This window comes from Prosthecobacter sp., assembly GCF_034366625.1.
Lineage (GTDB): Bacteria > Verrucomicrobiota > Verrucomicrobiia > Verrucomicrobiales > Verrucomicrobiaceae > Prosthecobacter.
Window position 1 is genome coordinate 1 of record NZ_JAXMIH010000013.1, and the last position, 48,432, is coordinate 48,432.

Annotated in this window: 42 protein-coding genes, 3 tRNA genes and 1 pseudogene; 17 read left to right on the forward strand and 29 right to left on the reverse strand. The window is 60.3% G+C overall.

Annotation, left to right across the window (positions count from 1 at the left end):
- Positions 1–103: 103 nt before the first annotated feature.
- Genes U1A53_RS27090 through U1A53_RS15740 form a run of 9 tightly spaced genes read right to left on the reverse strand, consistent with a single transcriptional unit; the run spans position 104 to position 9,468 of the window.
- Positions 104–547, reverse strand: a complete 444-nt coding sequence (locus U1A53_RS27090; protein WP_345786491.1) for a four helix bundle protein — start codon at positions 545–547, stop codon at positions 104–106.
- Positions 548–571: 24 nt separating this feature from the next.
- Positions 572–1,399, reverse strand: coding sequence for an ABC transporter permease (locus U1A53_RS15705; protein WP_322282377.1), 828 nt, complete (start codon positions 1,397–1,399; stop codon positions 572–574).
- A 31-nt stretch (positions 1,400–1,430) separates the two neighbouring features.
- On the reverse strand, positions 1,431–2,954 hold the full coding sequence (locus U1A53_RS15710; RefSeq protein WP_322282379.1) for an oligosaccharide flippase family protein: 1,524 nt from the start codon (positions 2,952–2,954) through the stop codon (positions 1,431–1,433).
- Entirely contained in the window at positions 2,951–3,844 is an 894-nt protein-coding gene (locus U1A53_RS15715) for an FkbM family methyltransferase (RefSeq protein ID WP_322282381.1), read from the reverse strand. The genes U1A53_RS15710 and U1A53_RS15715 overlap by 4 nt, the downstream gene beginning before the upstream one ends.
- Complete coding sequence (locus U1A53_RS15720) at positions 3,841–5,043, reverse strand: glycosyltransferase family 4 protein (protein WP_322282382.1); 1,203 nt, start codon at positions 5,041–5,043, stop codon at positions 3,841–3,843. Before U1A53_RS15720 ends, U1A53_RS15715 begins: the two co-directional genes overlap by 4 nt.
- A 39-nt stretch (positions 5,044–5,082) precedes the next feature.
- Entirely contained in the window at positions 5,083–6,111 is a 1,029-nt protein-coding gene (rfbB, locus tag U1A53_RS15725) for a dTDP-glucose 4,6-dehydratase (protein WP_322282384.1), read from the reverse strand.
- Positions 6,108–6,836 carry a class I SAM-dependent methyltransferase gene (locus U1A53_RS15730; RefSeq protein WP_322282386.1) on the reverse strand — a complete coding sequence of 243 codons (729 nt, stop codon included), beginning with the start codon at positions 6,834–6,836 and terminating at the stop codon, positions 6,108–6,110. Before U1A53_RS15730 ends, rfbB begins: the two co-directional genes overlap by 4 nt.
- 5 nt (positions 6,837–6,841) lie before the next feature.
- Positions 6,842–7,729: a glucose-1-phosphate thymidylyltransferase RfbA gene (gene rfbA / locus U1A53_RS15735; protein WP_322282388.1), complete on the reverse strand. Its 888-nt coding sequence runs from the start codon at positions 7,727–7,729 to the stop codon at positions 6,842–6,844.
- Positions 7,726–9,468 carry a carbamoyltransferase C-terminal domain-containing protein gene (locus U1A53_RS15740; RefSeq protein WP_322282389.1) on the reverse strand — a complete coding sequence of 581 codons (1,743 nt, stop codon included), beginning with the start codon at positions 9,466–9,468 and terminating at the stop codon, positions 7,726–7,728. The genes rfbA and U1A53_RS15740 overlap by 4 nt, the downstream gene beginning before the upstream one ends.
- A gap of 272 nt (positions 9,469–9,740) precedes the next feature.
- On the opposite strand from U1A53_RS15740, the gene U1A53_RS15745 reads away from it, so the two are divergent.
- On the forward strand, positions 9,741–11,423 hold the full coding sequence (locus tag U1A53_RS15745) for an SUMF1/EgtB/PvdO family nonheme iron enzyme (protein WP_322282391.1): 1,683 nt from the start codon (positions 9,741–9,743) through the stop codon (positions 11,421–11,423).
- A gap of 15 nt (positions 11,424–11,438) precedes the next feature.
- Positions 11,439–13,208 (forward strand): hypothetical protein, encoded by a 1,770-nt coding sequence (locus tag U1A53_RS15750; RefSeq protein ID WP_322282393.1) that lies wholly within the window; start codon positions 11,439–11,441, stop codon positions 13,206–13,208.
- A gap of 10 nt (positions 13,209–13,218) precedes the next feature.
- Here U1A53_RS15750 and U1A53_RS15755 read toward each other — a convergent pair whose 3' ends face one another.
- From U1A53_RS15755 to U1A53_RS15765, 3 genes are all read right to left on the reverse strand, one after another.
- The gene (locus tag U1A53_RS15755; RefSeq protein ID WP_322282395.1) at positions 13,219–13,599 is read right to left on the reverse strand and encodes a Rid family detoxifying hydrolase; all 381 of its coding nucleotides are present in this window, start codon (positions 13,597–13,599) and stop codon (positions 13,219–13,221) included.
- 114 nt (positions 13,600–13,713) lie between these two features.
- Positions 13,714–16,554 (reverse strand): von Willebrand factor type A domain-containing protein, encoded by a 2,841-nt coding sequence (locus tag U1A53_RS15760; RefSeq protein WP_322282397.1) that lies wholly within the window; start codon positions 16,552–16,554, stop codon positions 13,714–13,716.
- A 23-nt stretch (positions 16,555–16,577) separates the two neighbouring features.
- Positions 16,578–17,117 carry a sigma-70 family RNA polymerase sigma factor gene (locus U1A53_RS15765; protein WP_322282399.1) on the reverse strand — a complete coding sequence of 180 codons (540 nt, stop codon included), beginning with the start codon at positions 17,115–17,117 and terminating at the stop codon, positions 16,578–16,580.
- Positions 17,118–17,260: 143 nt separating this feature from the next.
- Between U1A53_RS15765 and U1A53_RS15770 the strand changes: the two genes are divergently transcribed.
- The gene (locus tag U1A53_RS15770) at positions 17,261–17,854 is read left to right on the forward strand and encodes a sulfocyanin-like copper-binding protein (protein WP_322282400.1); all 594 of its coding nucleotides are present in this window, start codon (positions 17,261–17,263) and stop codon (positions 17,852–17,854) included.
- A gap of 6 nt (positions 17,855–17,860) precedes the next feature.
- On the opposite strand, the gene U1A53_RS15775 is transcribed toward U1A53_RS15770, so the two are convergent.
- Positions 17,861–18,898: an Mrp/NBP35 family ATP-binding protein gene (locus U1A53_RS15775; RefSeq protein WP_322282402.1), complete on the reverse strand. Its 1,038-nt coding sequence runs from the start codon at positions 18,896–18,898 to the stop codon at positions 17,861–17,863.
- 120 nt (positions 18,899–19,018) lie between these two features.
- Positions 19,019–20,032: a glutamine synthetase beta-grasp domain-containing protein gene (locus U1A53_RS15780; protein WP_322282404.1), complete on the reverse strand. Its 1,014-nt coding sequence runs from the start codon at positions 20,030–20,032 to the stop codon at positions 19,019–19,021.
- Between the two features lie 225 nt (positions 20,033–20,257).
- On the opposite strand from U1A53_RS15780, the gene U1A53_RS15785 reads away from it, so the two are divergent.
- Both U1A53_RS15785 and U1A53_RS15790 read left to right on the forward strand, forming a co-directional pair.
- Positions 20,258–20,659 (forward strand): serine/threonine protein phosphatase, encoded by a 402-nt coding sequence (locus tag U1A53_RS15785; protein WP_322282406.1) that lies wholly within the window; start codon positions 20,258–20,260, stop codon positions 20,657–20,659.
- Positions 20,656–21,492 carry a protein phosphatase 2C domain-containing protein gene (locus U1A53_RS15790; protein ID WP_322282407.1) on the forward strand — a complete coding sequence of 279 codons (837 nt, stop codon included), beginning with the start codon at positions 20,656–20,658 and terminating at the stop codon, positions 21,490–21,492. Before U1A53_RS15785 ends, U1A53_RS15790 begins: the two co-directional genes overlap by 4 nt.
- 3 nt (positions 21,493–21,495) lie before the next feature.
- Here the strand turns inward: U1A53_RS15790 and U1A53_RS15795 are convergent, their stop codons facing one another.
- From U1A53_RS15795 to U1A53_RS15805, 3 genes are all read right to left on the reverse strand, one after another.
- A complete protein-coding gene (locus U1A53_RS15795; RefSeq protein ID WP_322282408.1) occupies positions 21,496–23,301 on the reverse strand; it encodes a serine/threonine-protein kinase in 1,806 nt (601 codons plus the stop codon).
- 75 nt (positions 23,302–23,376) lie between these two features.
- Positions 23,377–24,393: an OmpA family protein gene (locus U1A53_RS15800; protein ID WP_322282410.1), complete on the reverse strand. Its 1,017-nt coding sequence runs from the start codon at positions 24,391–24,393 to the stop codon at positions 23,377–23,379.
- A 57-nt stretch (positions 24,394–24,450) separates the two neighbouring features.
- Positions 24,451–24,813: a DUF3592 domain-containing protein gene (locus U1A53_RS15805; RefSeq protein WP_322282411.1), complete on the reverse strand. Its 363-nt coding sequence runs from the start codon at positions 24,811–24,813 to the stop codon at positions 24,451–24,453.
- Positions 24,814–24,902: 89 nt separating this feature from the next.
- Between U1A53_RS15805 and U1A53_RS15810 the strand changes: the two genes are divergently transcribed.
- The 4 genes from U1A53_RS15810 to U1A53_RS15825 all read left to right on the forward strand — a co-directional run bounded on the left by U1A53_RS15810 (position 24,903) and on the right by U1A53_RS15825 (position 30,210).
- Positions 24,903–25,637: a hypothetical protein gene (locus tag U1A53_RS15810; RefSeq protein ID WP_322282413.1), complete on the forward strand. Its 735-nt coding sequence runs from the start codon at positions 24,903–24,905 to the stop codon at positions 25,635–25,637.
- A 111-nt stretch (positions 25,638–25,748) separates the two neighbouring features.
- Positions 25,749–26,978: a hypothetical protein gene (locus tag U1A53_RS15815; RefSeq protein WP_322282415.1), complete on the forward strand. Its 1,230-nt coding sequence runs from the start codon at positions 25,749–25,751 to the stop codon at positions 26,976–26,978.
- Positions 26,979–27,125: 147 nt separating this feature from the next.
- A complete protein-coding gene (locus U1A53_RS15820; protein WP_322282417.1) occupies positions 27,126–27,545 on the forward strand; it encodes a CBS domain-containing protein in 420 nt (139 codons plus the stop codon).
- A 49-nt stretch (positions 27,546–27,594) separates the two neighbouring features.
- Complete coding sequence (locus U1A53_RS15825) at positions 27,595–30,210, forward strand: tetratricopeptide repeat protein (RefSeq protein WP_322282419.1); 2,616 nt, start codon at positions 27,595–27,597, stop codon at positions 30,208–30,210.
- On the opposite strand, the gene U1A53_RS15830 is transcribed toward U1A53_RS15825, so the two are convergent.
- Both U1A53_RS15830 and U1A53_RS15835 read right to left on the reverse strand, forming a co-directional pair.
- On the reverse strand, positions 30,207–31,604 hold the full coding sequence (locus U1A53_RS15830; protein WP_322282420.1) for a DUF1501 domain-containing protein: 1,398 nt from the start codon (positions 31,602–31,604) through the stop codon (positions 30,207–30,209). The genes U1A53_RS15825 and U1A53_RS15830 overlap by 4 nt on opposite strands.
- Positions 31,605–31,611: 7 nt before the next feature.
- Positions 31,612–33,708 carry a DUF1549 and DUF1553 domain-containing protein gene (locus U1A53_RS15835; RefSeq protein ID WP_322282421.1) on the reverse strand — a complete coding sequence of 699 codons (2,097 nt, stop codon included), beginning with the start codon at positions 33,706–33,708 and terminating at the stop codon, positions 31,612–31,614.
- Between the two features lie 323 nt (positions 33,709–34,031).
- Here U1A53_RS15835 and U1A53_RS15840 point away from each other — a divergent pair, with 323 nt between their 5' ends.
- From U1A53_RS15840 to U1A53_RS15865, 6 genes are all read left to right on the forward strand, one after another.
- A complete protein-coding gene (locus tag U1A53_RS15840) occupies positions 34,032–34,781 on the forward strand; it encodes a YebC/PmpR family DNA-binding transcriptional regulator (protein WP_322282423.1) in 750 nt (249 codons plus the stop codon).
- A 22-nt stretch (positions 34,782–34,803) separates the two neighbouring features.
- Entirely contained in the window at positions 34,804–36,525 is a 1,722-nt protein-coding gene (gene rho / locus U1A53_RS15845; RefSeq protein ID WP_322282425.1) for a transcription termination factor Rho, read from the forward strand.
- 48 nt (positions 36,526–36,573) lie between these two features.
- A complete protein-coding gene (locus tag U1A53_RS15850) occupies positions 36,574–37,152 on the forward strand; it encodes a DUF4112 domain-containing protein (RefSeq protein ID WP_322282427.1) in 579 nt (192 codons plus the stop codon).
- Positions 37,153–37,171: 19 nt separating this feature from the next.
- Positions 37,172–37,642, forward strand: a complete 471-nt coding sequence (locus U1A53_RS15855) for a peroxiredoxin (RefSeq protein WP_322282429.1) — start codon at positions 37,172–37,174, stop codon at positions 37,640–37,642.
- Positions 37,643–37,832: 190 nt separating this feature from the next.
- Positions 37,833–37,908: transfer RNA gene (locus tag U1A53_RS15860), tRNA-Ala, on the forward strand.
- A 19-nt stretch (positions 37,909–37,927) separates the two neighbouring features.
- Entirely contained in the window at positions 37,928–38,347 is a 420-nt protein-coding gene (locus tag U1A53_RS15865) for a hypothetical protein (RefSeq protein WP_322282431.1), read from the forward strand.
- Positions 38,348–38,367: 20 nt separating this feature from the next.
- Here the strand turns inward: U1A53_RS15865 and U1A53_RS15870 are convergent, their stop codons facing one another.
- From U1A53_RS15870 to U1A53_RS15915, 10 genes are all read right to left on the reverse strand, one after another.
- Complete coding sequence (locus U1A53_RS15870; RefSeq protein ID WP_322282432.1) at positions 38,368–38,793, reverse strand: biopolymer transporter ExbD; 426 nt, start codon at positions 38,791–38,793, stop codon at positions 38,368–38,370.
- 21 nt (positions 38,794–38,814) lie between these two features.
- On the reverse strand, positions 38,815–39,540 hold the full coding sequence (locus U1A53_RS15875; protein WP_322282434.1) for a MotA/TolQ/ExbB proton channel family protein: 726 nt from the start codon (positions 39,538–39,540) through the stop codon (positions 38,815–38,817).
- On the reverse strand, positions 39,524–40,774 hold the full coding sequence (locus U1A53_RS15880) for a hypothetical protein (protein ID WP_322282436.1): 1,251 nt from the start codon (positions 40,772–40,774) through the stop codon (positions 39,524–39,526). The genes U1A53_RS15875 and U1A53_RS15880 overlap by 17 nt, the downstream gene beginning before the upstream one ends.
- Before the next feature lie 63 nt (positions 40,775–40,837).
- A complete protein-coding gene (locus tag U1A53_RS15885) occupies positions 40,838–42,901 on the reverse strand; it encodes a sodium-translocating pyrophosphatase (protein ID WP_322282437.1) in 2,064 nt (687 codons plus the stop codon).
- 569 nt (positions 42,902–43,470) lie between these two features.
- Positions 43,471–43,547, reverse strand: a tRNA-Arg gene (locus U1A53_RS15890).
- A gap of 103 nt (positions 43,548–43,650) precedes the next feature.
- Positions 43,651–45,072, reverse strand: a complete 1,422-nt coding sequence (gatA, locus tag U1A53_RS15895; protein ID WP_322282438.1) for an Asp-tRNA(Asn)/Glu-tRNA(Gln) amidotransferase subunit GatA — start codon at positions 45,070–45,072, stop codon at positions 43,651–43,653.
- A 25-nt stretch (positions 45,073–45,097) separates the two neighbouring features.
- Positions 45,098–45,388, reverse strand: coding sequence for an Asp-tRNA(Asn)/Glu-tRNA(Gln) amidotransferase subunit GatC (gene gatC, locus U1A53_RS15900; protein WP_322282440.1), 291 nt, complete (start codon positions 45,386–45,388; stop codon positions 45,098–45,100).
- A gap of 94 nt (positions 45,389–45,482) precedes the next feature.
- Complete coding sequence (locus tag U1A53_RS15905; protein ID WP_322282442.1) at positions 45,483–45,902, reverse strand: exosortase system-associated protein, TIGR04073 family; 420 nt, start codon at positions 45,900–45,902, stop codon at positions 45,483–45,485.
- A gap of 79 nt (positions 45,903–45,981) precedes the next feature.
- Positions 45,982–47,445 (reverse strand): sulfatase, encoded by a 1,464-nt coding sequence (locus U1A53_RS15910; RefSeq protein WP_322282443.1) that lies wholly within the window; start codon positions 47,443–47,445, stop codon positions 45,982–45,984.
- Between the two features lie 63 nt (positions 47,446–47,508).
- Positions 47,509–47,715, reverse strand: a complete 207-nt coding sequence (locus U1A53_RS15915) for a hypothetical protein (protein ID WP_322282445.1) — start codon at positions 47,713–47,715, stop codon at positions 47,509–47,511.
- A gap of 183 nt (positions 47,716–47,898) precedes the next feature.
- On the opposite strand from U1A53_RS15915, the gene U1A53_RS15920 reads away from it, so the two are divergent.
- Both U1A53_RS15920 and U1A53_RS15925 read left to right on the forward strand, forming a co-directional pair.
- Positions 47,899–47,973: transfer RNA gene (locus tag U1A53_RS15920), tRNA-Thr, on the forward strand.
- Positions 47,974–47,989: 16 nt separating this feature from the next.
- Positions 47,990–48,432: pseudogene (locus U1A53_RS15925) on the forward strand (hypothetical protein); the annotation flags it as partial.

Genomic DNA, 48,432 nt, shown 5'->3' on the forward strand with positions numbered 1-48,432 from the left:
GCTTTCTGCTTTCTGCTTTCTGCTTTCTGCTTTCTGCTTTCTGCTTTCTGCTTTCTGCTTTCTGCTTTCTGCTTTCTGCTTTCTGCTTTCTGCTTTCTGCTTTCTACTTTTCTTTCGTCCTGTTGATCATGGTGGTCATGATGGCGATGAGTTCGCCGGCCTCCTGTTCGATGGGCTGAGTTTGCACCGCAGGGATGCCGCAGTCTTCGCGCAGCAGTTCCAGCCAGAACTGGGTTTCATCCGCCTCTTGGAGAGCACCCCCGAGCTTTGAGACAAACTCATCATTGGATCTTGCTCTGGAAGCCTCCCGCACGTGCGCCGCCACTGAAGTGCCGGAACGGAGCATCTGCCTTGCCATGACGGCCACTTCCTCACGTTTCCGGGGCAGAGCGACAAACAAACGAATGATCTTCGATGCAAAAACCTTCGTGCGATCACGGAACTCCTGTGGCAGCCGACCGGCGTTCATTGTCTGGGAAAAATGGGAAATGGGAAATGGAAAAGTAGAAAGCAGAAATGGGAGTGCTGGAAGAAGTGAATTTCCCATTTTTACTTTTTCATTTCTGCTTTGCTAAATCACGTCCGCAAACGTTTTTTCCGTGCGGCGGAAGTAGCGCACGCCGAGCCAGAGCAGGAGCAGGCTGATGACGACGGAGATGGCAAAGGAGGCCGTGTGAAAAGCGGTGGTGTCGCCGAGGCACCAGCGGAAGCCGTCGATGACACCCACCATGGGATTCAGCGAGTAAAGCATGCGAGCGGTGTCGCCGAATTTTTCCGCGATGACGGATGAACTGAAGCCGACGGGCGAGATGTACAGACCGAACTGCACGACGAAGGGGATGATGTAGCGGAAGTCGCGGTACTTCACGTTCAGCGCGGTGATGAGCAGTCCCGGCCCGAGCGCGGCCACCAGGGCCAGGAGGATGAAGGCGGGCAGAAAGATGATCTTCCAGGAAGGCAGGAACTGATGCCAGAGCATCAGCACGGCCAGCAGGCCGAGCGTGATGGCAAAGTCCACCAGCGCGACGATGACGGAGCTGGCCGGCAGGATGATGCGCGGGAAGTAGATCTTGGTGATGAGGTTGGAGTTGCTGACGAGGCTGGAACCGGCCTCGGACAAGGCGGTGGCGAAGAATTGCCAGGGAAGCATGCCAGCGAGCACCAGAATGGAATAAGGCATGGCGGTGGAGGTCAGACCGGCCACACGACTGAAGATGGCCACGAAGACCAGCATCGTTAAAAACGGCCGCAACACGGCCCAGGCCACGCCGACGGCGGTCTGCTTGTAGCGCACGAGGATGTCGCGCCAGGCGAGGAAGCCGAACAGCTCGCGGAAACGCCACAGGTCGCGCCAGTAATTGGCCTCGGCGCGTCCGGGCTCGATGATGATCTCGTGCATGATGACGTGGGAAACTTTGACCTGATAGAAGCTACGCGGGGAGATTTGTGCGCGCCGTCAACCGGCTCTGCTGCAACAGCCAGACCACAAATCCTGTGGCGGCGGCCAGCCCCAGCAACAGCGCCTGGGTGTGAGAGAGAAAACGCCAGGAACACTCGCAGACAAGCACGAGCGCGAGCACCAGCAGCGTCATGCGGCCCCAGCGAACCTCGTTCAGCAAACGAGGAAAGGATTTTCTGAGCAGGAGCACGGACGGAACATTGGAGAGAATCAGGGAGATGGCGGCGGCAAGCGCGAGACCGGCGGCACCGAAACGCGGGATCAACCACCAGGAGAGACTGAAGGTGATCACGTTGTGCAAGGAGCCGACGAGCAGGGCGAACCAGAGACGCCCCATGCTGATGAAGATGTTTCCCATGGGCCAGAGCAACGCGTAGGTGAGTGAGGCGAGCATGACCCAGAGCACGACCGGCTCGCCACCGCGATACTCCGCACCAAAAGGCAGCAGCGTGAGCCACGGGGCGGCGATCTGCACGAGGGCCACCGGAACGATGGTGAGCGTGGCGATGGTGTAGGAGACCAGCAGCGTGCGGCCATAGGATGCCATGTCACGCCGGGCGAAGGTTTCACTCAGCACGGGCAGCATGGGGGCGAGGAGCATGGCAGCAAGGTTTTCCGGCACGAGCTTCATGCGCTGGACGGCGTTGTAGATGCCGAGATCGCCAAAGCTGCTGCTGTGATGCACGAGCATGGCTCCCACGGCCCAGACGACGGCAGCGCTGAACACGGTGTTCAGCATGCCGGGGAGATTGAAGTCCCAGAAGACGCGGGCTTCGCTGAGGCAGCCGCGATAGCGGATGGTGATCTGATGCGCCTGCGTCTGCCGCCGCACATGGATGAAATTTAACAGGCAATTCAGCACGGCACTGGCGATGAGCGCCCACAGGGCACCGATCACGCCACCCCAAAGCGCTCCGAGGAGCAGCAGGGGAAAGGAGATGAGGCCGACGATGACATTGATGCTGGCGATGGCCTTGAAGGATTCGAACCCTGCAAGCGTGCCCTGCTGGGCACCGGCAATGCCGGAGAAGAACAGCAGCAGCGATGAAAGCGCCAGCCATGGGGCCAGATGCGGGGCACCGAGCGTCTCCCGCGCCAGCCAGGGAGCGAGCAGCACGAGCACGACTGCGAGAACAGCCGAGGTGATCCAGGTGGCGGTGCTGGCGAGGCCGATGAAGCGTCCGGCTCGTTGCGGGTCGGTCCTGCGATACTCGGCGACGTATTTGGCAGCGGCCATGCCCATGCCCAGCCCTGCGGCGGCTCCAAACATGCCGACGGTGTTCTGCACCATGTTCAATTCACCGAAGCTCTCCTTTCCCAGCATGCGCCCGACGATGATCCACGAGATGGTGGAACAGCCCTTGGAAAAACCGGTGCCGACCAGGGACCAGAAAGCTCCTCGTGCGAGCCTGCCGCCCAAGGGTGAGGCGAGAACACGCTCCAAGGGATGCCGGATGAAGCCGGGACAGCGTGCGGCCAGGGCGGAGGCGTTCATGCGGCTTTAAGACACTGCCAACCAGGGGCTTCCAGACGCGGGAGCACCTGTGGATCGAGCGTGGCGAGATAATTCGGCGATTCCTGACGATGCGGCACCTCTTCCTCATCACTCGCCAGCAATCCGGGGCCTGCGAGCGTCCAGGCAAGCCGGCGAATCTGATACCCCGCCTCTTCAAGCAGGGCGCGGACGGGGCTGCGTGGACCGGTGGCGTGATCCTCAAAGACGATGCTGGTGATGCGGCACCCGGCGAGTGCCGCGGACGCACCGTGCAGCACGGCAAGCTCATGGCCTTCGACATCCAGTTTCATGACATCCACTTTGGCAGCACCAAGCACATCATCGAGCCGGGAGATTTCGATGGGCACAGCGCGATTGGAATCGGTGGCGGCTCCGACATAGGGCGTGCCTTCGTTGACCTGCACATCGACGTTTTTTTCCACATCCTCAAACACCAGGCTGGCAGTGCCCGTGTGATCGCTCAATCCCAGACGATGCACGGTGACCGGGGCGAGAGTCTTCACGGCTGATTCGGCGAGACGCAGGTTGTGAACCAACTGGCGATGACTGGACTCGAAAGGCTCGAAGGCCGTCACACTGCCAGCGCTGCCAGCACGCAGCGCCATCAGTCCGGTGAGACAGCCGATGTTCGCCCCGACATCGAGACACACAGCACCGGGCATCACGAGACGATGCAATGCCTCGGTGACGGCGAGATCGTAAAGTCCGGTGTGCCAGATGGCCCGCCCGATGGCCATGCGAGGCCGGATGGCGAGCGGCAGCCCCCACGGCAGCCGCACCACGGCCTCCGCAGGCAGGTAAAACTGCCGGAGGATGCGCAGAAGCAGTTGTTGAGGACGAAAGACAAACCATGGCTTGAGCAAGTTCATGCGTGGCTCATTTCCTGCGGCCTGCCGTCCGCCAGACGACAGTAAATGCACGCGTGCTCATCCACCATGCGCCGGAGCGTGAACTCCGAGGCCCGGCGGGCAGAGGATTCCGCCAAACGAGCAGACAGATCACGATCATTGAGCACTGCGGCAAGATGCCTGGCGAGGTCGTCCGCATCCCCTGTCTGGAAGGAAACGCCCGCGTCACCCATGACTTCCTGAAACGCGCCGATGTCCGAGGCGATGACTGGAATGCCTCGCGCCATGTTTTCCAACACGACCATGCCAAACACCTCGCCTCCCAGCGACGGAACGACCAGCACGCAAGCCTGGCGTAAAACCTCAGGCAGGTCTGCCTCCGCCAATTTGCCGAGAAACCGCACCACTGCGCCAGATTCGTCCGAACGCATTCTTTCCTCGAGCAACGCACGCTCAGGGCCATCGCCCACGATGCATGTTTGAAAGCGCATGCCGCGCTCATGCAGACTTTGAACGGCCTGCAACAGGATGTGAACGCCCTTGGGCTTGACCAGCCGGCCGATGAACAGAACGCACGCGGCCTCGTGCGCGGCGGGCTCCGGCAGAGCCTGCGGCGTGATCACACCGTGATGAACTATCTCGGTGCGTGGCAGCCGCAGCAAGCCGCCCAGCCAGCCCGTCGGCACTAGATTGACGGCCACCTGCCGGCACAACCAACGACGTACGAACGTGAACAGCCAGAGCCTGAACGTGGTCCACCCGGCGCGCCGGGGGCTGCAACGCAGGCAGGCAGCGTGGTTTCCAGCCATGAAATGACCGGGGCATGGCATGTCCTGCGGCTGTTGCAGCAACTGGCCATTCGGGCAGATGGCCTGAAAGCCGTGGTGCTCGACGACCACCGGCTTGCGCGCCAGCAGCCCCAGCACCACCGGGCCGATCGCCGTGCCCGCCGCATGCACCACATCCACCTTCTGAATCAAACGCCATAACCGCAACCACGACGGACAACGCACCACCTGATAAGGCAGGGAATCATCATCGTGCTCCCCACGCCGGGTCTGTGTGACGACGATGACCTCATAGCCGGTCTCATGCGTCGTCAATCCCGCCGCCAGAGCAAGCACCACGGTCTCAACGCCACCGACGCTGGGCACAAAGTAATGAGCATAAATCAGCAGACGCACCCGCCGATTTCTCCCGTCAGATTGACTGGCATCCATGTGAAACAAGATATTGAGAAGCCGCGGAACGGGATGCCACTAGTGCCGTGAAAGCACCGACTGACACCACGCCTGGTTTTGCAGATACCACGCCACCGTTTCACGGATGCCGGTTTCAAAGGTGTGCGCGGGCACCCAGCCGAGGTCGCGCTCGATTTTCCCGGCGTCGATGGCGTAGCGGCGGTCATGGCCGGGGCGGTCGGTGACGAAGGTGATCAAATCACGCGAGCTGCCGCCGAGGGCGGGCTGCATCTCGTCGATGAGATCGCAGATGAGCCGAACGAGGTGGAGATTGGCCTTCTCGTTATGGCCGCCGATGTTGTAGGTCTCGCCGGGCTTGCCAGCAGTGAGAACGGTCCAAAGAGCCTCGCAATGATCGCCGACATAGAGCCAGTCGCGCACGTTCATGCCATCGCCATACACAGGGATGGACTGACGGGCGAGGATGCTCTGAATGACGACGGGGATGAGCTTCTCAGGAAACTGAAAGGGGCCGTAGTTGTTCGAGCAGTTGGTGATGAGCGTGGGCAGGCCGTAGGTGTGGTGGTAGGCTCGCACAAGCATGTCGCTGGCGGCCTTGCTGGCGGAGTAGGGCGAGTTCGGAGCGTAGGACGTTTCTTCCGTGAAGAAGCCGGTGGGGCCGAGGGAGCCAAAGACCTCGTCGGTGGAGACGTGAAGAAAGAGGTTCTTCGTTCCTGGTTCCTGGTTCCTGGTTTGCCAGTGGGAGCGGCAGGCTTCGAGGAGGTGAAAGGTGCCGTTGATGTTGGTGGTGATGAAGTCGCCGGGGCCGGAGATGCTGCGATCGACATGGGATTCAGCGGCGAGGTGCATGACGTGGGTGATGTCATGCTGGCGGACGACGCGGAGGACTTCGTCTTTGTTGCGCAGATCGACCTTCTCGAAGATGTAACGCAGATGGACGCCGTGAATGCCGTCGAGGTTTTCGAGATGACCGGCGTAGGTGAGGCTGTCGAGATTGACGAGCTTGGTGATCTCCGGCTTGTCGATGACATGGCGGATGAGATTGGAGCCGATGAAGCCCGCGCCGCCGGTGATGAGCAGGTTCATGCTTTGACAGCGGTGTACTCGCTGAAGATTCCCATGAGGGGAATGCGGCGGGCTTCGGTGAATCCGGCGGCCTGGAACGCGGCGACGACGGACTCAGGGCGCACGCAGGTGTCCATGGTCTCCCAGAAATAGACCATCATCTCCTCCGCCTTGTGGCTGCGGGTCAGCAGACGGGCCAAGAAGGGATAGACGGTGCCGAAGTAGAGCTTGAAGAGCGCGGAGCCGATCTTTCCCGCAGGGCGCGTGGCCTCCAGAATGAGCACGCGGCCGCCGGGCTTCAAGACGCGATGAAATTCACGAAAAGTGGCCTCCAGATCAGCGAAGTGCCGCAAGGCGTAGCCGACGGTGAGGAAATCGAAGGTGTTGTCCTCCAGCGGCATGCTCTCCGCGCCGCTTTGAATGAAGCGGGCGTTGAGTTTTTTCCGTGCGACAGCCAGCATGCCGTCGCTGGGTTCGACGCAGGTGATGGTGTCATCACCACCGAGCACCTCCTTGGCCGCGACGGCCATCAGGCCGGTGCCGCAGGCGACATCAAGCAATCGCATGCCGGGCTTGAGGCCGTGGCGGCTCTGCGCCGTTTTGCGGTACAGATTGCCAGTGCCGAAAAAGCCCCAGCCAACGACGGGGTCGTAATGTTCCGCGCCGTGATCGAAGAGCTGTTTGACGTAGCCGGGCCGCTCCTCGGGAAAGGCGTAACGATTGGCAAGAACAGGATGCGGAGCCATGGGGATCAGGCGCTTTTGATGCCGACGCGGCGTACCTCGGCGGCGACTTCGGCGAGGTAGTTCCGGTATTCGCATTTCGGCAGGTCGGCGACGAGCGCCTCAAATCTCTCCAGTGGGAGAAAGCCACGATAGAGGGCGGCCTCCTCCGGGCAGCCGAGTTTCATGCCCTGGCGCTTTTCGATGGTCTGCACATAGGCGGAGGCTTCGTGCAGGCTGCTGCTGGTGCCGGCATCGAGCCAGGCGGTGCCGCGGCTGAGGCGCTGCACGCGCAGGGTGCCGCGACGGAGGTACTCTTTGTTCACGTCAGTGATTTCAAGCTCGCCACGCGGAGATGACTTCATCGCATGGGCGATGGAGACGACATCGTTGTCGTAGAGATAGACGCCAGGCACGGCGTAGTTGCTGCGGGGATGGGCGGGCTTTTCTTCGAGCGAGATCGCCCTGCCCTCGGCATCAAACTCGACCACGCCGTAGCGTTCAGGATCCGTGACATGGTAGGCGAAGATGGTGGCCCCTGATTTGAACTCGGCAAAGGCGCGCGGGAAGGCGTCGCCGCCGAAGAAAATGTTGTCACCGAGGATCAACGTGACGGGATCTTTGCCGATGAACGATTCAGCGATCAAAAACGCCTGTGCGATGCCTTCGGGCTTTGCCTGCTCACGATATTCGATGGAAATCCCCCACTGAGACCCATCACCGAGCAACTGACGGAAACGCGGCAGATCATGCGGCGTGGAGATGAGACAAAACTCACGGATGCCGGAGGCGATGAGCACCGTGAGCGGGTAATAGACCATCGGCTTGTCATAAACCGGCTGGAGTTGTTTGGAGGCAACCTGGGTCAGCGGATAAAGACGCGAACCGGTGCCGCCTGCGAGGATGATGCCTTTCATGATCTTGTGACCATCCAGTCGTTGAGAACGAGTACATCCATCTTTGTGCGCAGGAAGCAGTCGAGGGCTTCCTGAGGCTTGCAGACGACGGGTTCGTTTTCGTTGAAGCTGGTGTTCAGCACCATCGGCACACCGGTGATCTGGCGGTAACTTTCGATCAGGCGATGGTAGCGAGGATTGGTCGCTTTGTGGACTGTCTGAAGACGACCGGAACCATCGACATGCGTGGTGGCGGGGATTTGCGCGCGTTTGTCCTGCCGCACCTGGAAAACTTCCATCATGAAGGGCACGTCGTCGTCCTGCTCGAACCATTCGCTCACATGCTCGCGCATGATGCTGGGGGCGAAAGGTCGGAAGGACTCGCGGCGCTTGATCTTGAGGTTGAGGATGTCCTTCATGTCGGCGCGGCGCGGATCGCCGAGGATGGAGCGGTTGCCGAGGGCGCGGGGGCCCCATTCCATGCGGCCTTGGAACCAGCCGATGACTTTGCCTTCGGTGATGGCGGTGGCGGTGGTCTGGCAGAGCTCGCCTTCGTCATCAAAGCGGCGCACGGTGCAGTTCTCGCTCTGGATGTCGGTGGCGCGGGCATCCAGCAAAGTTTTGATCTCGATGTCGTTGGTGCATGGACCGACATAAGCGTGGTCCATGACAAATTTTTCGCGATGGAACTGCCTGGAGACGACGAAAGCGGAACCAATGGCCCCGCCGGCATCACCGGCGGAGGCGGGCAGATACATGCGCTTGAAGGGCGAGTTGAGGTACACCTTGCCGTTGGCGACGGAATTCATCGCGCAGCCGCCGGAGAGGGTGAGATCATCGCACTGGTACTTCGCGTGCAGGGATTGCAGCATCGCAAAGAAGGCCTCTTCATACATGGCCTGCGCACTGCGGGCGAGGTCGCGGTGCTTCTGCTCCAAGGCGGCCCCCTTTTCACGCTGCGGGCCAAAGAGAGCCTCCATCGGCTCCTTCTTGTAGAGCGTGCCGACTTCGGGAGAGCAGTTGTCCCAGGTGTAATGAACGTCTTCGTCGTGATGGCGAAAGTATTTCAAATTCAGCCGAAAGGTGCCGTCGGGCCGTACCTTCACGAGTTCGCGCATCTCGTCGAGATACTTCGGCTCACCGTAGGGAGCGAGACCCATGACCTTGTACTCATCGCCAAAGTAGGGGAAGCCGATGAACTGCGTGATGACGCTGTAGAAGATGCCGAGCGAATGCGGGAAATAGACGCGACCATCGATTTGAATGTCATTCCCCTTCCCCATGCCCCACGCGGAACTGGCGAAATCGCCAAAGCCATCGACGGAGAGGCAAACCGCCTCATCAAACGCAGAGACGAGAAAGGCGGAGGCCAGATGTGCCAGGTGATGCTCCACACGATGAACCTGGGCACGCAGATTTTCACCTGGGAAAGCCGCCTGCACGGCGTCTTCGAAAGTTCCAGCGCGTTTGATGTTGGCGAGGCGCTTGAAGATGAGGCTGAGGCTGGGACGGCGGCGCAGGACGTAAAGAGCACGACGCAGGTTGTTGACCTTCGGATTGCGGTTGATGGCGATGTGATCGACATCGCCAAGCGTGAGGCCTGCGTCAGCGAGGCACCACTTCATGGCCTCGGTCGGCAGGCCGGACCAGTGCTTGATGCGCCGGAAACGCTCTTCTTCCGCCGCAGCAATGAGTTTGCCGTCTTGGACGAGAGCAGCAGAGGAATCGCCGTGGTAGGCATTGAGTCCAAGGACAATCATGCTTCAAAAGCAACGCGAGCACGCTGCCGCCATTGGTCGCTCACAAGGCGGCCATGCTTTCCCGCCGGGGTTGGTGCGGCATTTTTCAAAAAAGGAGCGTGACTGTACCATGCTCATTACCAGCGCAAAGAATAAAGTTCCTCTGCGTGTTAACAGTTTGACACCCACCTTTGCTCGCATGTGCGATTTGCTCCTCGCACGATCAGATCCCAGCCAGCCATTGGCTGATTTTTCGGATGAACTCCCCCCGCTTTCCATTTACCAAGTGCGCCATGACCTCCTTCAAGCCATGCCTGCCTGCTGTTTTCGCCTGTCTGGCCGCTTGCCTCACAGCCAGCGCACAGATTGCATCCCCGACAGACGGAAGCGGCACCGCCAAACCACACGCCAGCAGCCTGGGCACACGCTTTGTGAGCGTACCCGGCACCACGGTGCTGGTGGCCGTGTGGGAAACGCGTCTCTCGGAATGGAACGAGTTCCTGCGGCAGAAAAAACACCCATGGTCCTATCAGACGCATTTTCAGCAGACTCCTGAGCATCCTGTGGTGGGGGTCAACCTTCAGGACGCCGTGGCCTTCTGCAACTGGCTCACCGAAACCGAGCGCGAGAAGAGACTGATCGACGGTTCCCAGAGCTATCGCCTGCCGACACCTGATGAATGGGACGCCGCAGTAGGCCTGGCTCGTGGCCGAAAAAAAGCAGGTCTCACCGCTGAAGATCGCATGCTGGATGATCGAATCTACCCCTGGGGCCAGGAGTGGCCGCCGTCCTCCAAGACCGCCAACTTTGCCGATGGCGAGATCCCCGGCTACAGCGATGGACATCCGTACACCGCCCCGGTGGGCAGTTTTGCTCCTTCGGCAGAAGGTGTTTACGACCTCGCTGGCAATGTCTGGGAATGGACCCAGCCCATGGAGATTCGCGCCCAGCCGACCGGGATTCTTCGCGGCGGCTCCTGGGCCTACTTCCGCGCCGAATGTCTCACCTCTGGCTACCAGTACACCGTGCCGGTGGATCTGCGTGCGCCCACCACCGGCTTCCGCTGCGTGTTTGAGGACAAACGCCGCACCGCCAGCCTGCTCGCCGCGTCCGATGCGGAGAAGAAACAGGCCATTGAAGAACGCATGAAAGCGATGACCGAAAGCCGCAAGGTGGACACCGCCGCCGTGGAGGAGTTGCGTAAAAAAATGCTGGGCAAGGGCGGTGATGACGCGCTGCCCGACCCCGCCAGCCTGAAACCAGCGACGGCTGACGGCAGCACCTTCCTCAATGCCCTGGGCATGCGCTTTGTTCCGCTTCAAGAAAAAGGCGGCCCGCTCATCTGCGCCACCGAGACCTGCGTGCGCGACTTCGAAGCCTGGCTGCGCGACACCGGACGCGTCTGGAGCAAAAAACCCTCCTTCCTCCTCGGTGGCAACCACCCCGCCGCCGGTGTTTCCTGGGAGGAGGCCGCCGCTTTTTGCGCCTGGCTGACAGAACGCGACCGCGCCAGCAAGCTCATTCCCGCCACCGCCACCTACCGCCTGCCGCGCGACTCCGAATGGAGCCTTGCCGCTGGTTTGAAAAATGAACCGGGTGCCGATCCTGCCGCACGTCATCTCGGAGACAAAACCCATTTCCCATGGACTCCCAAACCGGATGACTGGAAGCCGCCGACGCTCGCAGCCAATCTGGATGCCACCAAGATTCCAGGCACCGCCGACAGTTACTCTTACACCGCTCCCGTGAACAGCTCGACGTCCAATGCCATCGGCCTGTACGAAATGGGCGGCAACGTCTCCGAATGGTGTGAGGACTCCTGGCCTGGAGCACCCGAAGAACGTGTCATCCGCGGTGGAAGCTGGCTGGCTTATGACAAAGACACGCTGCTCACCTCCGCCCGCAACCACGCCCTCAAGAACGCCTCCCGCGCCGATCTGGGTTTCCGCTGTGTCCTTGATCTCCCGGTGCCATGATCCGATCAGCATGCCATGAGCACGCCCCCCATCCACAGCATGCCCCCTCAGCCCGGCAGCGGCGCTGAGAGCGCCCGGCGTGAGCAGCGCAAGCTGCTGTTTTTCACCTCGGTCATGCTCGCCTTCGGAGCCGCCTGCTGGTTTGCCTATCCGCATGCCACCAAGCTCACCAAGCAATGGTTGGGACGGCGCCATCTGTCAGAACTGAGGCAGCATCTCAAAGATCAAAACTGGCAGCAGGCGGCGGCGGCCATGCGCGACGCCAGACGCTGGGCCCCGGGTGACCCGGATGTCATCCGCGCCTGCCTGGAATTCATCACCGGCATCGGCGGCGATCCACGCGGCACCATTGGTCTCATCCGGCAATTGCAGGAGGCGGGGGCTGCCACAGCCGACGATCTGGCGCTCATGGGAAAAATGCATGCCCGGCTCGGCGAAACCTCCAAGGCGAGGGAAATTTACGATCACCTTCCATCAGAAGCACGCCAGAAACGGCATGGCCTGGAACTTCACTCCGACCTCCTCAAAGCTGACGGGCTTTACGAACTGGCCATCGAAGCCCGGCGTGAAGCCTTGCAGAGCAGCCCGAATGATTCAGGAAGCATGCTGCAACTGGCCGTCATGGATCTTTCCAGCAACGATCCCTCACGACGCAGCGCCGTGCGTGAGCGTCTCTGGCAGATGGCACGAACTGGAAACCCCGACCCCCTCGCTGCCATCGAACTGCTGGCCACCACCAAGGAACTCACCGTTCCGCAGGCCGATGAACTGTCCCAGATCGTCGAGACCACACCGGCCACCGCCACCAGGCGTGAAACCACCCGGCTCATCATGCTTTCCGCCCGGATGCGCCTCAGCCCGTATCTGCGCGCCGACATCATCGACCAGGAAATCACGCGCTGGAAAGACCGGCCGCCGTCGCAAACCACACCGCTTGTGGCATGGCTGGCAGAAGAGCGTGAATACGCACGCATTCTGCGCATGGTTCCTGCCCAGACTGCCGCGCGCTACACCGACCTCCTGCCCCACTACGTCAACGCCCTGCGTGGCGAGGGTAAATGGCAGGACCTCAACAAACTCCTCACCTCTGGCGGCATTGATTCCGCCTTCCCCGCGCAGAAAATCCGTCTCTGGCAGGTGGAGGTGCAAATCCACCTGCATCCCGATCCCGCACGTGCACGTCAGACGCTGGCGCGCATCTTTGAGGAAGCCGGGCGCGGCGATGATCTGTCCACGACCCTCCAGGCGGGAACTCTCGCGGAAAAACTCAACCAGTGGGATCTGGCGCAGAACTGCTATCAAGCCATTGCCAACAAGCATTCACACACCCAGGAGGCCATGCTCGCCAAGGTCTATCAAATGGCCGAATATCAGCATGACGGCCCAGGCATGCTCAAGACCTGCTCCAGACTCCTGGCATTGAAGCCTGAAAGCACACCGCTTCTGAGTCAAAAACTTTACCTCCAGTTGTTGCTCGGTGTGGATCTCGAAATCGTTCAGCAAGAGCTGTCACGCTGGTCCAAACCCGATGAGGCTTCACGCACGGACCGCCTGAACCTGCTGCGCGCCTTCGCCGCCTACCGCCAGGGGCAGCCCGACCTGATGCGCGAGGCGCTGCCTCATGTCTCCAAGCCAGAAACACTCCCCGCAGGAGAACGCGCGGTGTACGCCGCCCTCTTGAAACTGACCGGCGGCGATGCAGGCAAGATTTTCCGTCTCGTCGAACGCATCTCACCCGCGCTGCTGCTTCCCGAGGAAAAAACCTTCCTCCGGCGCGCCTTGTAGATTGAGGTGATCAACCGAGCGCCGCGATCACCTCGATCTCGATCAGCGCTCCCAGCGGCAGCCCGGCCACCGCCACCGTCGAACGCGCCGGTTTGTGGCCTTCAAACGCCGCTTCGTAGAGCGGATTCACTTTGGGGAAATCCGCCATGCTTTGCAGGAACACCGTCGCCTTCACGACATCCTTCATCTTCAATCCCTGCGACTCCAGCAACGCACGAATGTTCGCCAGCACCTGCTTCGCCTGCCCTTCCACATCCTGCGCCACAATCTTTCCCGCCGCCGGATCAATCGGGATCTGACCGGAGCAAAACAGAAAGAAGCCCTGCTTCACCGCCTGCGAGTAAGGTCCGACCGCCGCCGGGACATTGGGAGTGTTGTTGATGAGTTCCATGCGGGTTTCATAACGTGACTCGAAGACGATTCAACCTCGGATGCATGGCTGTATTGTAGTCCCGGCTTTAGCCGGCTCAGAACCGCCTTAAGGCGGAACTACAAAACTCATGCGTCACGGCCGCGTTTCCTTCAAGCCACGCGCCTTGTCGATGAGCTGCAAAAACTCGCCACGATAGCCGAGCTTGTCCGTGCCCTTGCCATCAAGAGCAAGCCTGCGCACCGTTTCCCAGCTCAGCGTGCCTTGGTAGGCCGAATCACGCAGCAACAGGCCGAATCCGGCCACAGCGGCACTGAATTTGAACTCCTCGCTACTCGCCGTGAGCGTTTTGCCTTCATCCTTGGCCGGCACTTCGAGCAGGCGGCTCGTGTTTCCGTCCGGCTCCTTGTAGCGCAGCTTCACCGTCATCATCTCGCCGCTTTTCGCCACATCGGCGAGCTGGGCTGGTGCAACGGCGGGCGTTTGATACTTCAAACTGTCCACCGCAGGCCGCGGTCCGGCTCCGGGCGGCAAATTCGCGGGCACGACTTCATACAAGGCCACCACGCTGTGACCTGCGCCGATTTCACCCGCGTCTTTGGTGTCATCATTGAAATCTTCCTTGGCCAGCAGGCGGTTTTCATAACCGATGAGGCGATAGCTGCGCACGGCGGCCGGATTGAACTCGACCTGAATTTTGACATCCTTCGCGATGGTGACGAGCGTGCCACTCATCTGCTCGACGAGCACCTTCCGTGCCTCGCTGAGGCTGTCGATGTAGGCGTAGTTGCCGTTGCCCTTGTCGGCCAGCGTTTCCATCGTGCGATCCTTCAAGTTACCGCTGCCAAAGCCCAGCACACTCAGGAAGACGCCGCTTTTGGCCTTCTTCGTGATGAGTTTCTCCAATTCCTCCGGGGAACTGACGCCGACGTTGAAATCTCCGTCCGTGCAAAGGATCACGCGGTTCACGCCCTCCTTGATAAAACCGGCCACCGCCTGCTCATAGGCCAGTTGGATGCCCGCACTGCCATGTGTGCTGCCACCGGCCTGCAATTTGTCGATGGCAGCCAGTATTTCGCTCTTCTTCTCGCCATTCGTCGGCGGCAGAACGAGGCCGCTGCTGCCCGCATAGACCACCATCGTCACGCGATCCCCTTCCCCGAGCTGTTCGGTGAGCATGCGTAGTGATTGCTGCACCAGCGGCAGCTTGTCTGGCTCGTTCATCGAGCCGGAGACATCCACCAGGAACACCAGATTGCTCGCCTTGCGCTCGTTGCCGAGTTCGCGGCCTTTGATCGCGATGCGTGCCAGTCGATGCGCCGGCTGCCATGGGCACGGTGCCAGCTCCAACCGCACGCCGAATGGCTCCTTCGCATCAGGTGCCGGTCCCTCTTCCGCCGTCGGGAAATAATTGATCAGCTCTTCAATCCGCACCGCGTCAGCAGGCGGAATCGTGTTCTGGTTCAAGAACCGCCGCACGTTCGCATACGAAGCCGTATCAACATCAATCGACAACGTCGAAAGCGGCTCCCGCGCCACGTCCTTCAGCTCGTTCTCGACGATGCGCGTGTAGGATTCGTTGGAAGTTGGGTCGTGTTGTTTTTGCCGGGCGATGCTTTCAGCCTCTTCAGTCTTCACATCTTTGCCGAGATAATAGGCATCCGATCTCGGCACCTTGTTTTCCCAAGGCTCATCCACCTGTGCCAGCATTTTGGCACGTTGGTTGTCATAAGCCGCTTTGAAATACTCCATGCGTTTTTTCTCGACAGCCTCCATGCCACTCCGGGCAGCGGTGTTGTAAGGATCTGTGCGCAGCACATCTTGATACTGCGAAATCGCCTGATCGTAGTTGCCGATTTCAACCGAACTGCCAGCCAGGAGAAGCCCCTTGCCCACATCACCAGCAACCGGCTGCGGGTTCATCACGACGGGCGGAGACGCAGGCGTGCTGGCAGCACCGGCGCTCACAGTCAGCATGGAAGGAATGTTCCCCGGCGGCATGGTTCTGCTGTCAGCGACGATACCCCCCGAAGTGATGGTGGTTCCTCCGTTAACGGTAAGTCTGCCAGCATTGACGGTCGTTGCCCCGGTATAGGTGTTGTTGCCGCTGAGTGTGAGCGTGCCAGCGCCTGATTTCTCCAATTTCAGCGTGCCATTGCCAACCCTGGTCATGCCACCAACATCGGCAGTGGTGTCTAAAATGGCATCGATTTGCCCAGGCACGGTCACACTGTTCGATCCCGTAGCAGCGAAACTGGTTATGCCGCCAGTACCTGCGATCAAACCGGGCTGCGCAGTGGCAGGCATGGCCGCTGCTCCGCCAAAAGTCAGGCCATAAGCCTGCTGATCCTGGATCTTCTTTAATTCCTCAACATCCTTCGTCGTCATCGTGGACTGGCCTGCGTTCAACGTCAGCATGCGCGGCATCTCCGGGCTGGGCACAGGAGCCGGGGCGGTCGCGAGTTCTTTGCCAGCAACGAGACCGCTGAGCGGATCGACCGCCTTCACTGGCTTTTCCGCGAGGATGCGGACTTCTGACTCGGATTTAGCCTCGGTCACTTCGCTGCGGCGCATGTTCACGGTTATCTGGCGCAAAACATCCACTGCCGCGACAGCCTCCGTCTTGGTCGAACGCGACTGCACGACACTCCACGTCCAAAAGCCACCCAAGGCAACACAAGCCGCCAACGCAAGTCGTACGACGACACCCGTATGCCAGCGTGTGCGTTGCGCAGGATTGTGTTTGCCAGGTCGCTCCACTGAAGAAGTCGGCTGCGTCTTCAATCGTTCCCTTTGCTCATCCGTGAGCGCGAGTGATTCATCGCGCAATTCGGCGAGCAGGAAGTGGCAGAATTCTTTGGTCTCCTCGGCGGTCTGTTTTGCCGTGGGATTGTCGCGCAGTTCCGCCTCAAACTGCTGGCGTTCTTCGGCGCTGGCTTCTTCGAGCGCCCAGGCGGTGATTTGTTCCGGTTTCATGGTCAAAAAGGTGGTTTTGGGGTTCATGCCATCGCGTGTTTCAGTTTCGCGGTCTGCGGCTGGTCATGCGCCTGCCATTTGGCCTTCAAGGCGGCGACGCCGTGGTGAATGAGGTAGCCGACGTTACCGATGCTCGTCTGCATGGCGGCGCTGATCTGCTGGTAGTCGAGTCCGGCGATGAACTTCAGCCGCACGGCCTCGCGCTGCCGTGTGGGCAACGTTTCGATGAGTTCGCGCAGGGTGGTGGCGGTTTCACGCTTTTCCATCGCGTCATTGGGCGCGGGATCGGCGGAGGCTTCGAGATCGAGGGTTTCCGTTTCCATGACGATGAGGCGTTGATGTTTTCGATGATGGTCAAGGGCACGATTGCGGCAGACGGTGAAGAGCCAGGGGGCGAGCCTCTCGTGGTCGAGCGTGGCGAGGTTCTGGCTGAGCTTCACAAACACGTCCTGCACGATGTCTCGCGCGTCTTCCAGGTCGCCCGTGTAACCATGCGCGTAGCGGATGAGAGGCCGCTCGTAGCGCCGCAGGGTTTCCAGGAAGAGATCGTGCGATTCGCTCATGAGGTGGTGTTCGCCGGGCATCACGGGAACGTGGCGGATATCTTGGGGGATATTTTGGCGAAAGGCGAGATTCATCGTTCCATGCGCGACAGTTTGATTGTCCATTGCGCGTAGAGCCAAGCCCGCTTCCATCCGTCACCACCATGATCCGCCGACTTTTTTCCACTTTCCTGCTCACCACTTCGATTTCCTTCGCTCAGCAGCCCGCCGCACCGCCCGCCGGTCATGACGCCCATGCCGTGGAAATTCCCGGCCTGAAAAAGGAACTCTTCGCTGGCATCACCGAGGCGGACTTCCTCAAGCTCGGTGACAAGCCGAAGACAGTGAAGATCACACTCGTGGCCACCTACAGCGCCTCGAATTACGGCATGAACTTCAACGGCTATTCGCACGGCAAGGCCATCTTCACGGTTCCCAAGGACTGGACCATCGAGGTGGCCTTCATCAATCCCAGCCCGATCCCGCATAGCGCTGTGGTCGTGGAGAAAGACACGACGAGGAAGCTTCAAATGGGCGAGCCCTACTTCGATGGTGCCGGCGTGCCAAAGCCGGAAGTGGGTCTCTCTCTCACGAAAGCCGAATTCTCCTTCGTGGCCGATGAAACCGGCGAATTCGCCCTGGCCTGCGGTTTTCCTGCCCATGCGATCAACGGCCACTGGCTGGCGCTGAACATCAGTGACACCGCCAAGGCACCGACGCTTCAACTCGGCGACAAACCGGCCGTCGAGGCGAAGTAAAACTGACTACTTCAACTGCGCCGCGATCTCGCGGAACACCTTCGACGACGCGGACTTCGTCGGGTCTTCGAGCGCGATGGGATGGCCTTCATCGCCACTCTCGCGCACGTCCATTTCGATCGGAATCTGGCCCAGCAAGGGCACGCCAAGGCGTTTCGCCTCGTGTTCGCCGCCGCCTTTGCCGAAAATGTGATACACCTTGCCGTCGCTCGGGCAGAGGAAGTAGCTCATGTTCTCAATGATGCCGAGAATCGGCACATTGACCTTCTGGAACATCGCCACGGCCTTGCGCGCATCAATCAACGCAACTTCCTGCGGCGTGGTGACGATCACCACACCGTCGAGCGCGACGGTCTGCACGATGGTGAGCTGGATGTCTCCCGTTCCCGGCGGCAGATCGAGCACGAGCACATCGAGATCATTCCAGGCGCTCTGCCGCAGAAACTGCTGGGTGTAACGCGTGGCGATGGGGCCGCGCACGATCACGGGAGAAGCGTCTTCAAGCAGAAACCCCATCGACATGAGCTGGAGGCCGTATTTTTCAATGGGCACGATCTGCTGTTCGTCGTTTTGATACGGACGCTCATCCGTGCCGAACATGTGCGCGATGCTGGGGCCGTACAAATCGCAGTCGCACAGGCCGACACGCAATCCGCTTTGGCTCATAGCAACAGCCAGATTCGATGCGACCGTGCTCTTACCCACGCCGCCCTTGCCCGAAGCGACGGCAATCACCTTCTTCACACCAGGAATGCTCGACTTGCCGAGCTTGTCCGAAGCGGTGGTGCCTGCACCGGGCGGATCTTTGATGTCGAAGTTCAGTTTCACCTCGCCGACGCCGGGAACCTTTTTCAAGACGTCCATCGCCTGCTCATGGACTAGGCGCGGGATGTTCGGATCACGCGTGGCGACGGAGATCTCGATGGTGACATTGGCACCTTCGATCTGGATGCCCTTCACGAGACCAAACGACACAATATCGCGACTGAAGCCAGGGTAGCGGACGTTGCCAAGGGCGGTACGGATGTCTTGTTCGGTGGGCATGGGGATATGGATACGAATCCACCTAGCAGGACGGCACCGGTATTGCAAACGATGCCGCGAGAACAAAAAACGCCGCCTGTTTCCAGACGGCGTTTCGTAAGTGATGACAGCTGTGACGACTTATTTCGGCACTTCGCTGATCGTTTTGAGAATGCGGGAGGTGATCTGGTAAGGATTGCCCTGGCTGTTCGGACGACGGTCTTCCAGGTAGCCCTTCCAGCCGTTTTTCTTGAAGCTGTGCGGCACGCGGACAGAAGCGCCACGATCGGCGATACCCCAGGAGAACTTGTCGATGCTCTGGGTCTCATGCAGGCCGGTGAGGCGCATGTGATTGTCCGGACCATAGACGGCGATGTGCTCCATGCAGTTCTTCTCAAACTGCGCCATGAGGGCGAGGAAGTAAGGCTCGCCGCCGACTTCACGCATGTGCTTGGTGGAGAAGTTGGCGTGCATGCCAGAACCGTTCCAGTCGGTGGCGCCGAGCGGCTTGCAGTGGTATTCAACGTCCACGCAATACTTCTCGCAGAGGCGGTTCAGGATGTAGCGGGCGACCCACATCTGGTCGGCGCAGCTCTTGGAGCCTTTGCCGAAGATCTGGAATTCCCACTGGCCCTTCGCCACTTCGGCGTTGATGCCTTCATGGTTGATGCCCGCATCAAGACAGAGGTCGAGGTGCTCCTCGACGATCTGACGGGCGATGTCGCCAACGTTCTTGTAGCCGACGCCGGTGTAGTAGGGGCCCTGCGGGGCAGGATAACCGTTCTCGGGGAAACCGAGGGGGCGGCCGTCCTGGTAAAGGAAGTATTCCTGCTCAAAGCCAAACCAAGCGTCCGGATCGTCAAGGATCGTGGCGCGGTCGTTGGAGGCGTGGGGAGTGCCATCGGCATTGTAAACTTCGCACATGACCAGCACGCCGTTCTTGCGGGTGCTGTCAGGAAACACGGCCACAGGCTTCAACACGCAGTCAGAGCTGCCGCCGGGAGCCTGTTGGGTGGAAGAGCCGTCAAAGCCCCAGTCGGGCAATTCTTCCAGCTTCGGAAAGCTGGCATAATCTTTGAGCTGCGTCTTGCTGCGGAGGTTGCGGACCGGTTCGTAGCCGTCCAACCAGAGGTATTCGAGTTTGTATTTGGCCATGGTTGCGTGTGTGTGGTTCTTGCCTTCCAAGAGGGCGATAAACCTCCCCGGGCGTCGGCGAGGCGCAAAAGAGCACGCGGCATGCCAGATGCTAGATGAATTTTTCAAAGGATCATTTCAGATGTCTTGAGCATCCACAAACGACTGCCGCAACCCCATCCTGACGCGTTGCGAACGGGCTATGCTCCTTGCGCACGCCAACACCACGCAGGAGAGTCTGCAAAGATGCAAGAAGCCAAAAACACTGTGCGCGCCCTCGTCCGCATCGGCTACGACGGCCGCGTACATAAATACTTCCGTGGCAGCAATGCCGCGGAGCGTTTCGCCAATGAAGTGCGCGTGCTGCGCACGCTGGAAGAACGCGGCTGTAATTATGTACCCCGCGTTTTAGAAGCCCACGAGGACCAGCTCTATCTCGTCACCACCAACTGCGGCTCCCTCGTCGAGCGCATCAATGAGGCGAAACTCAAAGACCTATTTGGCGCCCTCGAACGCGATTTCGGCGTCCGCCATGACGATCCCTTCACCCGCAACGTCACCTACCGCCACAGCGACGGCCGCTTCTGCCTCATCGACTTCGAACTCGCCACCATCCTCGACCCACCGCCCCAAAAGCCCGCTCCATGAGCGACTCCAGCCCCCACCAACCACCCAACCACCTCCGCTGGTCCGGCATGACCCACCCCGGCCGCGTGCGTCAGAACAACGAGGACACCTTCCTCTGTCTGAATTTCGACGCCCGCGAACTGCGCTACCTCGGCAAATTCGGCGAGTCCAGCCTCGATGCCGGCGACTTCGTCTTCGCCGTGAGCGATGGCATGGGCGGCGCGAAGTCCGGTGAATTTGCCAGCAAGATCGCCGCTGAAAAAATCACCCAACTGCTGCCCAAGAGCTTCAAACAATCCGCGCAGCAGATCGCCGCCGGGCATGGTGATGTGCTGCAGGAGCTGTTTCACCGCATTCACGAAGAACTGCTCCAACTCGGCCGCTACTACGATGAATGCCGCGGCATGGGCGCGACGCTGAGCCTTGGCTGGTTCACCCCCGGCTGGTTGCACTTCGCCCACATCGGCGACAGCCGCATCTACTGGCTGCCCAAAGGTGGCAAAATGAAACAACTCACCGACGACCACTCCCACGTCGGCTGGCTGCAACGCCATGGCCAGCTCAACGAGCGCCAGGCGCGCGAGCATCCGCGCAAAAGCATCCTCATGCAGGTGCTCGGCGCAGGCAGGCAGTCTCTCGAGCCTCAAATCGGCTCTGTCGGCTGCGAAAGCGGTGACCGCTTCTTGTTCTGCACCGATGGCGTCATCGACGGCATCTGGGATCACCGGCTGGCCGACATGCTCGCCGAAGATCAATCGCCAGAGGGTAAAACACGCGCACAGTGGTTCGTCGAGTATGCCGTGGCTGAATCCGGCCGAGACAACGCCAGCGCGGTGGTGGTGGAGTTGCTCTGAACGTCACCACGCCGCCATGCGCGTCTGCGGACCCACCACGAGTTTTTTCGTGCCCGCAGGCAGGCGGAATCGCTGCGGGCTGTCCGGCACCTTTTCACCCCAGAGCGTGCAGCGGCCATTTTCTTCGACGATGGCGGTGAAACCCTCACCCGTGAGAAACTGGGCTGCCTTCGCGATTCCTTGCTGCGGAGCCGCCACGAACGCGGCTCCATCGTGGCGCTGTAAATCGCCGTTGGTCAGCAAACACCAGACCATGCCATCAGCGGCCACTGAGAGCTGCGAAATCGTGCCTGCTGGCTTCGGCAGCACTGAGCGAGTGTTGTTGTCGAGCTGAAGCAGGATCAGTTCATCGGCTGAAGTCATCGCTGCGGCGAATCCTGGCTTCGCGGAGGAAAAAACGGCCTTCAAACCGTCTGTGATGACTTTCGAGGAGCCGAGGTCATGCAGCCGTCCTTCGCGATCCAGCGCGAGAATGTCGTTCCCGCTGCTCGCAATGGCCTGCGCGGGAAAATCAGCCCGCCGCACGGCATTCGGCTTCGACTCATGCCAGAGTGAGACGCTGCCATTAGGATACAGCACCGCACCGCCGCTAGCCGTGAGCACCGCATCCTGCCACGGTTGTTTCATGAGCTCCGTCGGTGGCTGCAAGGCCGGTGAGACGTTGTCCAGCGACCAAACCTGCACACTGGAGGTCGTGATGACAGGCGGCGACACCGGCTTGGGAGCCGGAGCAGGAGGTGCAGGCAGACTTGGAGTCGGTGTGTTAACGACCACTGGCTTCGGAGTTTCGGCCACCGACAGTTTAGGCACTTCAATGACAGGCTTAGGCGCTGGAATCTGAATCACCGGCACCGGCTGTATCCACAACCACACGCCAATGCCACCAAGCAAGAGAATGAACACGAACAGCCAGGCCTTTGAAGAGGTCGAGGATTTCGAAATGTCCTTCTGCAACTCGGCGGCGGCCTGATAGCGATCCTCGGGACGTTCCTGCATCGCACGACGCACCACATCATCCAGCCGCGTGTCGCTGCCCGCTTTGCGTGAAGGCGGCTGGAAAACGCCGCGTGGCAGATCACCCGTGAGCATTTCATACAGCAGCACACCGAGGCTGTAGATGTCGGCGCGATGGTCCACATGCGCCGCATCGCGCACCTGCTCCGGCGCGGCGTAGTCGGGCGTGCCCATGAACTGGCCGGTGTGCGAAACATCCAGCGCTCCGACGGCCTGCGCTTGCTCCAGACGTGCCAGCCCGAAGTCCGCCACCTTCGCGCGGCCTGCGGAGTCGATCAGGATGTTGGAAGGTTTGATGTCGCGATGAATCACCCCTTGCGCATGCGCAAAGGCCAGCGCCTCGCACACCTGGCGCACGATTTCGATGGCCTTGGCCGCGTCCAGTTTCCCGTCCGCGATGAGCTGGCTCAGCGGACTGCCATCCACATGCTCCATGACAAAAAAGAAATGCCCCGCAGGCGAAATCCCCGCCTCCAGCAGCGAGACGATGCCCGGATGCCGCAGCTTCGCCAGCGTGCGTGCCTCGCGGCGAAAACGCTCCACCTGATGCTCATCACGACTCGCCTCAATGGGCAGCAGCTTCACCGCCACCAACCGATCCAGCTCCTGCTGCCGCATCTCATACACCGCGCCCATCCCGCCGCGTCCCAGCAACCGCCGCGCCTGCCACTGCGGAAACAACTTCGCCACTTCTTCGAGTGACGGTGGCTCCCAGGCTGCCGCGGAAGCCTCATCCGCGCTCAGCGCAAAGAGCGCCTGCGGATCGAGACCGGAGATCAGGGATGAAGCGGGCATGACTGGAAGAAAGTAGTGCAGGGCTTTAGCCCGCTCAATTAACGCTCACGGACTAAAGCCCATGAGTACTTTGGTTCACCGCGCCACCAACTCCACACGCCGATTCAACGCCCTGCCTTCTTCCGTGCTGTTCGTCGTCACTGGAGCCATGAAGCTGGCTCCTAGTGGCAGCATGCGCTCGGCGGCAATGCCATGTTTGGCGGCAAGTTCAGCGACAACAGCCTTCGCGCGACGTTTGGAAAGGTCTTCGTTGAATTCAAAGGTGCCGACGTTGTCGGTGTGGCCGACGACGAGCACTTTCAAATTCGGCTCGGCTTTGAGGAGCGATGCCATCTCGGCGAGCGTCGGCGCGGACTCGGGTTTGATGTCGGCCTTGTTGAAATCAAAGAGGATGCCGTAGATGGCCACCTTGCCGCTGCTGGAGAGGGATTTCTGCATCTCAGCGGCGGAGAGATGCACCATCTTCTCCTCCATCGGACGCGTGTTCACCACATCGACCTGAATCACGACGGACTCCTGCGGGATGGTGACGTGCTGCTTCCACGGGTTCGCCTCCGAGCTGGGCAGCATCGGATGATCCCACGAACGCGCGGCGATGAAGATCGCGGCAAACAGCCCGCCCTTTTCCATGCAGAAGTAACGGCGCTCCTTCAAGCCCGTGGTCATTAGCTGGTGATCGAGCTCCGGCACGCCATAATACTGGCGCGGCGGTCCGTTGCGGATCTCGCGATCACCACCGGACCAGATGGCGGCGAATCCGGCCTCCTTGAAGGCCATCTCGTAATTGCGAGCGATTTCGAGCGTGCTGCGCTTACCCGCGCCAAGATTGAGCAGCAAATAAGTGCTGCGATGCGTGCGGCCCTCGACCTTGCGCACCTCCTTGGGATCATTCGAGTTCGGAGCACTCAATCCACCGATTTGCAGGCCGAGTTCGCCAAACTTCTGCTCGGATTGCAGAACGATGGTGCTGCCTTCGTAGCGCGGCATGCCGGGATAATCCTTCATGCCGGGAGCGTCCTTGGTGGGAACGAGTTTCTGCTGCGCTGAGGCGGCGGTGGCGAGAGCGAGGAGGATGAGAGCGATGTGTTTCATGGTGAGGTGGATGTTCACGAGGCTTTCTGGCAGTGGATCGCGGAACGTTACAAAAAATCATTTCCCCAGCGCCTTGCGGGCCTGATCGACCAGGTATTTCGGAGCGCTAATGACCGGACGTTTGGCGGAATAGACGACCTGGATCGGCCCGCCTTCCTCGTGGTTTTGATACGCCTCAATGGAAACCACCGAGGTATGACTATGCGTGGCACCCGCGCTGTCGGTGTAGCGATAGACGATCTTCCACTGCTTCGAGGTGGACTTGCCGGCCTTCACGACGCGCTTTTCGACGATCTGGCCGGTCGTTTCGACGCCATGCTCGCACAACTCGCGCATTTGCAGCCCGCGCCGGACAAAGATGAAAATCATCGCGCCCACAATGAGCACAGGCACGAGCAGACCAATGAGAACTTCAATCATAAGACCTGGTGGTTGAATTCGGTGGAAAACTAAGGGCTTGTCCGCCATTCGTCATTCGTCATTTTTCCCACGCCCGTTATTTTGCCGCCATGACTTCCCGTTCCGACGCCCCCTTCCCCGCCACGCGCTGGAGTCTCGTGGCCGGAGCACGTGCCGCGTCTGATCCACGGGCCAAGCGTGCCGCGCTGGAAGAACTGTGCGCACTCTATTGGCGGCCGATCTATGGCTTCCTGCGCCATCGCGGCCTGGCAGCGGCGGAAGCGCAGGATGCCACGCAGGGCTTTTTCCTCTCGCTGCTCGAAGAAGACCTCTTTGCCAAGGCTCAGGCTGAAACCGGGCGCATGAGGAGCTTTCTCCTCGGTGCTCTGCAACGCTGGCAGCGCGGCGAATGGCGCAAGGCGCAGGCCGAGAAGCGCGGTGGCGGCCAGGAACTGCTCTCGCTCGAAGTCATGGCCGAAGACGACGGCTTCGAGGCCGCAGGCAGCGATAACGACACACCCGAGCGTCATTTTGAGAAAAGCTGCGCCCTCTCCCTGCTCGAAGCCGCCATGCAACGCCTCGCGAAGGAACAAAGCGCCGCCGGAAAAGAGCAGACCTTCGCCACGCTGCGTCCGCTGCTGGCTCCGCTCAACGGCGAGGCCGCGATCACCCAGGAGGAAGCCGCGCAACATCTGCGCCTCACGCCCGAGGCTCTGCGCGTCACGTTGCACCGCTTGAGAAAGCGTTTCGCCGAAGTCCTCCGTGAGACCGTGGCTGACACGCTGACCAATCCGACGGAGGAGGCCATCCAGGGCGAATTGGACGCCCTGCGAGCCGCCTTTTAGACCGGGGCGAAAATATTTTCGCGGAACCTGTAACGTCCCTTCGCGCCCTGCCAGACAGGGGATGACGCGGCCCTTATCGAGGTCGCAAAACACTCAAACCAAGTCATCCCCATGAAAACGAAATTCACCCTCCTCCTCGCCCTGGCCGTCAGTGCCTCGGCATACGCCGAGAAGCCGAACTTCAACGGCTTCAAGCCCTCCACGCGCTCCGTGCCGTCCGCCTCCAACGGTTCGTCCCGCTCCGTGAACGCGGGCCAGATCATCGGCATCGCCCGCAGCGTGCTGCCGCACCTCCTGAACGCCACTCAGCCCCCGCCGCCGCTGCGTTCTGCCGCCCCGCGTGTGGCAATGCCAAAAAGTAGCGCCAAACCGTCTGTGTCGGTGAAAAAGCCTGCCACGCGCCTGTCACCGCCTGCTTCAGGCCTCGACTCGAAAACTGCCGCCGGACTGCTCGCGAGTCGCGAGATCGCCGAAGGTCTGAAATCACTCGGATCGCTGCGCGGTTCATTCGGTGGCGTGGAGGGCTTCCGTGACGTGTTTCACCAGCCCGGCAATCCTGGCCCCAAGGTGTCCAGCAGAGTGACGGACCCCTTTGCAGATGCGGACAACTATGAACGCACGCCCACGGCTCCCGCCCATATCACCGGCTCCAACGGCCTCACGGACATTCGTGGTGGCGGCAGCAACGCACGCAAAGGCACGGATGCCGATGTGGACAATCTGACCTCCACCACCCAGCGCGTGGTGGAGTCCGGCTCCCGCATCCTCTTTGGCAGCGGCAGCGCTTCTACCGCCGACAGTGCCCCTGAAACGCGTCCAGACCAGGAAACGGGCGAAATGGTCGTCTCGCAAACCGGCACAGACAGCAACGGCAACCGCGCCCGCCTTGATGTGGTGCAGGACACCGACGCCGATGGCAATGTCATCGGCACCACAGAAATCGCGGTCGTCGCCACCGACACCTCCACCCGCGTGACCAGCACTCTCCGCGACAGCACCGGAGCCATCGTGAGCACCCGCACCACTCTCTACAATACCGGTCGCCGCAGCGTGGACCGTACTCCCGGCGACATCTCCATGGGCGGCCCGGTGAACGGCACCGGCCCCTCCGTCGGCGAAGTCAGCGGCCTCGTCCCGCTCGACCTGCTCCGCCAGCATGCGAATGGCGAGACCAACGGCCACGGTGCGACGAATTACACGATCACCCGCAGTTCAGGTGCAGCCCAAGTTCGCCCCGTCGGTGAAGGAGCACAAACCGGCATCACCACCCGCGCGAAACCTCGCACGCTCACCGGACAAGGCCTCGAAGGTGGCAGCGGCGGCGGCGACCTCCCTGACTGATCACGAATTTCAGGCTCCTCATTTCAAGTTCTCCCCGCGATGCAGCCGCGTCGCGGGGAGTTCGTTTTCCCCGCAACATGCAGCCACGCATGCCCAAGCCAGGCGGAGCACGCTGTGCGGCGCTCGGCACAGTGCCAGCACCAACCTATGAAGCGCAACGATCCGATCTCCCACCTGATGTCCCGCAACGTGATCACCGTCCACCATGGCGATCCGCTCTCGAAAGTCCGCTCCCTCGTCCATCAGCATGGCGTGCATCACATTCCTGTCGTAAATGGCGACCAGCTCATCGGCATCATCACATGGAGTGACATTCTCCGCATCAGCTTTGGTGACGCCTTCAACACCGACGAACGCACTGTGGACGCCACGCTTGACCACACCCTCACGCTGGAGCAGGTGATGAAGAAGAGTCCCGTCACCCTCGCTGAAACCGGAACCGTCCGCGAGGCCGCCGAGATCCTTGCCAAGAGCGAGTTCCATTCCCTGCCCATCATCAATGGTGGCAAGCTCGTTGGCATGGTCACCTCCACCGATTTGATCCGCTATCTGGTCGAGCAGTTTTGACCGGCATTGTTCTTTGCCGTGCGTCGATTGATGCGATAGTCTGCGCCGCATGCCTTGGCCACGCAGACTTTTTTTCATCACAACCCTCCTCGCTCTTCCCGCAGCGCTCCTCGCGGCAGGGCTGGATGAGGCGCCTGAATATGTTTCCGCCCGTCAGGCGCTGGCCGACGGTCTCCCTGCGGTCGCCGGTGTGAAGGCGGAGCGTCTGCTCAAGCGCAAAGGCTGGACGCGGGTCGAGACACGGCAGATCGCCACCTTTGCCGCCGAGGCTTGGACACGTGCTGAAGAGAGCGCACGTGTGCTGGCATTGGCGGAGGCCTATGATCTCAATGACGAATCTTTCTGGCGTGGCCAGGCCCTGGCTCTGGCCGGCGATCTGCCTGCGGCACGCAAAATTTTGACGGAAGAGGATACATCACCACAACAGCCGCGCACCCGGCTGTTGCTGGCGCAGATCCTCGCCGCCCTCGGTGACAATGCCGCCGCGCATGTAGAAATCGCCCCGCTGCTGACTTCAACCGATGAATCGCTGCGCAACCATGCGCAACTGCTGCAAACCGAGATCGGTATCAACGAAGGCAGGACGGAAGCCGCCCTTTCCGCAACCGCCGGAGATGCCGCCACGCATTACCTGCGCGCGCGCGCCTTGCTGCAAAGCGGGCAGATCATTCCCGCCCAGGACGCCCTGCAATCCGTTCTTGCCTCCACCAGTGGCGGTGAACGTATGCATCAGGCGGCGATCCTGCTCCAGGCCGAGACTTTGTTGCGGCAAAAACAGGCCGCTCAGGCGCAGGATCATCTGCTGAAGTTTCTCGATGCCACCGCGGACAGCCGTTTGTGGCTGGAGGCCTTCGCTTTGCTCGATAAAGCGCATCAAAATCTCAAGGAGCCGCGCACCTTGCCAGAAGCCGTGCTGCGCTGGCTTTCCGCCGGAAACGCAGCGCAGCAGCAGCCCGATCCGCCGCCCGCGCTCGCTGAAGCAACCACCGAATTTCGCGGCCACGCGATTTATCTCACCGCGCAGTGGCTTGCCGCTGGAAAACGCGATGACGAGGCAGTCAGTCTGCTTGAAGCCCTGATCCAGCTTCATCCCGGTCATCCGCGCCTCAGCGATGCGATGCGCCGGGCGATGGAAATCCATGCGGATCACCACATCGATGCACGCGTGCTCACGCTCGCCGAAGCGTGGCGCAAGCAGTTCAGCACCGCCTCGGCGACGGTCGATTTCGCCGCCGGCAGCATTCTGTTCCGACGAGGAGAACATCGGCAGGCGCTGCAGTTGTTTCAAAACGCGGCCAATGTCGCCACCACGCTTACGGAACGCCGTCGTGCGCTGTTCAACGCCGCCATGACGGCCATCCTCGCCAGTGATTTCACCTTGTATCAAAGCCTCCTCGGCCAGCTCGAGATCGTGACGAACGCCGCCGCAGTTGGCAAAGAAAGCAACGACTCCGCCGCCACGCTGGAACTCGAAAAAGCCATGTTCCTGGCGGCCGGACGCAAGTCTGAGGCGGAGCCGGCATTGCGCGCCTTCATCCGCGCTTACCCAAACCATCCGCGCTTCGCCGATGCCTGCATTGCCCTGACCGAATGGATGCTTCTGTCCGTGCCACCGCGCATCCAGGACGCAAGGACGACACTCGAAAGCGCCACGGCCGCCGAGCTCACGCCCGCCCAGCGGCAGCGCATGGATTACACACGCCTTTGGCTGCATGATGCGGCGGGAGATTTGAAAGCTCTTGTCACCGAAGGCGCTGCTTTCCTCAAAGCCTGGCCGCAGAGCGCCCTGCTAACGGAGGTTCGCATGAAAATCGCCAGCGCCCATTACCGGCTCGAAGACTTTGCCAACGCCCGCACCGAGTTCGAGATCATCGCACGTGATTACCCCGACACGCCGCACGCGGAGACCGCGCTCTACTTCGCCGCCATGTCCGCATCCTCGGTGATGAGCGCGGAAGGCCGCATCAGAGCGCTCGCGATCTGGGAGGAACTCGCGCAAAAGAGCGGGCCGCTCGCCGTGGCAGCACGGCGGCAGCAGGCCTTGTCCGAACGCCTTCAGGGCAATCACGCGCCCGCCATTGCGGCCCTGGACAAGGTTCTGGCCATGAAATCCCTCGACCCTGAACAACGGCGCATGACCATCTGCGAAAAGGCGGAAGTACTGCTGCTGCTTGGCAAAACCGAGCCCGTGCGCCTGGATGCCGCCGCCGACCTGCTCGATGAATTTCTCGCCGACCATTCGCTGCCCTTCATGTGGAAGGCGCGAGCCGGATTCACGCTCGCCTCGGCGCATCACGATGCCAAACGCGACACCGAGGCGCTCGAAGCCTGTTATAACGTGCTGCGCGCCGCCGACATGACGCCGCCCGCAAGTCCGGCGGACTACGTGTGGTTTTCCAAGGCAGGCTTCTTCGGCGTCGATCTCCTCGAAGCCTCGCGCCAGTGGGAGGCTGCGGCACGTCTGGCGGAACAGATCGCCCAGCGGCCGGGGGATCGTGCTGCTGAAGCACGTGAACGCGCCACCAAGATCCGCCTCGAACACTTCCTCTGGGATGGTCCTGCTCCCACGCCACCGAAAGTGCTGAAACTTGACGACAAGATCGAGGAGAAGCCGGCTCAGGCAGACAAGCCCGCCACGAAGAGCACCAAGAAAAGTTCGCGCTAGGCGATCAATCCGCGCTTCACCTCGCCAAACACATCCGTGAGGCGGAAATCGCGGCCCGCGTAGCGATACGTGAGTTTTTCATGATTCAGTCCCAGCAGATGGAGCATCGTCGCGTGCAGATCGTGCAGATGCACCTTGTCCTGCTCCGCCTTCGCGCCTGTTTCGTCCGTGCTGCCAAACCGGATGCCCGGCTTCGCTCCACCACCAGCCATCCACATCGTGAAACCCACGTTGTTGTGATCGCGGCCCTTGTTCTTGTTTAGCAGCGGCGGACGGCCAAACTCACCGCCCCAGAGCACCAGCGTGTCCTCCAGCAACCCGCGTTGCTTCAGATCCGTCAGCAGCGCCGCCACCGGCTGATCCGTCTCCAGTGCATGCTTCGGATGACCGGTGAAAATGTCCGTGTGATCATCCCAAAACTCGTGGTTCACCTGAATGAACCGCACGCCCGACTCAGCAAACCGACGCGCCATCAAACACGCACGCCCGATCTGATCCGTCGGCTTCCCATCGCCGATGCCATACATCTCCTGCGTCGCCACACTCTCCTGATTGAGGTTCATCACCTCCGGCATCTCACGCTGCATGTTGAAAGCGAGTTCCGCCGAAGTGATCAAACCCTCCAGCGCCTCATTGCTGCCATCCTGGGACAGTTTCTGCCGGTTCAGCGCCTGCACCAAATCAAGCTGCCTCCGCTGCGCCGCCACATCCATGCGCGAGTTTTTCATGAACGGAAGCTGGATGTCCTTCAGCGGTGTCTCCGGTGCCGTTGCACTCGCTCCACCACCCTGCCCGATCGGCGTTCCCGCGCACACCGACGGCAAAAACGCACTGCCATACTTCACCGGCCCACCGCCGGAGAACGCGGGGTTGATCGTCACAAAGCCCGGCAGGTTTTGATTCTCCGTTCCCAGCCCATACACGCACCACGCGCCGACACTCGGCCGTGTGAACGCGAAACTGCCCGTGTTCATCTGCAAAATGGCCTGCGGATGGGCATTGTGGTCTGTGTGCATCGAATTGATCACGCACAGATCATCCGCATGCCGCGCAATATTCGGCAGCAGGTCCGAAACCAGCATCCCGCTCTGCCCGCGCGGTTTGAACTGCCACGGTGACTGGTAGAACACCGTCGGGCTGTCCTTCGCCACCGGTTTGCCGTGCTGCTTCGTCAGTGCCGGCTTGAAATCAAATGTGTCCACCTGTGACGGCCCGCCCTGCATGAACAAAAAAATCACCCGCTTCGCCCGTGCCGGAAAATGTGTCTTTGTCGGCACCAACGGATTCACCATCCCCGCTTGCGCGTTGCTTCCAAACAATCCCTTCAACGCCAGCATGCCGAAACCTGCGCCCGAAGCGCTGAGCAGGTGACGGCGTGTGAGTGCGGCGTTCATCAATGCGTCAGTAAACGGTCTGAAACTCCCCGCTTTGCATCACGGCGTGGCAAAGCTGCCTCCAGCCCTCAGTGTTGTCTCCAGAGGCCATGATGAAGCCACGCAGTGTCTGAATCTCCCGCTCCGTCGGTTCGCGGCAGCAGGCCATCTTCCAAATGCGTTCGATTCGATCTTCAAGAGACTGCCCGGCGACTCGTTTCGCAAAGCCTTCAGCCTGCTTCATCACCAGATCGCTGTTCATCAACAGCAACGATTGCACCGGCGTGATGCTGGCGGAGCGTCCGCCAATGACGAGGCCGGGATCAGCCGCGTTGAAGCATTGCATCATCGGCAACTGCGCTCCTCGCACGATGGGCAGGTAGATGCTCCGGTGTGTGGTGTCATCCCTGAGGTCGTTGAGAAAATGTTTCCTCCCCACCTCGCGTCCCTGCGGCGTGATTGCCTGCGCCTTGTCAGCAATCGGCGATCCTTCACGCGGCGTCAGATCCAACGTGCCGCCAAGATGAAGCATCGCATCGCGTAGTGGTTCAGCTTCGAGGCGCTTTCGATTCGCACGCCAGAGCAGGAGATTTGACGGATCTTGGGCCAGCGCCGCATCGGATCGTGTGCTGGAACTCATCTGGTAGGTTCTCGAGAGCACCAATTCACGAATCAGACCCTTGATCGACCATCCCTCCTTCACAAACCTTGCCGCCAGATCATCCAGCAACTCAGGATGCGAAGGCTTCATGCCCATTTTGCCAAAATCATCGGGTGAATCAACCAATCCACGGCCAAACACATGCAACCACACGCGGTTCACGATCACGCGGGCCGTGAGCGGATTCTGCGGACTCGCGATCCAGTCAGCGAGTTGACGACGCCCGCTCTCTTTTGGGCCGATGGGCGCCAGCTTGACCGGAATGGCCGACAAAGCACCGCGCTTCACAGGCGCGAGCGGCTTCTTGATCTCACCTTTGTCGAACACGGGGCAGTCGATGGGCGTTTCACCATCACGCACGGACATACCGAGCGGTGGCGGCATGGGCGCGCTTTTTTGCTTCTCCGCGAGCTTCTTCTGCCATGCGGCCACGTCTTGTTCGAGCACGCCGAGCGTGGCCATTTTCTCCGCCATCTCCTTCGGCATCGCCGCTGGCTTCTTGGCGGGATCAATGCCGGCTTTGATCAGCTCCTCACGCACCGTGCTGCGCTTCTTCGCCACTTCCACATAGTCCTTCTGCATGTCGGCGATGTCCTTTTCGTGCTGCTTCACCGCCGTAAGACGCTGCATGCCGTCTTTGCCCAGCGGCATCGCCTCCGCCTCCTTGAGCACGTTGTTGGTCTGCACGCCTGAAAGGTTCTGCGTGCTGCGAAAGATTCCCGCCAGCGCGTGATAGTCGGCAGTTGGGATGGGGTCGAACTTGTGGTCGTGACAGCGCGCGCAATTTGCGCTCAAGGCCAGAAACGCATGACAGGTCGCGTCGATCTGATCATCGGCCACATTCATGTCGTAGAGATCCTTGTCCTGCTCGCCGAGCGACTTTACACCGACATTCAGAAAGCCCGTTGCCAGCAATTGATCATCCCGCCGCACAGGATCACTCGCCGCTGGCAGCAGATCGCCCGCGATCTGCTCGCGGATGAATTCATCAAACGGCGTGTCGCGATTCAACGCACGCACCACATAGTTCCGATAACGCCATGCCAGCACGTAGGCCATGTTGCGCGTGTTGCCGCTGGTCTCCGCATAGCGCGCTACATCCAGCCAGTGGCGGCCCCAGCGCGCGCCAAACTCCGGCGATGCCAGCAGTTGATCGACCACAGCGGCGAACTTCGACATCTCAAAGCCCTCGATCTCCTCCAGCGGCGGCGGCAGGCCGATCAAATCAAAGTACACACGACGCAGCAGCGTCAGCGGCTCCGCATCACCATTCGGCGTGAGTTGCTCCCGTTCCAGCCGCGCCAGAATAAAATGATCCACGCGCGAGCGCGTCCAATCCGGTTGCTTCACGACCGGCACGGGTTGCAACGCGAACGGCTGTAGCGACCACAACGGTTCCGCCGACGGTAAGGCGGCCGTCGCCAGGACGGGCAGGCAGATCCAGGCTGTGAGGCGCGCAATCACGCTCCGAATACGCCTCTTCAGCCTGATTCTTGATGCACTAGATGAAAAACATCTTGCAAGACAGCCTGCTCTCCCACACACTCCTGCCCGTTCCAGATTCTCTCAATCTGGTGAACACTTGGTGTTGTTCCCGGCAGGCTTGCCGAAGTTTCTCCAGCCCTCGTGCTGATGAAACGCGACTCCGCACTCGTTGCGTGGCCGTCATTTCTCCCGGAACACACCGCGGCAAGGCCGCTTTTCACATCCACAATTCCAATCCCTCGCACGAATGGCCGCCGTCCTGGCCGCGCCGCACGTTGCCTTAACCGACATCGTTCCCCATCATGGCTGGCCACAATAAATGGTCCAAGATCAAGCGTGGCAAAGCCATTGTGGATGCCAAACGCGGCAATGCTTTCAGCAAGCTTGCCAAAGAAATCACCCTCGCCGCCAAGCACGGTGGCGGCAGCCCCGACGCCAATGCGCGTCTGCGCAGCGCCATCCTCGCCGCGCGCGCTGCCAACGTCCCCAACGACAATATCGACCGCGCCATCAAAAAGGGCACCGGTGAACTTGCGGGAGCCCAGCTCGAAGAAATCCTTTATGAGGCCTACGCCCCTGGAGGCGTCGCCATGATGATCGAGATCGTCACCGACAACCGTAATCGCTCCGCCAACGACATCCGCACCTTGCTCTCCAAGAACAACGGCACCTTTGCCGATGCCGGCAGCGTGGCTTATCTCTTCAAGCGCCGCGGCGAGATCCGCCTCGATAAAGCCGCCGCCACGGAAGATCAAGTCATCGAGCAGGCGCTCGAAGCCGGTGCCGAGGACATCCAGGAAGATAGCGACGACTGGACCATCTATACCGCCACCGACCAACTGTTTCAGGTCGGCAGCGCCTTGCGCGAAAAAGGTCTTACCCCGCGCGCGCAAAACCTCATCTATCAGCCGCAGACCACCGTCACCATCAGCGACGTGGACACCGCCAAGTCCCTGATCCGCCTCTACGACATCCTCGACGACTACGACGATTCGCAAAACATCCACGCCAATTTCGAGATCGACGACGCCATCGCCGACCAGCTCGACTAACCCTTTCCTCTTTTTCCCTTTTATGTCCGAAGAACTCATTGCCGAGGTCGCAGAAACCAAACCCAAGCGCAAAGCACCGGTCAAAAAAGCCGTTGCAAAAAAAGCCGCTGTGAAAAAGCCTGCGGCCAAAGTGGCACGTAAGACCGCGAAGAAGAAGCCTGCGGAAATCGAAGCGCCCGAAGTCGCCGCTGTTGAAATCGAAGCCCCTGCAGAAGTGACTGCGGTTCCAGCACCGGTGGTCGTCCCTGCCCCTCCGGTCGTCGAAGCCCCGCCGCCCGTCATTGCGGCCCCTGCACCCGCCACAGCACCGCAAGCCGTCGCGCAAAATGAGGATGCTGATGACGAGCAGGAGAACGAGGACAACGCGTCAGACGCCTCTGGCGGTGAATCCGGCCTTCCGCGCTACATGGTTCTCGATGAAAATGGCAAGCCCCGTCCCATGACGGCCAAGGAGCGGCGCAAGGCCAAGTTTGAACGCTGGAAACAGCGCCGCGCCGAGCGTGACGCCCAGCGTCGTTCCGGCCGCGAGCCGAGCGGACAAAACAGCCCGAATGGCGGCCATCGTGAGCGTGAAGCGCCGCATCATCAGGCCCAGGGCATCCAGCACCACGAACCTGAGCCAGAGAAGCCGCTCGGGCCGCCGGAGCCTGCCAATGGCATTCTCGAAATGTCCCCCAAGGGCTACGGCTTCCTGCGCCAGCGGGACCGCTCGTTTGCCCAGCATCCGCAGGACGCATTCATCGCGCCCGAGTTCATCCGCAAATACGGATTGCGCGAAGGCATGCACATCAACGGCGTGCAGTGCAAAGGCAGCCGCGGGCCGCAGGTTACCGAAGTCACCGAGGTCAACGCACGCAATCCTCATTTGATGCGCGACCTGCCCTTGTTCGAAGAACTCAAGGCCGTGAATCCCAACAAGCGCTACCAGCTTGAGACCGGCAAAGACCGCCTCACCACGCGTGTCATCGACATGATGACGCCCGTCGGACGCGGCCAGCGTGGTTTGATCGTCGCCCCGCCACGTGCGGGCAAGACCACCATGCTCCAGCACATCGCCGAGGCCGTTGCTGAAAACCATCCTGGCGTGCATCTGATGATCCTGCTCGTCGATGAGCGTCCCGAAGAAGTCACCGAGTTCAAGCGCATCCTGCCCATGGCCGAAATCTTCGCCAGCAACAATGACCAGGACGTGAAAAGCCACACGCGCATCGCAGCCTTCGCCATCGAGCGCGCCAAGCGCCTCGTCGAATGCGGCGAGCACGTCTTCATGCTCATGGACTCCATCACGCGCATGGCCCGCGCCTTCAACAACACCGCGAAGAGCGGCGCCACCATGAGCGGCGGCGTTGGTGTCGGCGCGCTGGAGATTCCGCGCCGTCTGTTCGCCGCCGCGCGCAACACGCGCACCGCCGGCTCGCTCACCATCCTCGGCACCGCGCTGGTCGAAACCGGCAGCCGCATGGACGACCTCATCTTCCAGGAGTTCAAGGGTACCGGCAACATGGAGCTCGTGCTCGACCGCAAGATCGCCGAGCAGTTCGTTTTCCCTGCCGTGAACATCTTCAAATCCGGCACCCGCCGCGAGGAACTGCTGCTCCAGACCTTCCAGCTCGACAAGATCCACATGCTGCGCCGCGGTCTCGCCGGCCACAAGCCCATCGAGGCCATCCAGCGCGTCATCTCCCTGCTCGAACGCTACCCCAGCAACGCCCAGATGCTCGTCGATCTGCCCAGCAAGTCCTAGATGCTGGACACTCGATCCTAGAATCTCGATTCCAGCATCCAGCTCGCCATGCCTCTTCCGACTCCAGAACTCAAAGTGGATGAAGTGGTGCCGCCACCACTCAACCCCATCGCGGCGAGGCTGGCGGCCAGCAAAGATCCCACCGAGAGGGCCACGGCACGCATCCTCGCGAAGTATCTCGACGAGCTGCTGCGCATTCCGGGCACCAACTTCAAAATCGGCCTCGATCCCATCCTCGCGCTGATTCCCGGCGTCGGCGACACCGTGGCCTCGGGCGCGGGCGTCATCATCCTGCTCGATGCACTGCGCAGCGGCGTCTCCATCCCGGTCTTCCTGCGCATGGCATTGAACATGGGTATCAACTTTCTCATCGGCCTCGTCCCAGGCCTGGGTGCCGCCGCTTCGGCGTTCTTCAAATCCAACACCCGTAATCTGCGCCTCCTCACCACCTGGCAGGCCGGCCAGAAGGACCAGGTGAAGCGCAGCACGCTGCGCTTCTACGCCAGCCTCGCCATCCTGTTCGCGATGATCGTGCTGTTCATCGCCATCGGCTGGGCGTTTTATGTGTGGCTGTTTTACAGCTTCGTGCAGACGATGGCGCATGCGCTGGGCATCCATGGCGCCTGAAGCGGCGTAAATCGGTGCCATGAGCAAACCTGCACTCAACTCCAAAGCACCCGACTTTACCGCGCCCGTCATCGGCGGCAGCCATCTGGCAGGTGACAACGTGACATTAAGCCAGCTCAAAGGCAGGAGTGTGGTGCTCTACTTCTATCCCAAGGATGACACGCCGGGCTGCACGAAGCAGGCCTGCGGGTTGCGCGATGGCTGGAAACAGATTTCCAAGAAGGCGCTGCTGTTCGGGGTGAGCACGGACTCGATCAAGAGCCATGCGAAATTCATCCAAAAGCATGTGCTCCCCTTCCCGCTCATCGCCGATGAGGGCCGGCAAATCGTGAACGCCTACGGCGTGTGGGTGGAGAAGAGCCTGTATGGTAGAAAATACATGGGCACCGAGCGCAGCACGTTTGTGATCGACAAGGACGGCAAGATCGCCGCCATCCTTGAGAAGGTGAAGCCGGAACAGCATCTGGAGGCCGTTCTGGCGCTGCTCTGAGCGACACGGTCCACTCGGAAGGACCGCTGACATGCCTGTGGATCTGTTGATAGCCCGCGTTGCAACGAAACCTTTTCGTTCCTCTCCAAACACCGACAAATCAGCTTGCCGGAATGATTGAACACCCCATAATCGCCAACAGTTCGACGCACGACGAGGCCGTCCTGCTCATCGGACCTGTTTAACACATGGGGCTATAGCTCAGTTGGTAGAGCGTCTCGTTCGCAATGAGAAGGTCAGGGGTTCGAATCCCCTTAGCTCCACCACTTCCAACCACCACCGGCTATGAAACACCTGCTGCTCTGCCTCCTTGCTCCTTGTGTGATGATTTCGTGTGCTCCCTTCGAGTTGGAGCGCTGTCCAGCGGGAACGCCGGGCATCGTTGTGGCCGAAGCGGTGGAATGCACACACAACGATGGTAAATTCATACTCCCCGCCGGTCTGTATCAGGCGGAGGCACAATCGCCGACGGGAATCTATTACGTGGCACCCGAACGTTTGAAGACCACCACCGGCATCCTTCGTGACGGTCATGAGCGCGGCGGCCTGTTCATCGCCAATGAAGGCTGGCAATGGGCCTGGCACGGCCATCCGGGCTTCGAGGCTGATCAAAGCGCGACGACCATCTTCGGCAAACGTGGCATCATCAAACCGACGCACTACAAATTTGAGCCATACGTGAAATACACGAAGGCAAAGAGGTAACCGCGTTCTGGTGAACCCGGTTACGAACCCGGTGCACGCTGAATGCGCGCCGGCACGTCATTGATGCTGTAACCGGCTTCACGCAGCGCATCCCAGACTTTGACGAGAACGCCGAGCGCGGCGGTGGTGTCGGCCTGGAGTTCGAGCTTCATGCCCGGCTTGGCGTCCTTCAGCGAGGTGATGGCAATGGCAAGCTTGTCGAGACCGACGGGTTTGCCGTCGAGGAAGATTTTCTGCTCCTTGGTGATGCTGATGGCGATGCGTGATTCAGGAGCCTGCGTGGCCCCGCCAAGTGACTTGGACTCAGGCAGGGTGATCTTCACCTGCGTCTTCTCTTTTTTGAAGGTGGTGGTGGCGATGAAGAAGATCAGCAGGATCACCATGATGTCGATGAGCGACACGATGGGGATCATCGGCACCGGACGGCGGCGGGGGCGCAGGTACATGGCGGCGGTGTGGGCGAGGGATCAGGAATTCGGGCGCTGCACCTCAAAGTGCTGGTAAAAATGCTGGATGGTCTCCTGCATGATGGATTCGACACGCACGGCCAGCGCATCGACGCGCCGGACGAAGTAGGTGTGCATGAGCACCGAGGGAACGGCGACGAACAGGCCCGCAATGGTGCAGCGCAGCGCCACACCGATCTCATGGGCGATGACGGCGGTGTCAGGAGAACCATCGCCCCCCGTGCCAAAGGCAGAAAACATGCCAACGAGACCGGCTGTGGTGCCTAGCAACCCGAGCAGTGGTGCCACGGTGACCATCACCTCCAGCAACGGAATGCCGGACTCCAGCCTGTGAATCTCCTCGCGCCCCTTGATGGCGCAGGCGTCGTGGCATTCCTGCTTGCTGGTGAAAGCGCCGCTGATGGCCATGGAGCCGAGGCGGGAGAGCATGGAGCCATCACGCTCCAGAAAGTCCTGCAAGGGACGGATGTCGCCTTTGACGGCGTAATTGGGAATGGAGCGCAACTGGCTGATGACGGCATTCGGCATGATGACCCGCTCGCGCAATTGCAGCCAAGTGAGGATGCTGGCGGTGATCGCGGCGATGGAGCACAGGACGATGAGCGCCATGACGAAGCCGCCGGTGGCGAGGAAATCCCAAACGAGCTGGATGCCTGAAGAGGATGCAGCCTTGTCTGCGGCTGCAAAGAAATGCGGAGCGAGGAGGAGGTCAGTAAATGAGGACATTGTATTCAATTTTCAGACGCTCCTGATCATTCATCGGGAGCGTGGGGATCACATCGGCGGGAATGGGCGGAATTACCGCATCACGGATCGCCTGCAAAGTGAAGCCGGTGAGCACCGGGTTGGACTCCTTGTCATTCACCACGCGAAGTCCCTCCACCTTGCCTTTTTTGTTGACGTAGAAGACGATTTCAAGACTGCCGTAGGTGACGCCATCGCGCCGCAGCAGGCGATAGAGATGCCATTTCTTCTCCACCTGGCCGGTGACCTGGCGGATGTAGCGGCCTTTCGGGGATTCCTCGGCATCGACCGCAGCCTCGCTACCACGATTGGAAATGGTGCCCTTCGTCTGCGTGGTGCGCGTGAACGGCGTGAACGCATTGGGATCCTGATTGCGAGTGGTGCGCGTGGTCGGCTCATCCATCACCGGCAAAGCCTTCGGAACCGGCTGCTGCTGCGATTCAGGCATGGCTTGCGCCGTTTCGCGGGCCGGGGGCGTTTGCGGTTCCGGTTTCTGTGGCATCGGTGGTGTGTCAGAAGTGGCCTCGGCCCTCTTCACCTCGATGGAGAGACGATGCTTGTCCACGCTGGCCAGAGCCTTGTCCGCTTCCTCCATCATCTTGGTCAGGGGGGTCGATTCCGGCACCGCCTTGGCGACTGCTTGCGGCGGGACCACCGGCTGCGGTGGTGGCGCGGCATCCTTGGGTTTGACGATCGAAGGCGGACGCGGTGGCGAAGCGGGCTGCGGCTGCAGCATGGCCGGCGCCCCCTGAGGTGTCTTGGGACGCGCGTCATCTTTGAGTTCACCATCACGATGATCGCGATCTGCCAGCTCGCGCGAGGGCAGTTTGAGACCGTCCATGGTCGGCAGCGGCTCGGTGGCGTCTGGAAACGGGGCTTTGACCGTGGCGGCTTTCGTGTTGCGGTCGGAGATGAAGGCGGCGTTCTTCGGCGCGCTTTCCGAGCGTTCATTCTGCGCGGTGCGGATGTAGATCTCTTTTTTCTGCGCTGGCGGCGGAGGCGGCAGCATCGGCGGCGGTTCGGGAATGATCTGTTCCGGGAACAGCAGCGTGACCCCCTTTTCCTTCGGCTGTGCCGTGGCCTGCTGCCACAGCCTGCGAGCGGCCTCCCCGGCAAACATCCATGCCAGAACCAAGAACAGCAGCGCATGCACCACCAAGGAGCCGGTGATGGCGATGCGCAGGTTCTTGTCGGATTGGGCGTTTTGGGCTGTCACGTGAAGGCTTATAGTGCTTCCACGCCGCACGGAATCAAACGCTGATTCCAGACTGCCACGCGGCTATTTCTTGAAGATGATCGGGATGATGAGGATGGCGAGGATGTTCACCACCTTGATCATCGGATTCACGGCAGGTCCGGCGGTGTCTTTGTAGGGATCTCCCACAGTGTCGCCGGTGACGGCGGACTGGTGCGCAAAGCTGCCTTTGCCGCCGTGGTTGCCTTCCTCAATGTATTTCTTCGCATTGTCCCAAGCCCCACCGGCGCTGGTCATCGAGATGCCGAGGAACAAACCGGTGACAATCGTGCCGATGAGTACTCCGCCGAGCGCCTCCATGCCGACGTAGGCCATGCCAATCACGAAAACCAGCGGCAGCAGCGCTGGAAGAATCATCTGACGCAGTGCGGCATTGGTGACGATGCCGACGCACTGCGCATAATCAGGAATATCAGTGCCATTGAGAATGCCAGGCTTCGCGGTGATCTGGCGGCGCACTTCGAGCACGACGGCACCTGCGGCGTTGCCCACGGCACTCATGCAGAAGGAGGTGAAGAGGAATGGCAGCAGGCCGCCGATGAACATGCCGATGACGACCCGGTGATCCATCAGGTCAAAGCTTACCTTGTGACCAACGAAGGCCTGCAAATCCTCGACATACGAGCCGAAGAGCACCATGGCAGCCAAACCGGCGCTGGCGATGGCGTAGCCCTTGGTCACCGCCTTCATGGTGTTGCCCACAGCGTCGAGCTCGTCGGTGATCTTGCGTACACTTTCAGGCAGCCCAGACATGACGGCGATACCGCCCGCGTTATCGGTGATCGGACCAAACGCGTCGAGAGAGATGATGATGCCGGAAAGGCTCAGCATCGAAACGACGGCAATCGCGATGCCATACAGCCCCGCGAGATCAAAGCAGCACCAAATCGAGGCGGTGATGGCAAGCACAGGCAGCAGCGTGGCTTGATTCCCAATGCTGATGCCCGCGATGATGTTCGTGGCGTGACCGGTTTCAGAGGCCTTCGCGATCATGCGCACCGGCTTGTGATGGGTGCTGGTGTAGTAGTTCGTGATCCACACGACAAGCAGCGTCATGATCAGGCCGATGGCCGCGCAGTAGAAGATATTCACGCTGGGTACGTCGAGACTGCCGATCTTGAGCGAAGCGCCGAAGATCGAGGAGGTGGCCCACCAAAACAAGGCGGAGGCGATGATGCCGGAAACCACCACACCACACACAAGAGCCGCCGTCGCCTCCTGCTTCACAAAATTCACCCAGCCGATGCCGATCAATGAGGCGATGATGGCCAGTCCGCAAAGCACAAAGGGATAAATCACGGCCGCATCGGTTCCCACGGTCAGATGCCCCACGAGCACGCCGCCAATCAGGCTCACCGCATACGTTTCAAACACGTCCGCCGCCATGCCTGCACAGTCGCCCACGTTGTCGCCCACGTTGTCGGCGATGGTCGCCGGATTGCGAGGATCGTCTTCATTCAAATTCTGTTCGTTCTTGCCCACAAGGTCCGCGCCAACGTCCGCCGCCTTCGTGTAAATACCGCCGCCGAGACGGGCGAATACGCTGATGAGTGAGCTGCCCAGCGCTAGGCCGACGAGGGAGTCAATCGCATGCTTGCCGGCGTTCACGGAGCCGTGTGTCATGCCCTTGACGATCAGATAGAACACGCCAACCGAGAGCAGGCCGAGCGCCACCACGAGCAAGCCCGTCACTGCACCGCCGTTGAAGGCCACTTTCAGCGCCGAGTGACTGCTGACTGATGCCGCCTGCGCCGTGCGCACATTGGCACGCACCGCGACCATCATGCCAATGTAACCGGCAGCCAGGGAGCACAAAGCCCCCACCACAAATCCTGCGGCGGTCAGACCATCACGCAGATACCAGATCGCCGCGAAGATAATCACCGCGATGAGGCTCACAGCCATGATCTGACGATTGAGGTAGGCCTTCGCCCCCTGTTGAATCGCACTGGCGATGGCATGCATCTTTTCGTTGCCAGCATCAGATCCCACGACTTTACGGATCAGGATCAGAGCGAACACGAGACCCACGATGGCCAGGGCGATCGAAAGGGCGATTCCGTTTTGCAGCAGGAAGGATGGAGGCATGTGTGGTTGATGTCGGGTGGTTGGTCCGGGGCTGGTAAAGCCGGGAATCCTAGCGAGTCGAAATTTGGTGGCAAGAACTTGCTCCGTGTTTTGTGAGGCATCTGTTATCTCAAAAGCCATGACATCGGCAACCCAAGTCGATGTCCATGAGTCAAAAAAACATCGAGAAGAGATGCCGGGCATGGACGGCAAGGCCACACGTGCATGATTGATGAGATCTGTGGGCAAGTTTGGTTACAGCCGCAAGCACACCATCAAGCTGTTGAACGCGCATGCAGGCTGGGTGGGGCGGTGAGCAAATGGCGGACGCTGAGGGACAAAGCCCGGCCTCTTGCTCCAGCAGCATATCCCCGTCGGCACCGACCACTGGGACATCACCCAGCCCGGCTACCTGAAAGCCGACATCATGGCGTACTGCAACACCTCGCTAGAGGCCGCCACTTGTCTAAGTCGTCGTAGAATCAGAGTCTGGGATTACACCGACAAAAATGAGCCAACGATAAAGTCAGAAAGTGTCCACGTGTTAATTTAATCGCATCATAAAATCCACCCAATTTATTGATAATGAGTGGCGCACCCGAGAGGATTCGAACCTCTAACCTTCTGATCCGTAGTCAGATGCTCTAATCCGTTGAGCTACGGGTGCGTTATCCTTGACCAGTTTCCACTGCTTGGAAGCAGCGGGCCACGAGACTAAACGAGTGAGTGATTTTGTCAATCAGCGTGACGCATTTTATTCACTCGCTGAGTCAACGAGACTGCTCCAATGTGTGCGCTACACGCAGGACGGTGGCTTCATCAAGCGCCTTGCCGACGATTTGCAGCCCGACGGGCAGCGCACAGCCCTCCACATCAACATTGCCACAGGGAACGCTGATGCCAGGGAGGCCGGCAAGATTGACAGGGATGGTGAACACGTCTTCAAGATAGGCGGCCAACGGATTATCCTTGAGTTCGCCGAGCTTGTGCGCAGGCATCGGGCTGGTGGGCGAGACGATCACATCGACTTTCTTGAATGCCTCCGTGAAGTCATTGCGGATCAGCGTGCGGGCTTTCTGAGCGCGGATGTAATAGGCGTCGTAGTAGCCGGAGCTGAGCACGTAGGTCCCCAGCAGAATGCGCCGCTTCACCTCGGGACCAAAACCCTCCGCACGTGAGAGCATATAATGCTCCATCAAATCCCCTGCACTGCCGTTGCGGTGGCCGTAGCGTACGCCGTCGAAACGGGCGAGATTGGCCGAAGCCTCCGCCGGAGCGAGCACATAATACGTCGCCACACCGAGTTCCGTATGCGGCAGACTGATCTCCTCGATGATGGCACCGAGGGATTCGAGCTGGTGGATCGCAGCCTGGACGCTGGCTGAAACGCCTGCGTGAATACCACTGATGTAATATTCCTTGGGCAGACCGATGCGCAGCCCCTTGATGTCCCGGCCAATCGCCGCCGTAAAATCAGGCACTTCGACATTCAAGGAAGTCGAGTCATGTGCATCGTAACCGCAGAGATAATTTAAAAGCAGGGCGGCATCCTCGACGGTCTTGGTCACGGGTCCGATTTGGTCGAGTGAGGAGGCAAACGCGACGAGTCCGAAGCGCGAAACACGGCCATAGGTCGGTTTGATGCCCACACAGCCACACAAGGCCGCAGGCTGGCGGATGGAACCGCCCGTGTCAGAACCAAGGGCTGCGATGGCGAGATCACCGGCAACCGCCGCCGCACTGCCACCACTCGAACCGCCAGGAACCCGCGAGAGATCACGCGGATTGCGCGTGACGCCAAGGGCGGAGTTCTCCGTGCTCGATCCCATGGCAAACTCATCCATGTTCAGCCGCCCAAACGGGACGGCACCACTGGCGCGAAGCCGCTGGATCGCCCCCGCATCGTAGGGAGAAGTGTAATTCTCATTCAAAATGCGCGAACCACAGGTGCAGGGCTGGCCGGTGACGTTCATGTTGTCCTTCACGCCGATGGGAATGCCGCCCAGCGGCTTCGATATATCCGCACGGTCCGCTTCGGCGAGCGCAGCTTCGACATCCCATGACAAATAAGCCCCGATCTCTGCATTGCGCGACTCGATGGCTTTGGCGACATCCAGGACGATGTCACGCGGCGTGATTTCACCAGAGGTGATGCGTTTGCGCAGGGTGGCGATGGTGGAGGAGGCAAGCATGGATCAGAGCGGAAAAAAGGAGGCGTTACTCGATCACCTTGGATATCTGGAACTGGTCGGCGGTGCGTTTGGGGGCATTGGAAAGCGCCTGCTCCTGCGTGAAGCCGGGGCGGGCCTCATCCGCACGCAGAACATCAAACACCGGCATCGCATGCGCCGTTGGCTCGACGCCATCGAGATTGTAACGCGTCAGCGTGTCGATGTAGGTGAGGATGCCGTCGAGCTGCGATTCGTAGCGCTTCGCCTCGTCGTCGGTGAGGGAGAGTCGCGCCAGTTTGGCGACGTGATGGATGTCGATCTGATGAACTTCAGGCATGGGGAGCGGCTTTCTTGCCAGCAGGCGGCACGCTTTGCAAACAAAAGGCGCAGACTGTTGCCAGCCTGCGCCCTTGAAAATGACTATCTGACTATTACCAGCCTTGGGAACTTGAATAAGGAATTTCAGAACGGAAACCAAGCTCCGGCGGGAACTCAGTGTAGCCCCACCAGTTGTCCAACACTTCCTTGTGATGATATGGCGGGCGGTAGGTCAGCTTCCAGCTCGGCACTGGGAAAGTTGCGGTCTCATAAACACCGTACACTGCTCTCACTAGAGTACGCTTGGTGCCCTCAATAAAAAAATCTGAAGCAGCGGCAATCGCACCATCAGACTGGTTGCTTTTGCGCCATGTCGTGGGGTATTCCAACCAGCCGAACAGTATGTTGCCCACACCACGACTGAGCTTCCGGCTCCAGGTGAAGTGATGTCCGGGAGGAGACTGGATGTCTCCAAAAGCGGTGCTGGAAAGTGCCAGAGCGGTGACGGCGAGGAGTAAAAAGCGATTTTTCATGCTGCTTCCATATGATTAACAAAATCTGGACGTGTTTGGCAACCACTAAGTTGAGCTTTTTTGAAGACTGGGTTGTTCATCAAGGTTTGAGAGGGAACTGGTCGTGCAGCAAACGTCGGGCTGATTCGAGGGCGGCAGCATCCTCCGGGTGGTCGATCACGTTGAATAGCTCTGCGTTGTCGCCGGTGTGATCGTAAAGCTCGCGGGCAAGGACGGCCCCAGTGTCAAAGTTCCTCCACTCGGTGTACCGCAAGGTTGCGGTGCGGACACTCACACCCATCGCCTCTGGCCTTCCGCGCTGGGTGCGGTCCGGATAAGCGGGACGCGGATGTTGGGTAAAAGCGGCGTTTTTGACTTTGGCCTGCGGATCATCCAGCACGGGCATGAGGCTGACGCCTTCAAGGCCAGGGGCATCCGGGACGCCACAAAGAGCAGTGATGGTGGGGAAAAGATCGATCATTTCGACCAATGCGTCGGTTTTGGACCCCGCATGCTTCGCCTGCGGTGGTGCAATGATGAGGGGAACACGGGCATCGAGCTCAAAATTCGAGGTTTTGGCCCACAATCCGTGTTCGCCGATGTGATAGCCATGATCTCCCCAGAATACGATCATGGTGGAGTCCAGCAGCCCATGTTTCTCGAGAGCTGAAGTGACCTTCCCCACCTGGGCGTCCATGTAGCTGATGCCGGCGAAATAGCCGTGCCGCATTTCCGCCGCTTGGGCCGATGTGGGCTGCTTCTGATTCTCCTGCGGACCCAGAATCTCGGTGCTCTGGTGAAAGGCGATCTCAGGAGCTGCGACAGGGCGCTCGGGATTGAGTGTTGGCAGCTTGTCACGCTCATACATGTCCCAATATTTTTTGGGCGCGTTGAAAGGGGCATGCGGCTTCCAAAAGCCAACAGCGAGAAAAAATGGCCTGTCTTTGACCTCACCAAGGACACGGACTGCCTCGGCGGCAACACGACCATCATAATAAGCTTCGTCCGGCACCTCACGGCACTCGCACATAGGCACCTTGCCATACTTGCGCAGGTTGCTGGAAAGCGTGCTCAGATTTGGCGGCAGTGTTCCGCTGACCTGGGGGATGTCGTCGCCATGATTCGCGTAGTGCAGGAATTCGGGGGCGGTCCAGGAACGTGGGTCTCCGCGCTCCTTGGTGTGCCAGTTGTGAAAAATTTTGCCCACGCAGCGGGTGGTGTAACCGTGCTCTTTCATCCACAACGGCAGGGTGATCACATCCGGTTTCAATTCACGAAAATGCGTGCCGTTGACATGCAGCCCGAGTGTTCCTGGACGCAATCCAGTGAGCATGGAAGAGCGCGAGGGATTGCAGACGGCCTGCTGGCAGTAAGCCCGCCTGAAGAGCACGCCGCGACGCGCCAGCGCATCCAGGTTCGGAGTCACCGCCACCGAGCCGTAGCAGCCCAGCTCCGGCCGCAGATCATCGGCCATGATGAACAGGACATTGGAACGCGACGCGGCATGGAGCGGCAAAGACAGCAGCGACAGCAACGCCCCGGAAAAAACAATTCGGCGAATCATGGCGAAAGCATAACGCCGAACCGGCCGGAATGTTGCCCGGCAGGCACGCAGGCTGACACGGCATCAAGCCTGCTGGCGCTGAAGCTGGTTGCGCATGCCACGCCATTCCGCGCGGTGATTCCGCGCCCATTCATTGAGAGCAAATTCAAAGCCGATGTCATGGCCCTCGCGTTCGCTGGCGAGCCACTTCAAACGCTGAATTTCCTCCTGTTCAGCAAGGAATTCACCATAAGGGGTTCCGGGAAGCGCCGGGGTGGTTGGAGCGGACATCTCGTCATGTATGACAGCGAAAGCGCGGGGTTCAAGAAGGAGCTCGTTCACTTGGGGCCATGGGCAGGTCTGGAGACATCCCATCCACACTTCGGTCCAATGATTTTTTCAGCCATTCAAAGAAAGCAAATGACAAGGTCTTGCCCTCCCCTATATAATCAAAGACTTCAATCGCACGTTCAAGCCGGAGTAGCTCAGTGGTAGAGCATCGCATTCGTAATGCGAGGGTCGCGGGTTCAAATCCCGCCTTCGGCTCCACCAACGCGTGTTTGCCATGACCAATCCGAGCATCGCTGACAATGACACGCCACGCCGCAGCCGCGCCCGGCGTCGTGAAGCCATGGTCAATGCCATCGCCACCGTGCTAGGCTGCATGGCTTTGGTGGTCATGATCGCCACCGTGGTCCGCGTGGTCATGGTGAAATTGTGGGAATCCGCACGGGTAAACCCCGAATATGTGCAGTCGGTTTATGACAACGATTTGGATCGTCGCTGGTCTGGCAATGCCAGCACGCAACCATCCCTCTTGAATGAACCTTCCCAAGAACAGCCGCAGGATGCCCCGCGCCAGCCGACAATGCCCCCCTCCTCCGCTGACGCCGTCCCTCCCGCCAAGCCCCCCCTTGCTGCCAGCGTCACCACACCGGCAAGCTGCGCGGTTTCACCGCCACCCTGTTCGCTCGATTTGGTAAACGACAGTGTCATAATTAGACGTGC

What these genes read in the sequence shown, in the direction of transcription:
- U1A53_RS27090 (WP_345786491.1), bottom strand. Translation starts at nt 547, where the DNA reads ATGGGAAATTCACTTCTTCCAGCACTCCCATTTCTGCTTTCTACTTTT.
- U1A53_RS15705 (WP_322282377.1), bottom strand. Translation starts at nt 1,399, where the DNA reads ATGCACGAGATCATCATCGAGCCCGGACGCGCCGAGGCCAATTACTGG.
- U1A53_RS15710 (WP_322282379.1), bottom strand. Translation starts at nt 2,954, where the DNA reads ATGAACGCCTCCGCCCTGGCCGCACGCTGTCCCGGCTTCATCCGGCAT.
- U1A53_RS15715 (WP_322282381.1), bottom strand. Translation starts at nt 3,844, where the DNA reads ATGAACTTGCTCAAGCCATGGTTTGTCTTTCGTCCTCAACAACTGCTT.
- U1A53_RS15720 (WP_322282382.1), bottom strand. Translation starts at nt 5,043, where the DNA reads ATGGATGCCAGTCAATCTGACGGGAGAAATCGGCGGGTGCGTCTGCTG.
- rfbB (WP_322282384.1), bottom strand. Translation starts at nt 6,111, where the DNA reads ATGAACCTGCTCATCACCGGCGGCGCGGGCTTCATCGGCTCCAATCTC.
- U1A53_RS15730 (WP_322282386.1), bottom strand. Translation starts at nt 6,836, where the DNA reads ATGGCTCCGCATCCTGTTCTTGCCAATCGTTACGCCTTTCCCGAGGAG.
- rfbA (WP_322282388.1), bottom strand. Translation starts at nt 7,729, where the DNA reads ATGAAAGGCATCATCCTCGCAGGCGGCACCGGTTCGCGTCTTTATCCG.
- U1A53_RS15740 (WP_322282389.1), bottom strand. Translation starts at nt 9,468, where the DNA reads ATGATTGTCCTTGGACTCAATGCCTACCACGGCGATTCCTCTGCTGCT.
- U1A53_RS15745 (WP_322282391.1), top strand. Translation starts at nt 9,741, where the DNA reads ATGACCTCCTTCAAGCCATGCCTGCCTGCTGTTTTCGCCTGTCTGGCC.
- U1A53_RS15750 (WP_322282393.1), top strand. Translation starts at nt 11,439, where the DNA reads ATGAGCACGCCCCCCATCCACAGCATGCCCCCTCAGCCCGGCAGCGGC.
- U1A53_RS15755 (WP_322282395.1), bottom strand. Translation starts at nt 13,599, where the DNA reads ATGGAACTCATCAACAACACTCCCAATGTCCCGGCGGCGGTCGGACCT.
- U1A53_RS15760 (WP_322282397.1), bottom strand. Translation starts at nt 16,554, where the DNA reads ATGAAACCGGAACAAATCACCGCCTGGGCGCTCGAAGAAGCCAGCGCC.
- U1A53_RS15765 (WP_322282399.1), bottom strand. Translation starts at nt 17,117, where the DNA reads ATGAGCGAATCGCACGATCTCTTCCTGGAAACCCTGCGGCGCTACGAG.
- U1A53_RS15770 (WP_322282400.1), top strand. Translation starts at nt 17,261, where the DNA reads ATGATCCGCCGACTTTTTTCCACTTTCCTGCTCACCACTTCGATTTCC.
- U1A53_RS15775 (WP_322282402.1), bottom strand. Translation starts at nt 18,898, where the DNA reads ATGCCCACCGAACAAGACATCCGTACCGCCCTTGGCAACGTCCGCTAC.
- U1A53_RS15780 (WP_322282404.1), bottom strand. Translation starts at nt 20,032, where the DNA reads ATGGCCAAATACAAACTCGAATACCTCTGGTTGGACGGCTACGAACCG.
- U1A53_RS15785 (WP_322282406.1), top strand. Translation starts at nt 20,258, where the DNA reads ATGCAAGAAGCCAAAAACACTGTGCGCGCCCTCGTCCGCATCGGCTAC.
- U1A53_RS15790 (WP_322282407.1), top strand. Translation starts at nt 20,656, where the DNA reads ATGAGCGACTCCAGCCCCCACCAACCACCCAACCACCTCCGCTGGTCC.
- U1A53_RS15795 (WP_322282408.1), bottom strand. Translation starts at nt 23,301, where the DNA reads ATGCCCGCTTCATCCCTGATCTCCGGTCTCGATCCGCAGGCGCTCTTT.
- U1A53_RS15800 (WP_322282410.1), bottom strand. Translation starts at nt 24,393, where the DNA reads ATGAAACACATCGCTCTCATCCTCCTCGCTCTCGCCACCGCCGCCTCA.
- U1A53_RS15805 (WP_322282411.1), bottom strand. Translation starts at nt 24,813, where the DNA reads ATGATTGAAGTTCTCATTGGTCTGCTCGTGCCTGTGCTCATTGTGGGC.
- U1A53_RS15810 (WP_322282413.1), top strand. Translation starts at nt 24,903, where the DNA reads ATGACTTCCCGTTCCGACGCCCCCTTCCCCGCCACGCGCTGGAGTCTC.
- U1A53_RS15815 (WP_322282415.1), top strand. Translation starts at nt 25,749, where the DNA reads ATGAAAACGAAATTCACCCTCCTCCTCGCCCTGGCCGTCAGTGCCTCG.
- U1A53_RS15820 (WP_322282417.1), top strand. Translation starts at nt 27,126, where the DNA reads ATGAAGCGCAACGATCCGATCTCCCACCTGATGTCCCGCAACGTGATC.
- U1A53_RS15825 (WP_322282419.1), top strand. Translation starts at nt 27,595, where the DNA reads ATGCCTTGGCCACGCAGACTTTTTTTCATCACAACCCTCCTCGCTCTT.
- U1A53_RS15830 (WP_322282420.1), bottom strand. Translation starts at nt 31,604, where the DNA reads ATGAACGCCGCACTCACACGCCGTCACCTGCTCAGCGCTTCGGGCGCA.
- U1A53_RS15840 (WP_322282423.1), top strand. Translation starts at nt 34,032, where the DNA reads ATGGCTGGCCACAATAAATGGTCCAAGATCAAGCGTGGCAAAGCCATT.
- rho (WP_322282425.1), top strand. Translation starts at nt 34,804, where the DNA reads ATGTCCGAAGAACTCATTGCCGAGGTCGCAGAAACCAAACCCAAGCGC.
- U1A53_RS15850 (WP_322282427.1), top strand. Translation starts at nt 36,574, where the DNA reads ATGCCTCTTCCGACTCCAGAACTCAAAGTGGATGAAGTGGTGCCGCCA.
- U1A53_RS15855 (WP_322282429.1), top strand. Translation starts at nt 37,172, where the DNA reads ATGAGCAAACCTGCACTCAACTCCAAAGCACCCGACTTTACCGCGCCC.
- U1A53_RS15865 (WP_322282431.1), top strand. Translation starts at nt 37,928, where the DNA reads ATGAAACACCTGCTGCTCTGCCTCCTTGCTCCTTGTGTGATGATTTCG.
- U1A53_RS15870 (WP_322282432.1), bottom strand. Translation starts at nt 38,793, where the DNA reads ATGTACCTGCGCCCCCGCCGCCGTCCGGTGCCGATGATCCCCATCGTG.
- U1A53_RS15875 (WP_322282434.1), bottom strand. Translation starts at nt 39,540, where the DNA reads ATGTCCTCATTTACTGACCTCCTCCTCGCTCCGCATTTCTTTGCAGCC.
- U1A53_RS15885 (WP_322282437.1), bottom strand. Translation starts at nt 42,901, where the DNA reads ATGCCTCCATCCTTCCTGCTGCAAAACGGAATCGCCCTTTCGATCGCC.
- gatA (WP_322282438.1), bottom strand. Translation starts at nt 45,072, where the DNA reads ATGCTTGCCTCCTCCACCATCGCCACCCTGCGCAAACGCATCACCTCT.
- gatC (WP_322282440.1), bottom strand. Translation starts at nt 45,388, where the DNA reads ATGCCTGAAGTTCATCAGATCGACATCCATCACGTCGCCAAACTGGCG.
- U1A53_RS15905 (WP_322282442.1), bottom strand. Translation starts at nt 45,902, where the DNA reads ATGAAAAATCGCTTTTTACTCCTCGCCGTCACCGCTCTGGCACTTTCC.
- U1A53_RS15910 (WP_322282443.1), bottom strand. Translation starts at nt 47,445, where the DNA reads ATGATTCGCCGAATTGTTTTTTCCGGGGCGTTGCTGTCGCTGCTGTCT.
- U1A53_RS15915 (WP_322282445.1), bottom strand. Translation starts at nt 47,715, where the DNA reads ATGTCCGCTCCAACCACCCCGGCGCTTCCCGGAACCCCTTATGGTGAA.